Origin of the sequence: Roseomonas elaeocarpi (genome assembly GCF_042433915.1) — a bacterium.
GTDB lineage: Bacteria > Pseudomonadota > Alphaproteobacteria > Acetobacterales > Acetobacteraceae > Roseomonas > Roseomonas elaeocarpi.
In genome coordinates this window covers 1-55,222 of the sequence record NZ_JBHLUN010000003.1, presented here as the reverse complement: position 1 = coordinate 55,222, position 55,222 = coordinate 1, and the positions used below count along the sequence as shown (strand labels likewise).

The following is a 55,222-nucleotide window of genomic DNA, read 5'->3' as shown; positions in this document are numbered from 1 at the left end:
TAGTTGTATGATGTCTTAGGGCGAAGAGAACGGCGCCGCAAGACGCCTTCAGCTCCGCGCGCCGCCGATCTCGTGCAACGCGGCGCGCAGGCGTTCGCGGCTGTTGCTCAGGTGCAGCCGCATCGCCGCCCGTGCGCCCTCGGCATCGGATCGCATCACGGCGTCGAGGATATGGGTGTGCTCCATCTGCAGCTTGGTGAGGTAGTCCGCCCGTGCCGCCGCATCGTGCTTGAACAGGTCGAGCCGGGCGCGCGGCACCAGCTGCGGCGACAGCCCGCCCAGCAGCGTGCCGAAGTAGCTGTTTCCCGACAGTGCCGCCACGCACATATGGAAGTCGCGATCCAGTGCTGCCGAGGCTTCGGCATCGGCGGCGCTCTCGCCCAATCGCCGGGTCAGCGCGGCCAAGTGCTCCTTGCCCTCCGCCGTGCCGCGCTGCGCCGCCAGCGATGCCGCCTCGGATTCCAGCGCGATGCGGACTTCCATCAGCTTCAGCACATCCTCCACCGCTCCGGCCTCGGAGGGCTGGAGGTGGTAGCGCGGGGCCGTCGCCGCGGGTGACAGCACGAAGGCGCCGCGGCCCTGCTCCACCGCCAGGCGGCCGGAGGCGCGCAGGCTTGACACGGCCTCGCGCACCACAGTGCGGCTGACGCCGTAGCGGACGCACAGCTCCCGCTCGGTGGGCAGCTGGTCGCCGGGGCGGAGGTGGCCCTCGTCGATCTGCTGCAGCAGGTCGCGCATCACTTGCATCGACAGGCTGACCCGACGCGGGGCAGCCGAGGCCGGGACAGCGGCCCCGGAAACGTCGGCGCTGGTCGATTCGATGGGCTTGGAACTGCGGCGCATAGGGTCCCTTAGCACGGCGCGGGGAAGGCCGGGCGGCGAACCATCGTCGCGAGCCCCGCACCACCCTGGACAACGGGCGGGTCGTTAAGTCATCATACCAATTAACGAGAAGCAACAGCGGCGATCCCGCCAGCGAAGCCGGGCGACGGAAACATCGCCCGCGGGTTCGCCGGGACCGTGCTGTGGTCCAGGGAGAAGCGGATACCATGAACCCCATCCATGCAGGCCGTCGCCGGTTCCTGCTCGGCGCCGCAGCACTGCCCGCCCTGGCACTGGGCGGCCGCGCGGCGCGGGCCGACGAGCTCGCCGACATCCGCGCGGCCAAGAAGCTGCGCGTGGCGGTGCCGATGGGCGTTCCGCTCTTCGCCTTCATGGATGGCAACCTTCAGCCCACCGGCTCCGACGTGGAAACCGGCAAGCTGATCGCCAAGGCTCTGGGCGTCGAGATGGAACTCGTGCAGATCACCAACGCCGCGCGCGTGCCGATCATTCAGACGCGCAAGGCCGACATCCTGGTGGGCAACCTGGCCATCACGCCGGAACGCGCCAAGGTCGTGGACTTCACGGTGCCCTACGCCACGCTCGACATCATCGTGGCGGGCACGAAGAACATCGCCGTGAAGAACTACGACGACCTGAAGGGCAAGCGCATCGGCGTGACGCGCGCCACGGTAAACGACACCATGGTGACGCAGAACGCGCGCGGCGCTGAGATCATGCGCTTCGAGGACGACGCGACGCTGCTCACCGCCGTGGCCTCGGGGCAGCTGGACCTCGTCTCGACGCAGACGGCAGTGCTGGCCAGCATGAACGAGAAGCGCGGCGGCGAGAAGCTCGAGGTCAAGTTCGTGCAGCAGTCGCTCAACCTCGGCATCGCGCTGCCTAAGGGCGAGACGGCGCTCAAGGAGTGGCTCGACGACTGGATCCGCAAGAGCTTCGCCGATGGCTCGCTGCCGGCCCTGTTCGCGAAGTTCCATAACCGGGAACTGCCGAAGGATCTGCCGTCGCACACGGCGTGATGCTGGAGGGCGGCGCGTCTGGCTGAGACCCGGGGGAGAGAAGGAATTCTCTCCCCCGGACCCTCTCTCATCTTTTTCTGAGACGCTGCCGCGGGACGGTGGAAACCGGCCGCGCAGCAGGAGAAATCGACTTCTCAGATCTTGCGGCCGCGTCGCTCGCTCCGGGTCATCGACCCGGAGCGCAAAGGCCTAGCCACCGCCCTGCGGCAGCGTCCCGAAGAAAGATAAGGGGGAGGGGGCCGGGGAGGGGGAGAATTCCTTCTCCCCCTCCCCGGGAAACCGCCACAGCCACCGATCCCTCAGATCGCCTGCGGCATCTTGAACTGCCCGGCCTTCCCCAGGTCCGCCGCCCGCCACAGGTACCAGGCCGCGGCGGAGCGGTAGGGCGCCCAGGCTTCACCGATGGCGGCGAGGTCGCGCGGGCGGGGCTGTTCGTCGAGGCCGGCGGCGAGGCGGTATCCTTCCCGCACGCCGAAGTCGTCCACCGGCAGGATATCCGGGCGGCCGAGCGTGAAGATCAGCAGCATCTCCACCGTCCAGCGCCCGACGCCGCGCAGCGCCACCAGCCGCTCGATCAGCGCGGCGTCGCTCATCCGGTTGGCGGCGCGTCGCGTGGGGATCCAGCCGGCCGCGGCCTTGTGCGCGATGTCGAGGATCGCCGCCTGCTTGGCGCCCGAGAAGCCGCAGGTCCGCAATGCGCCCTCGGGCAGCGCCAGGATCGTGCCCGGTGGCGGAAAGGGGTGGTGCGGCGTGGTCGCGATCAGGCGGTTCAGCATGGCCTCGGCGGCGCGGCCGTGCACCTGCTGATGTGCGATGGCCCGCACCAGCGCCTCGTAAGGCTCGCGACCTGACACGGGCTTGAGCCGGCACAGCCCCACCTGCGTCACCACCGGCGCCAGCACCGGGTCGGCGGCGAGGTGCCGGCGGGCATCGCGGTTGCTCATCGGCCGCGGCCCGGGCAGGGGCGGGAGAACCCGGCGGGGCGATGGGCCGGGCTCGGGCTGGCCGCAGGGCCGCCGGGTGGCGAGGCACGGAAGAGTCGCGGCAACATGAGAACAAAACTAGCACGGGCCCCGTGGCTTTCCACCCCCGGGCTTTCCGCGCCCGGCGCGACGGCGGTGAGGTTGACGCGACCCGCGCCGCGGCTCAACCGTGGCGCCGCAACACGATCGGGAGCACGGGATGGCAGGCGACACGACGCGGCTCGAGGGTGAGGCCCGGCCCGGCCCGGACGGCGGGACCGGGCGCCTCAGCGGTCCCATCCTAGTCTGGGGTGCCGGCGCGATCGGCGGCACCGTGGGCGCCTTTCTCCGCCACGCGGGGCACGAGGTCGTTTTCGTGGACGTCGAGGGCGAGCACGTCGCCGCCATCGCGGACCCGGCACGCGGCCTGCGCATCGAGGGCCCGATCGAGACGCTGACCGTCCAGGCTCCGGCCTTCACGCCGGACACCGTGCAGGGCGTGTTCCGCACGGTGCTGCTGTGTGTGAAGGCACATCACACCGAGGGCGCGGCGCGCGCCCTGCTGCCGCACCTGGCGCCCGACGGCACCGTGGTGTCGCTGCAGAACGGCTTGTGCGAGGAGATCATTGCCGGCGTCGTTGGGCGCGAGCGGGTGATGGGTGCCTTCGTCAACTTTTCGGCCGACTGGATCGAGCCCGGGTTGATCATGTACGGCGGCCGCGGCGCGGTGATGCTGGGCGAGCTCGACGGTCGCGACACGCCGCGCCTGCGGGCACTGCACGCGACGTTGACGCAGTTCGAGCCGAACGCCGTCACCACCGACAACATCTGGGGCTATCTCTGGGGCAAGCTCGGCTACGGCGCGATGCTGTTCGCGCAGGCCGCCGGCGAGAAGGGCATCGCCGACTGCTTGGCGCGACCGGAACTGCTGCCGCTCTGGCGCGGCCTGGGCGGTGAGGCCGTGGCGGTGGCGCTGGCCGAAGGCATCACGCCGCTGGGCTTCAACGGCTTCGACCCGGCGGCCTTCGCGCCCGGCGCGACGGAGGAGGCGGCCGCTGCCTCGGTGGCAGCCATGGTCGCGTTCAACCGGCCCAACGCCAAGACCCATTCCGGCGTGTGGCGGGACCTCTGGGTGCGCCACCGTCGCACCGAGGTGGACGTGCAGATCGCGCCCATCGCCACGGTCGGCGCGCGTCACGGCATCCCGTGCCCCCATGTCGAGCGCCTCGTGCGGGTCATTCACGAATGCGAGTCGGGCGCGCGCCCGATGGCGGATGCGAACCTCCTGGAGATGATGCGATGAGTTTCCGCTTCGACGGCGTCACGGTGGCCGTGACCGGTGCCGGCCACGGCTTCGGCCGCGCCATCGCGCGCGACTTCGCGGCGCTGGGCGCCCGCGTCTGGGGCTGCGACCTGAGCGAGGCGGAGCTGCGCGAAACTGCCGCCGGCAACGAGGCGATCCACACCGAAGCCTTCGACCTCACCGCGCCGGGTGCCGCGCGCGGCTGGATCGCGCGCGTCGAGCAGCAGAGCGGCGGCCCGCTGGGCGTGCTGGTGTGCAACGCCGGCGGCGTGCGCGGCCAGGTCATGCGCCCGGTGGAAGAGGTCCCCGAGGAAGACTGGCACGCACTGTTCGACATCAACCTCCACGCCGCCTTCAACATGTGCGCGGCCGCAGCACCCGGCATGAAGCGTGCGGGCGCGGGGCGGATCGTGACCGTCAGCAGCGGCGCCGGCCTCCAGCGTTCGCTGACCGGCATCCAGGGCTACTGCTCGGCCAAGCACGGGCTGGTGGGGCTGACGCGACAGCTGGCGCACGAGCTCGGCCCCTTCGGCATCACGGTGAACTCCGTGGCGCCGGGCTTCGCGCCCACCAACCCCGCCAGCATCGCCCAGTACGAGAGCTACGGCCCGGAAGGGCAGAAGCGGCTGGTGGAAGGCATCGCGCTGCGCCGCATGGGCACCGCGCAGGACATCAGCAACGCCGTGCTGTTCTTCGCCAGCCCCCTGGCCTCCTGGGTGAGCGGCGAGATCCTGGGCGTCAATGGCGGCAAGTGATGCCAACGGCCGCGACATGGCGGGGCGCGACGTCGCCCCGCTGATCGTGACGCTGCGCCTCGACGGGCACTCGTTCGAGCGGCTCGACGCGTTGCGCCGCGCGTATTTCCCGCCCGAGCGCAACTTTATCCCGGCGCACCTGACGCTGTTCCACGCCCTGCCCGGCACGCAGGAGGAGGAGGTTGTCGCCAACCTCGCCACCGCCTGCGCCGGCACCGCGCCCCTGCCGCTGCGCTTTTCCGGCCTGCGTGGACTGGGCAAGGGCGTGGCCTTCAACGTCGACAGCCCGCCGCTGCTGCGCCTGCGGGCGCTGCTGGCGGGCGCTTGGCACGACTGGCTCACGCCGCAGGACCGCAACGTGCCCAAGCCGCATGTCACGGTGCAGAACAAGGTCGATCCTTCGGAAGCCCGCAACCTCCTGGGCCACCTCCAGGCAGGCTTCGAGCCCTGGGACGGGCAGGGCGAAGGGCTGCTGCTCTGGCGCTACCGGGGCGGGCCCTGGGAAGCGGCGGGCGAGTTCCCGTTTCGCGGCTGATCTCGACGCAACGCCGGACAGGTGCGCCCCGAACCGTCGCCAGCGGTCGTGCCCGCGTGGTGTCGCTCAGTCCGACCCGATGCGGCTTCCGGTGGTCGGGACCGCTCCCGACGTCTCTGGCGCACCCGACCGTGACCGCGGCGGCCCTGGCTCCGGGCGTCATCCCCCGGCAGGCTGCGTGCTTCCGCCCGGGCCGGTTTTCGCGGCCCCTATCCTCGGAGGCTCCGGCCATGAACCGCCTCATCCCCGCGCTCGCCGCCGCGTTGCTCGCCCTGCCGCTGGCCGCCACGGCCCAGCCCGCGTCCGACGCGGCCGCCCCGCCGCCGCCGCCGCCGCCGCAAACCAAGTTCGAGCACACCGACCAGTCGCTGGAAAAGCTGCTGAGCGACGGCTACGAGATCCGCACCTCGGGCGGACCCTTCCTGTTCCTGGGCAAGCCGGGGGCGCTGGGTGCGGCGCGCTGGGCGGCCTGCACGATCGGGCTGACGGGCAGCATGATGGCCGATCCCAACGCCATCAAGACCGTGCCCTCGACCTGCTTCCTGATGAACTGAGGCTCCGGGTCGCGCGGTCCCGCCGGCTTTCTCCGGCCACGCCCCAACCCGCCGCGATCCTCCCGCCCGCCCCACTGGTGACGCAGGGGGGGCGATCGCGCGGGCGCCGGGGCAGGGCCGTCGGCCCCGCCGTTCAGGGATGCCCGGCCCGCGAAAACAGGTTCACCACCGCGACGCCGGCGATGATCAGGCCCAGCCCGACCATTGCCGGGGTGTCGAGCGCCTGCCGGAACCAGATCCAGCCCACGGCCGAGATCAGCACGATCCCCACGCCCGACCAGATCGCGTAGGCGATGCCGGTGGGGATGGTCCGCAGCGCGATCGACAGGAACCAGAAGGCAACCACGTAGCCCAGGACCGTCACCACGCTGGACGTGAGGTTGCGGAAACTGTCCGAAGCCTTCAGCGCGGAGGTGGCGATCACCTCCGCCACGATGGCGACGGCGAGGGCCAGGTAGGGCAGGGCGGCTTGCATGGGCGCTCCCTAGACCATTTTCCGCCCTGACGGACCTACGCAGCGGGCCGCGACGTGGCGTCCAGGGCGGGCTTGGCGACGCCAATGGCTGGCAGGGACGCGTCAGCCGGAGTGGTGATAAGGTCACCGGCGGCTCGCCAGACCCGATCCCGTCCGGGCTGGCCACGGCGCAGGATGGAAGGGTAGCCATGATCGCGTTCCTGCTGCGGGTCGCGACCTTGCCGCTCACCGAGCGCCTGGGCTGGACCGTTCAGGGTGAGGTGACGCCGGGCGGCTGGCGCGCGGCGCTGCTGTTGCTCGCGCTGCTCGTGGCCGTCCTCGTCGCCATGATGGAACTGCTCCGCTACCTCCATCCCTGACCTCGAGCGTTCTGCTGGACCGCACGCGCAAGGGATTCGCATCCACGATCCCGGCGCACTAGGGTCAGCGCCGATGAACGAGATCACCCCCGTCGCTCCCCGACGCATCGCGCCGCAGCTCGGCCCCCGTGCCTGGGTCGGCGAGGACCTCACCGGCAACGCCTACATGGTGCCGCTCGGCGCCGAGCACGCCGCGGAACTGCGGGCCGGGGAAGGCGAGCCCACGCCGAAGCTGGACGCGCTCGCGGCCACGCTGGCGGAGCGGCTGAAGCACGGGCTCGGCTTCGCGCTGCTGCGTGGCCTGCCACGCGACGGCGACCCGGCGCCGCTGCTGCGCCGCCTGGGCCGGACGCTCGGACAGCCCGGCGCTCCGGACGAGGAGGGCGATGTGCTGCTGCTGCGCGCCACTGCCCCGACCCCGGTCATGCTCACCTCTGCGGCGGAGCTGCACAACCGGCTGCTGGCGGCGGACCGTGCGGCGCTGAGCACGCTCTATGCCCCGGCCGGCGAAGCGCCCGCGGTGTTCACGCTGCGCGACAATGTTTTCACGGCGCATCGCCCTGAGGCGCTGGATGCCCACCCGGCTCTGGCGGCGCTGCTGTTGCCGGAAGCGGCGCTGGCGCTGCACCTCGACCTGCGTCCGGGCGACGTGCTGGTGCTCGATCCGCTGCGGGTCTGGACCGGCCCGATGCCGGAGGTGGCGAGCCTGCGGCTGCGCGCCGGGCGCGGCCACCCCACCGTGCCGCCGGATGAGGCCGCACCGGGCGCCACGCAGGTCGGCGGCTGAACTCTGGTGCGGATCCTTCTCGCCAACGCCAACACCACCGAAGCCATCACCGCCCTGTGTGCCGAGACGGCGCGCGCGGCCGCGGCACCCGGCACCGAGATCATCCCGGCCACGCCGCGCTTCGGTCCGGCGGTGATCGCGACGCGCGCCGAGAACGCCGTGGCCGCCCATGCCCTGCTGGACCTGCTGGCCGAACACGCGGGGGCCGTGGATGCCGTGGTTCTGGCGGTGTCGCACGACACGGCGCTGGACGCGGCGCGGCAGCTGATGCCCTGCCCGGTGGTGGGCATGACTGAAGCGGCCTGCTTCACCGCCTGCCTCCTGGGTGCGCGCTTCGGGCTGGCGACCTTCGGCGACACCGCGATGTACCAGGAGCTGATCGCCCGTCACGGCCTCACGACCCGCTGCGCCGGACTGGAAGGCGTCGACACCACGCCGCAGCGGGCGCTCGCCGATCCGGAGGGCACGGCGGCGCTGGTGGGGGCTGCGATCCGGCGCCTCGCCGCGGCCGGGGCGGATGCGGTGGTGCTGGGCGGCGCCGCGCTGGCCGGCATGGAGCCGCAGCTGCGCGAGGCGTCCCTGGTGCCGCTGCTCGACGGCATCCGCTGCGCCGTGGCGCTGGCCGAGGCGCTGGTGCGGCTGGCACCGCCCCCGCCGACGATCGGCAGCATGGCGGCCCCGGCCGGGCGCGAAAGCCGCGGGCTGTCACCGGCGCTGTCCGCCCTGCTGCGAGGGCGGACGGGGGCAACCTAGCGCCCCGTCCAAACGTTGCCCGGGCGCCTGAGGAGGAATTGTAGATGCGCCTGGACGGACCCGAGAGCCAGAACGTCGAGGACCGTCGCGGCGAGGGCGGCGGTGGGATGGGCGGCGGCTTCGGCGGCCCTGGCGGCGGTGGCTTCCGCCTGCCGATCCCGGGCGGCAAGGGCGGGCTGGGCATCATCGCAGTGATCCTGATCGCGGCCTTCTTCGGCGTGGACCTGACCGGAATGATGGGCGGCGACGATCCCGGCCAGCAGCCCGCCCCGCAGGAACGCCGGGTCGACCCCGGCCAGGCCCCCGGCGTGCCAGGCCGCAGCGCCGGCAACGACGCCGCCGGCGAGGATGCAGGCCGCCGCTTCGTGGCCCAGGTGCTGGGTGAGACCGAGCGCGTCTGGACCGAGCAGTTCCAGGCGATGGGCAAGACCTACACCGATCCAAAGCTGGTGCTGTTCTCGGACGCCACGCGCTCGGGCTGCGGCACGGCGCAGGCGCAGACGGGTCCCTTCTACTGCCCTAACGACCAGAAGGTTTACATCGACCTCGACTTCATGCGGCAGCTGCAGCAGCGCCTCGGCGCCAATGGCGACTTCGCCGCGGCCTATATCATCGCGCACGAGGTCGGGCACCACGTACAGGACGAGCTCGGCATCCTGGCCCGCGCCCGGCAGGTGCAGGAGCGCTACGGTAACGGCGAGGGCGCCAACCAGGTTCAGGTCCGCATCGAGCTGCAGGCCGATTGCCTGGCCGGCGTCTGGGCCAACCACGCCGATGCCGAGCGTCACATCCTGGAACAGGGTGACTTGGACGAGGCCCTGAACGCCGCCGCCGCCGTGGGCGATGACCACATCCAGCAGCAGACGCGCGGCACGGTGCAGCCGGAAACCTTCACGCACGGCTCCTCGGCGCAGCGCTCGCGCTGGTTCCGCCGCGGCTTCCAGAACGGCACGATCCAGGGCTGCGACACTTTCGACGCGCAGCAGCTCTGACGGCGTGCGCCGGTGGGCCGAGAGGCCCGCCGGCAGGTTAAGCCGGAATTTGCCCACCCAGATTTCATGACCTGGATGAGCCCCTTCACCGCAGCCGGAAACGGGTATTCCGGTCGGCGGGCAGGAAAAGGCCAGCGGCAGGCGCCGCTCCGCAACCTCTGCCACGCCCGCTCGGTCAGGCTGGCCCTGATCAGACACCCTGTCAGGCCCAGCTGGGCCTGACGGTCTTGCCGCGTCTCAGCCCGCCAGCGTCGCCAGCGCCGCCGCCAGCACGCGCGCACCGGCCGCGAGCTGCTCGGGCGAGGAATATTCCGCCGGGTTGTGGCTGATGCCCTTGTGGCTGGGCACGAACACCATGCCCGTCGGGCAGACCGGCACCATGAACTGCGCGTCGTGGAAGGCGCCCGACGGCATCCGGACGGATCGCAGTCCCTGCGCCCGGGCGGCATCCTCCACCGCGTCCTGCACCACAGTGTCGAAGTCCACCGGAACGGCGTGGAACCGCTCGGTCACCGTGACGTCGCAGTTCTTCACCGCGGAGCGGATGGTGTTTTCGATCGCGTCGCCGTTGAGGATCAGCACCTCCTTGTCCGGGTGCCGGAAGTCGATCGTGAAGCGCACCACCTCGGCCACCGAGTTCGAGGTATTGGGCTCGACCTCGATGCGCGCCACGGTGAAGCGCAGGATGTCCTCGGGGTCCGCCATCAGCGCGTTCAGCGCGGTCACGGCGCGGATCATGTCCTGCACCGCGTCGCGGCGCATTCCCAGCGGCGCGGTGCCGGCATGGGCGCTCTCGCCGCGCAGCTCCACCAGGAACCAGCGGCTGCCCTGGATGCCCGACACCACGCCGATGTCGAGCCCTTCCGCTTCCAGCCGCGGACCCTGCTCGATATGCGCTTCCAGGTAGGCATAGGGCTTCGGCCCGCCCTCGACCGGGCCGAGCGGCCGCTGCGCGAGGTCGCTCTCCGCCGCACGGTGCTCCGCCAGGGCATCGCGGAAGGTCACGCCGTCGTTGTCGGTCACCGCGTCCCAGGTGTCGGCCGGGGAATGGCCGGACCAGGCCATGGAGCCCATGCAGCCCGGCGCGAAGCGGCCACCTTCCTCGTTGGTCCAGGCCACGATCTCGATCGAGCGCGTCGTCCGCACGCCGCTCTCGCGGATCGCCTGCACCGCTTCGAGCCCCGCGACCACGCCCCAGATGCCGTCGAAGCGGCCGCCGGCGGGCTGCGTGTCCATGTGGCTGCCGGTCATCACCGGCGCCGCCGCCGGGTCGGTGCCCTCGTGGCGCAGGAACAGGTTGCCGATCGGGTCCACCGACACGCTGAGGCCGATCGCCTCCGCCCAGCCGATCAACAGCCGCCGCGCCTCGCGGTCCAGCGGCGTCAGGCAGGGGCGGTTCACGCCGTCGCCCGGAATGGCGCCGAGCCGGGCCAGCTGCATCAGCCGGTCCCATTGCCGCTCCTGGCTCACCGCCGCGATCAGGTTGGGGGCCGTCGCACTGCTCATCGTCACGCCTGTTCCTGAAGATCGGGGTTCAGCTTGTGGGAGAGGCGGGAACCCGGATCAAGGGGTCACCAGAGTGCGCCCAGCGCGGTGGCGGCACAGGCCCCATGCCTCCCCCTCGGAACGTACACGGCGTGGTAAGGGTTGTTGCCGGATACTGCAGGCCGGTACGCCCGCCCCGGGATACGGTCGTGCGGTGCATCGGCGTGACCGATGCGGCGGCTGCGGGGGTCAGGGCGGGCCGCGCGGTTTTTGCCGGGTCGCGCTTGCTGGATCATGATGGCCGCGGAAAGTTGTTCGCGAATCGAACCTAAGGGGAGCGCGTCGCCACAAAGCGGCGCGAAACGGCCAGGGGATGGCGACACCACAGGCGAGCGGTCCGGAAGCTGGCACGGCGCGCGCCTCAGGCCATCGCTGGTCACTCGGTGCGCAGGTCCCCGGCTCCCCTGCCGGACTGCGGCGCCGGGCCTATCCGGGCTTCGCGGTGATCACGCTGTTCTTGGCCCTGGCGGCGTTCAGCACCGCGCTGCTCACCTTTCACCGGCAGGCCGGCGTGGCGGAGCTCGACCGCTACGACGGCGCCTTCGACACCTCGCAGACGGCGGTGGAGCTGCTGCGGCTGCAGGCCGACCTGGCGGCCTCCCCGAAGGAGGAAGGCTCTGCGGCGAACGGGTCCGGCGCTACGGCGGCGGCAGAGGGCATCAGCCTGGCCGAAATCCAGCTGCGCCTGGACATCCTGGTCAACCGCATCGCGGTGATGCGGGTCGGCGAGAACAGCCAGCGGCTTCCCACCCCTGGGGCGGAGGCGCTGCTGGGCCAGTTGGCGGCGGTGCTGGAGGGCGCCGAACGCCACCGGGACGATCCGGAGGCGCTGCGGGAATGGCTGGACCAGCTGCGCCGCTTCAATCCTGCCGTGATCCGGCTGGCCGCCAGCGCGCACCTGCGCAGCCGCGAGAAGCTCGACGAGGCCCGCAACGCGCTGGACCGTGACTTCCTGTTCTTCCGCCTGCTCGTGCTCGGGCTGATCCTGTCGGGCGCGGTGACGCTGGCGCTGCTGTGGCGTCAGAACCGCCGGATGGGCCGTCAGGCGCTGACGGACGCGCTGACGGGCCTGCCCAACCGCGCCGCCTTCAACCAGTGGATCGCCGGCTGCCCCGCCGGCGGGCCGGCGGCGCTGCTGCTGGTCAACCTCGACGACTTCAAGGCGGTGAGCGACACCGGGCCGCACGCCGACGGCGACACGGTGCTGCGAACCGTGGGCGCCCGGCTGCGCGCGGTGCTGCCGGCGGGCGACCGTGTTTGCCGCCTCGGTGGCGACGAGTTCGCGGTGCTGCGGATGACGGCGCCCGCGGCCACCGGTGCGGCGGCTGCGGTGCCCCTTGACGCGCTGGCGCTGCGGCTGCTCCGGGCGGTGGAGATGGAGGTGCCGCTCACCAGCCGCAGCATCGTCCCGTGCGCCAGCATCGGCATCGCCCAGGTGCCGGGATCGGATGTCGGGATGCTGATCCGCGACGCGAGCCTGGCGTTGGAAGAGGCCAAGCGGAGCGGCGGCGGCCAGTTCCGCTTTTTCGCACCCGCGATGCTCCGCGGGATGGAGGAACGGCGCACGCTGGAAGCCGACCTCGTGCGCGCGCTGCGCCAGGGCGAGTTCGTGCTGTATTACCAACCGCAGATCGACCTGCGCGACGGCCACGTCAACGGCTACGAGGCGCTGCTGCGCTGGCAGCACCCCGTTCGCGGGCTGATCCCGCCCGACCTGTTCATCCCGCTGGCCGAGGAGACCGGGCTGATCGTTCCGATCGGCGACTGGGTGCTGGGGGAGGCCTGCCGCGAGGCCGCCACTTGGTGCGCCGGCACTGCGGGCGGCGTCCTCCCGAAGGTGGCGGTCAACCTTTCCGCCCGTCAGGTGGCGGGCGATGCGCTGCCGATCACCGTGGCGCGGGCGCTGGCGGCCTCGGGGCTGGAGGCGGGCCGGCTGGAGCTGGAAATCACGGAATCCGCGCTTCTCGAGGATGGCGACGCCGCGCGCATCCTGGCCGGGTTGCGCGAACTGGGAATTTCCATCGCGCTCGACGACTTCGGCACCGGCTTCGCCTCGCTCAGCACGCTGCGGCGCTTCCCGTTCAGCAAGATCAAGGTGGACCGTTCCTTCGTGCGCGACATGGCCACCAGCCCGGAGGCCCGCGCCATCGTGCAGGGCGTGTCGGAACTGGCGCAGCGCCTGGGCATGGTCACCACTGCCGAGGGCCTGGAAACCACGGCGCTGGTGGAAATGGCGCGCGAGCTCGGCTGCAACGAGGGCCAGGGCTACTATTTCGGCCGTCCTGCCCCCGTGGCGCGGCTGCACGCCTCCGCCGCCACGATCTGCGCAACCTGCGACACGGCCGGAAGCTGACGCCCGCCGTCGCCTGAGGCTCAGGCTTCGCGGGCCTTGCACCATGGCCGCGCCCGCCTTCATGCTGCGGTGGCGAAGACCGGAGGCTACGATCGCGATGGATGGGGCGCTGCTGGCGCTGGCGGAGGAGGTGCGGGCACAGCTGGACCTGCTGGGCTATCCGCTCGGCGCCTGGGTGCCGCCACGCGGCGAGGACGTGCTGGACGTGGCGATCGTCGGCGCCGGGCAGACCGGCCTCGCCACCGCCTTCGGCCTGCGGCGGGAACGGGTCGACCGCATCGCGGTGTTCGACCGCGCCCCGCCCGGCGGCACCGGCGTTTGGACCACCTTCGCGCGGATGCGCACGCTGCGCACGCCCAAGCACGTCAGCGGCCCCGACCTGGGCGTGCCGGCACTCACCCCGCGCCGCTTCTTCGAGGCGCGTGACGGCGCGGAAGCCTGGCAGCGGCTGCACAAGATCGGTCGCGAGGACTGGCAGCGCTATCTCGACTGGTACGCGGAGGTGCTCGCCCTGCCACTGCGCCACGGGCACGAGCTGCTCGCGATCGCGCATGAGCGGGAAGGCGACTTGCTGCGCCTCAGCTTCCGCACCGAAGCCGGTGAAACCACGGTGCGAGCCCGCAAGCTGGTGCTGGCCACCGGCATGGACGGCACCGGCGCCTGGAGCATCCCGGCGCCCTTCGACGCGCTGCCGCCCGCCCGCGTGTCGCACACCTCCGGCCATGTCGACTTCGCGCGACTGCGGGGTCAGCGTCTCCTGGTGATCGGGGCGGGCGCCAGCGCCTTCGACAACCTCGCCACCGCGCTGGAAGCAGGCGCGGCCTCCGCCACCATGCTGGTGCGCCGCGACCGCCTGCCGCGCGTGAACCCCTTCCGTTGGATGGAACAGGCGGGCTTCCTGGGCCAGTTCCACGCCCTGCCAGACGCGCTGAAGTGGCGGCTGATGCGCCACATCTTCCTGCTCAACCAGCCACCGCCGCAGGAAAGCTGGGACCGGGTGGCGGACGACCCGCGCTTCAGCATCCATCTCGGCAGCCCCGTCACCGGCGCCAGCATGGAGGGCGGGGAAGTGGTGGTGGAAACGCCGCGCGGAAAACACCGGGCGGACCACGTCATCGTCGGCACCGGCACCGAGTTCAACCTCGCGCTGCGGCCCGAACTCGCGGTTCTGGCGCCGCAGATCCTGCTCTGGCGCGATGCATACCAGCCACCGCCTGAAGAAGCCTTTCCGCCGCTGGGCGCCTGCCCCTACCTGACGCCCGGCTTCGCCTTCCGCGAGCGCATTCCTGGCGAGGCGCCGGCGCTGCGGCACATCCACTTCATGGGCTATGGCGCGACGCCGAGCATGGGCCTGAGCGGCGCCTCGATCAGCGGCATGAAATACGGCGTGCCGCGGCTGGTGGACGGCATCTGCCGCGCCTTGTGGCTGGAGGACGCGGCGGTCCACGCGGAGTCGCTGCTCCGCTACGACGTGCTGGAGCTGACGCGCACCGTGCCCGGCGAGCCCGCGCCCGACGCCGCCGGCACAACCCTCCCGGGTCAACCGCCCCTGGAGACCGCATGAAGCCCTCCGCCCTGACCACCCACGTCCTCGACACCGCCGACGGCGTTCCGGCCGAGGGCGTGACCGTGTCGCTCTGGCGAATCGAAGAGGCAGGCCCGGTGCTGATCACCGAGCATCGTACCAACGCCGACGGCCGCACCGACGCGCCGCTGCTGACGGCGGAAAGCTTCGCGCCCGGTTGCTACGAGCTCCGCTTCGCCGTCGGACCCTACTTTGCCGCGCGGGGGCGCGACGCCGGCTTCCTCGACACCGTCGCGATCGCGGTGGGGCTGCGGGCGGGTGAGGGACACTACCACGTGCCGCTGCTCTGCTCGCCCTGGAGCTACAGCACCTATCGCGGTTCCTGAACCGCGGCCGCTTCGGCCGGCGCAAGCGCCCAGGCCGGCGGATCGTCCAGCCCGTCCGGCGGCTGCGCGTCGCCCACGTGTTGCAGCAGCGTCCGGTCGTTCTCGGCGAAGCGGTTCACCCGCTTGCTCACCGGCCAGACGCGCAGGGCCTGTTCCGGCACGGCGCGTAGCAGCGGCAGCAGCGCGTCGCGATCCGCCTCCTCCTCACCCAGCCAGGCGGCCCAGTGCTGGCGCGGCAGGATCACGGGCGTGCGGTGGTGCAGGGCGGTGATCCCGCCCTCGGCTTCGGTGGTGACGATGGTGTAGGTGCGCAGCCAGGTCCCGTCCGGCTGTTTCCAGCCTTCCCAGAGACCCGCCAGCGCCATCGGCTCATCGGATCGGAGTGCCACGGCGTAGGGCTGCTTCGGCCCCGGTCCTTCCGTGCGCCACTCGTAGAACCCGTCCGCCGGCACGAGGCAGCGCCGGCGCGCGAAGGCGTCGCGGAAGGAGGGCTTCTCCGCCACGCCCTCGGCCCGCGCGTTCATCAGCTTGGCCGCGCCACTCGCGTCCTTGGCCCAGCGCGGCACCAGGCCCCAGCGCAGCACGCCCAGGTGCCGCCCGCCGCCCTCCGGATCACGCCGTACGACGAGGCTGTCCTGCGTCGGCGCCACGTTCCAGCTCGGTGGCAGGTTCGGCGTGTCGTTGGACGTGTCGAAGAACTCGCGCGTCTTCGAGGGATCGCGCTGAAGGAAATATCGCCCGCACATGCCGTCACATTTGGCAACGGCAGACCGCCGCAACCAGGGTACGCTGGCGCACGTTCTTTCTCGGCAAGACCGATCTACGGTCGAAGAGGAGAGCCAGACCATGGACAAGGATCGCATCGAGGGCGCTGCCAAGCAGGCCAAGGGCGCCATCAAGGAGAACGTGGGTTCGCTGATCGGCGACGCGAAGATGGAGACCGAAGGCAAGGCCGACCGTGCCGAGGGCAAGGTCCAGAACGCTGCCGGTGGCGTCAAGGACAAGGCCCGCGACGTCGCCGATAAGGCCTGATCGTCGCATCCGCCAAGCGGTACGAAGGGCGGCCCGGGGAAACCCGGTGCCGCCCTTTCCGTGTGTCAGAACGGCAGGATGGCGTCCAGGAACTCCTGCCCGTAGCGCGGCTTCTGCACGTCGCTGAGCGTGCCCTTGCCGCCGTAGGAAATCCGCGCTTCCGCCAGCCGGTCGTGCTTCACGGTATTGTCCGAAGCAATGTCCTGCGGCCGTATGATCCCCGCGAGAGACAGGTCGCGCAGCTCGTTGTTCACGCGCACCTGCTGTCGGCCACTCAGCACCATGTTTCCGTTCGGCAGGACCTGCGTCACCGTGGCCGCCACGCGCAGCGTGATCGTCTCGGTCCGCTTCACCGATCCGCCGCCTTTCGAGGAATTGGCCGAACTCGCTTCCACCAGCTTGGTCGGGTCGATGCTGTTGGGCAGGAAGCGCAGGTAGGACGCGTCGAGGCCGAGCAGCCGCGGGATGCCCATGTTCTCGCTGTTGTCCCGCGAACGCTCGGTGTCGTTGTTCAGCGAGGCGGAGTCCGAGATCGATACCAGCACCGTCACGAGGTCGCCCACTGAGGCCGCCTTGGAGTCCCGCAGGAAGGTCCGGCTGCCCGGCCGCCACAGGCTGTTGGCGGAGATCGCGGTGGGTTCGATGGGCCGCGGCGTCGGCATGGTCACGGGCTTCCAGTCCGGGTCGCGCGTCGGGTCGGTGATCGCCGCCATGTCCGGCGCGCGGCCGATCCGCGTCAGACGCTCGGCCGAGCCGCAGCCGGCGAGCACGAGCGGCAGCAGCAGGAGAAGGGAAGGGCGCATGGGCAAGAACATCCTGTTCAGCGCTGGTTGGGAGGCGGCGGGCCGACGCGCACGCGGCCGGGGCTGATCGCCTGCGCTTCCACGATCTGGCGAGAGCTGAGATTCATCACGCTGACGATCCCGCCACGCGGCGCGTCCGCCATGGCGCGGCCCTGCGCCGTCAGGGTCAGGCCGTTGCTTTCCACCACCATCACCACGGTGCTGTTCTTCTCGATCAGCACCGGCGCACCGAGGTCGCGCACCGCGAAGGGCATCCCCTCGCCGATCGGACGGCGGAGCTGCTGGCCCACCACCAGCACGGCGTCGTCGGCCAGGCCCGGGCGCGACCGTTCGACCCGCACGCGCTGGACGCGCACGTCGGACGCCTTCACCACCTCGCCCAGTGACATGCGCCGCGTGGCCACCGCCACCGGCACCGTGGCGCTGACCCGGCCGGCCACGCGCAGCCGCAGCGCCGGCATCCCGTCGGCTTCCACCGCGATCGTGGCGGCGAAGCGGTTCTCGTCCAGGCTTGGCTGTTCCACCGTCACGCGCGGCAGGCTGTCGGGCGGCACCATCGGCGCGGCGAAGCCGGGGATGTCCACCTCCGCATCCGGGTCCATGCCCAGCGCGATCAGCGCGTTGCGCAGCGGCTCGAACCATTCCTCGCGTGGCAGGGGGCGGCCGGGGCGCTCGATCACCACGCGCTCCTCGGCCGAGAAAGGCCGCCAGGCGACGCCGTAGGTCCGCGCGATGGCCAGCAGCTGCGGCATCTCCACCGTGATGCGCCGCCCCGGCATCGGCGCCGGGCCAAGCGCGCGCGAGCCGTTCTCGGCATCCTCGAACAGGTCGCCCAGGTGGATCGTGTCGCCTTCCACCACCACGCGTGCGCGCAGGCCCGACAGCTGCGCCCCCGACAACTGCGCTTGCGCGGCGGAAGCGGGCAGCAGCAGCGCCAGCAGGAGAAGGGGAAACCAGCGCATCCGGGAGCTCACTTCAGGTGCGTGATGGTGGACAGCATGTCGTCGCTGGCGGTGATGACCTTGGAGTTCATCTCGTAGGCCCGCTGCGCCGTGATCAGGTTGGTGATCTCCTGCACCACGTTGACGTTGGAGGTCTCGATGAAGCCCTGCATGACGTTGCCGAAGCCGGGCTGTCCCGGCGCTGCCTGCTGCGCGGCACCCGAGGACGGCGTCGACATCAAGAGGTTGTCGCCGGTGGCTTCAAGCCCCGCCTCGTTGGCGAAGACCGCGAGCTGGATCTGCCCCACGTTCTGCGCCGCCTCGGTGCCGGCGATCTTGGCCAGCACCTCGCCCGCGCTGTTGATGGTCACGTCCGTGGCGGCCGCCGGCACCACGATGCCCGGCTGCACGGTATAGCCCTCGGCCGTCACGATCGTGCCGTCGGCGGCGAGGCCGAAGGTGCCGTCGCGGGTATAGGCCGTCTCGCCCGAGGGCAGCGTCACCTGGAAGAAGCCGTTGCCCTTGATCGCGAGGTCGAACTTGTTCTCGGTCTGGTTGAGGTTGCCCTGCTCATGGATGCGGTAGATCGCGGCAGTGCGCACGCCCAGGCCGATCTGCGCGCCCTGCGGCAGCGTGGTGCCGGTGTCGGAGCTCTGCGAGCCGACGCGGCGCATGTTCTGGTAGATCAGGTCCTGAAACTCGGCCCGACGGCGCTTGTAGCCGGTGGTGCTCATGTTCGCGATGTTGTTGGAGATGACCTCGACGTTGGTCTGCTGGGCCATCATGCCCGTGCCGGCGGTCCAGAGTGCGCGCATGATCCGATGTTCCTCAGGAAGCGGCGTGGGAAAGACTAGGGGCGGTTTGGTTCACGATCGGTTTCCGGCGCTCAGCTTCGCTTCATGATCCGGTCGACCGCGTCGCGGATGCGCTGGTCCTCGCGCTCGACGAACTGTGCGGCGAACTCGAACTCGCGCTGCGTGTCGGTCAGGCGCGTCATTTCCAGGATGGGTTTGACGTTGGAACCCTCCACCGCACCCTGCACCAGCGCCGGGCGCGCCATCTCCTCCGGCGGGTCCTCGGTGGAAAGCAGCCGGTCACCCTCGGCGCGCGGCTTCTGCCCGTCGGCGAAGCGCACCACGCGGATGCGGCCGATCTCGCCGTTTTCGCTCGATAGCACGCCCTCGCCCGAGATCGTCAGCCGCGTGTCGCCCACGCCCACCTGCAGCGGCGCGCCGGTGGTGCCCATCAGCGCGTTGCCGTCGGCATCCATCACCGTGCCGTCCTGGCCCAGCGTGAAGCGCCCGGCGCGGGTGTAGCGCTCGCCCTTGGGGGTCTGCAGCGCGAAGAAGCCTTCGCCCGAGATCGCCACGTCCAGGGGGTTGCCGGTGGTCTGGATCGGTCCGGCCGCCTCGTCGCGCCAGGTGGCGCGGTCCCAGCTCATCGCCATCGACTGGCCCGAGGCGGGGGCGTCCACGTCGTGCTGCCGGTCCATGAAGCTCGCGAAGATCGGGCGCACCGCCTGGAAGCCCGGCGTGTCGGCATTGGCCATGTTGTTCGCCAGCACCTCGGTCGCCCGCGCCTGGGCGGCGAGGCGGGACAGGGCGATGTAGCCGGCGTTGTCCATGGTGAGGGCTCTGCTCCGCTGCCGGGCGCCGGGGACCATCCCGCGGCGCCGTTCCGCCACGACCATCGCAACCGCCGTGCCAGCCCTTCGCGGGGTACGAGCTGCCGGAACGGTCCCGGTGCCGGCATTTCCTGCCGCCCGGGCCAGCGCATCCCGGCAAAACCCGCCGCCGGTCGGGTCAGTCCGTGCGAAAGCAAAGCTTCGTTAACGGCAGATCCGGCAAACTCCCGCCAGGACACAGGTGCGGCGGCAGACCGAAAAGCGGTCTCCCGTTCCGCGCCGCCAGCAGGGGTTGCCAGGACGGCGCATGGCCAAGAGTGCGAAAACCAAGGAGGCCGCTGCCGAAGGGGCCGAAGGCAAGCCCAAGGGCGGCAAGCGGAAGCTGCTGTTCCTGGCGCTGCCGGTGGTGCTGCTGCTGGCCGGCGGCGGCGCCTGGTTCGCCGGGCTGCTGCCCTTCGGCGGCGGCAGTGCCCATGCCGAAGCGGAAGAAGGTGGCGAGGCACACGAGGCTGCCGCCCCGGCCGCGCACGGCGACGCGCATGGCGCATCCGCGAAGGCGGAGGCGGGTGGCAAGAACAGCGCCTTCTTCGACATGCCCGACATCATGGCCAACCTGAACGTTCCGGGCCGGCGCAACACCTTTATCCGCCTCCGCTCCAAGCTGCAGCTGACCAAGCCCACCGATGCCGAGGTGGCGCAGGCGCAGCTGCCGAAGCTGCTGGACATCTTCCAGACTTACCTGCGTGAGATGCGGCCCGAGGAGCTGCGCGGTTCCACCGGCACCCAGCGCCTGCGAGAGGAACTGATCGCGCGCGCCAACATCGCCCTGGCCCCGGTCAAGGTCGGCGACGTGCTGTTCACCGAGATCCTGGTGCAATGAGCACCGAGGAAGAGGATCTCGCCGCCGCCTGGGGCGCCTCGCTGGATGAGGAGGACGCAGGTCCCGGCGACGAGGCGGCGCCCGGCTCCACCAAGGTCCTGAATCAGGCCGAGATCGACAGTCTCCTGGGCTTCGGCGACGCGCCGGAGGAGGAGCTCAAGAGCGGCATCGAGCGCGTGGTCGCCAGCGGGCTGGTGAGCTACGAGCGCCTGCCGATGCTCGAGATCGTGTTCGACCGCCTGGTGCGGTTGATGAGCACGACTTTGCGCAACTTCACCTCCGACAACGTCGAGGTCTCGATCGACGGCATCACCTCGATGCGCTTCGGCGACTACCTGAACTCCATCCCGCTGCCGGCGATGCTGGCGGTGGTGAAGGTGCAGCAGTGGGACAACTACGCGCTGCTGATGGTGGACAGCTCCATGATCTACTCGATCGTGGACGTGCTGCTGGGCGGCCGTCGCGGCACCGCCGCGATGCGCATTGAGGGCCGTCCTTACACCACGATCGAGCGCACGCTGGTGGAGCGCCTGATCAACGTGGTGCTGGAGGATTTCGGGCAGGCTTTCGCCCCGCTGGCCAACGTCGACTTCAAGTTCGAGCGTCTGGAGGTCAACCCGCGCTTCGCCACCATCTCGCGCCTGAGCAACGCCGCGGTGCTGGCCCGCCTGCGCGTGGACATGGAGGACCGCGGCGGCCGCCTCGATCTCCTGCTGCCCTACGCTACGCTGGAGCCGGTGCGCGAACTGCTCTTGCAGCAGTTCATGGGCGAGAAGTTCGGCCGTGACAGCATCTGGGAAACCCACCTGGCCGAGGAGCTGCGCCACACCGAGGTCGAGCTCGACGTGGTGCTGGACGAGCAGACGCTGCCGCTTTCCACCATCACCCGCCTCAAGCCCGGTGATCGTCTGGTGCTCAACACCGCGCCCGGCGCGCCGGTGCGGCTGCAATGCGGCGACGTGCCGCTGTTCGAGGGCGCGCTGGGCCGTCGCGAGAACCGCCTGGCCGTGAAGGTCGAGCGTGAGCTGCGCCGGCCGACCCCCGACATCGCGGCCGCCGTGCCGGTCGTGCCTCCGCAAGCAAGGAAGTCCGCATGACCGGCATCGAGTGGCTTCTCCAGGCCGTGCTGCTGCTGCTGCTGGCGGTGGCAATCCCCTTCGGCTGGCGACTGGAACGACAGCTGGGCGCACTGCGGCGCGATCGTCCGGCGCTGGAAAATGGTGCCGCCGACTTCGCCGAGGCCACGCGCCAGGCCGAGGCCGCGCTGATCCGGCTGCGCGCCACGGCGGAATCCGCCGGCCGCAACGTGGGCGAGAAGCTCGCCCAGGCCGAGCCGATCCGCGACGACCTCCGTTTCCTGGTGGAGCGTGCCGAGGCCCTGGCGGACCGCCTGGAAGTTCTGGTCCGCAGCGCCCGCCCTGCCGGTACTGTCCCCGGTGCCGCCCATGGTGGCGTCATGCCCGGCGGCGTGGACCTCCTGCCCAGCCGTGCCGCCGAACCGCCGCCCGCGGCCGAGGCGCCGCGCAGCCAGGCGGAACGTGACCTCCTGCGTGCGCTGAGGCTTGCCCGATGATCCGCTTGTCCCGTCCCCGCCTCCTGCCGGTCGCGATCGGCAGCGCCGGCGCGCTGGCCCTGTGCAAGGCCGTGCTGCTCTGGCACGGGCTGCCCGGCCTGCCTGCATCGGGCGGCGTGGGGATGGCGCTGATCGCCCCGGCCGCCGCGTCCTCGCCGGCTCCGGCACCCAGCCCGGCTCCCGCCCCGACACCGGCCGCTGCCTCAGCGCGCCCCGCACCGGCGTCGCCGCCCGCCCCAGCCCCCGACCCGGTCAGCGCGGCCGAGCGCTCGGTGCTCGAAAGCCTGCGCGGCCGGCGCGAAGCGCTGGAGCAGCGCGAACAATCGCTCGGCGCGCGCGAAGCGGTGCTGGGCGCGGCCGAGGCGCGGCTGAACGCCCGCATCGAGGAGTTGGGCGCGCAGCAGCGCCGCCTCGAGGCGCTGGAACAGCGCCGCAGCGAGCGGGAAGAAGCGAACTGGCGCTCGCTGGTGAAGACCTACGAGACGATGCGCCCCCGCGACGCCGCGGCCGTGTTCGACGACCTCGAGATGCCCGTTCTGGTCGAGATCATGGACCGGATGCGTGAAAACAAGGCGGCGCCGGTCCTGGGCGCGATGCGGCCCGAGCGGGCGCGTCAGCTCACCGCGGAACTGGCCCGCCACCGCGGCGAGGCCGGCAACTCCCCGGCAACCAATCCCGGCTGAAAATGCCGCGAATCACGGGACAGCGAAAAGGCGAGCGATGAACAAGAACATGAACGTGCTGATCGTCGACGACTACAAGACGATGCTGCGCATCATCCGCAACCTGCTCAAGCAGCTCGACTTCGAGAACGTCGAGGAAGCCACCGACGGGCAGGAAGCCCTGGCCAAGCTGCGCGCCGGCAACTTCGGCCTCGTCATCAGCGACTGGAACATGGTGCCGATGACCGGTCTCGACCTGCTCAAGGAAGTGCGGGCCGACGCGCGGCTGAAGAACATGCCCTTCATCATGATCACGGCCGAAAGCAAGACCGAGAACGTCATCGCCGCCAAGCAGGCCGGCGTGTCGAACTACATCGTCAAGCCCTTCAACGCCGAAACGCTGCGCGAGAAGATCGCCAAGGTCCTGGTCGATGCCTGAGCAGCACGGGGGTGGAGAAGACCGCGTGGAACAGGCGGTGCGCGCCGTGCTGGCCAGCATGAACGGCGACATCACCGCCAACGAGGCCGTGATGCTGGCCGAGCTCGAGGCGCTTGGCCGCACCGTGGCCGAGGCCAAGGCCGAGATCGCGGCCCTGCGTGTGGAGGATATCAACGGCAGTCACATTCCCGCCGCGACGGATGAGCTCGACGCTGTGGTGGAACACACCGCCACGGCCACCAACGAGATCCTGGACGTTTGCGAAACCCTGGAAAAGCTGGCGCCCAGCCTGCCGGCAGCGGCGGCCGACACGGTTGGCGTGGCGGTGACGCGCATCTATGAAGCCTGCTCCTTCCAGGACATCACCGGCCAGCGCATCGGCAAGGTGGTCACCGCGCTGAAGGAGATCGAGCGAAGGGTGCAGCAGGTGACGCAACGCTTCGGTGGCCAGGGCCAGTCCGCCCCGCCGCCTTCCGCCGTGATCACGGCCGAGGCCGCCCGAACGGAGGGCGAGCGCCTGGCCAACGGCCCGCAGCTGCCGGCCGCCGCGACGTCGCAGGCCGAGATCGACGCCCTGCTCGCCAGCTTCGACTGAGGTTCAACACTCCATGCGAATCCGTGACCGGCAAAAGGCCGTCGCGCTGCTTCTGGGCTCCTTCCTCCTCGTCACCCCTTTTCTCGCCGACGCAGCCCAGGCCGGGCCCGTGCCGGTGCGCGGCGGTGAGCATCCCGATCGAGGCCGGGTCGTCTTCGACTGGCCGGACCGCGCCGAATACCGCATCGAGGAAGCGGATGGCCGGGTGATCGTGCATTTCGCCCCGCACGCCGACTTTCATCTTCCGGACAAGCTGCCGCGCAACGTCCTGGATCTGCGGATCGAGCCCGACGGCGTGTCGCTGGCGCTGCGTGAGGGCACCCGCCTGCGCACCTTCCGACTGGGCAACCGGGTGGTGCTGGACCTGATCGACCCTCCGAACAACCGCCGTTCCCCCTTGCGCGAGGCCGCGACCCCGCCGCCCGCCCTGGCCCACCCCGCAGCGCCCCCTGTCGGCACGACGTTGCCGCCCGCCGCGGCAAACGTCGGCCACCCCGTGGCGGCCGCCGGGCCCGTCGCCGCGGGCCCGCCTGGCCTGGGCCTCCCCTCCAACTCCGCCGCCTCCGGGGCGCCGGCCGTTGAAGCGGTGGAGTCGCAGACCTCGCCGGCGCGGCGTGCCGAACCTCCCGCCGCGCCCTCCGCGGTGCAGCGCGGCGTGACATCTCCCCCGCCGGCGCTGCCCCCCGCCAACGCCGTTGCGCTGCGCCTGGTCCCCTTGCCGGATGGCGGGCGGGCGGTGGCCATGCGCCTGCCGGCCGAGGCCGGGCTCGCCGTGCTGCGTCGGGGCGACGCGATCCTGGCGGTGATCGATACGGCGCTGCCACTCGACACGGCTGCGCTGCGCGGCGACCCGGTGCTGGGGGCAGCCGACGTTCTCCAGCTGCCCGAGGCGACGGTGCTGCGCTTCCGTCTCGCGGCACCCGCCACGCTGGCAGTCACGCGCGACGGCGACACCTGGCGGCTGGAGCCGAGGCGAGAGCCGGCGGTCGGCCGCACCATCGCCCTTCAGGCCGAGGACGGTTCCCTGGTGCTGCGCGCCGCCCGGCCGGCGCGCGTCGTGGCGATCGCCGACCCGGAAACCGGCCTGCCGCTGCTGGTGGGCGCCGTGAGCGAGCCCGCGCAGGCCGTGTCGCAGGCGCGACGCATGCCACAGGCCGAGCTGTTGCCCACGGCGCTGGGGGTCGCGTTGCTGGCACGCGGCGACGCCGTGTCGCTGCGCCCTGGGGTGGAACGCTTCGTGCTCGGCGGCGCGGGGGAGGGCACGGCCCCGGCGTCCGGGCTGTCCGGTGAGGCCGCGAGCATGACCCGCCTGTTCGACCTCCCCGCGCTCGATCCCGTGGCGGCGCAGAACCGCCTTCGTGACCAGCAAGCGGCGCTGGCCGCGGCCGCGCCCCTGCAGCGCGCCGCTCTGCGCCGGGACGCGGCGGAAACCATGCTGGCGCTGGGCCTGGGTCAGGAAGCGCAGGCCATGCTGCGGCTGAATTTCCAGGAGGACCCGCGTGCCGGGCTGGACGGCCGCGTCCGTGCGCTGCAGGCCGCCGCGGCGCTGCTGGCGGGGCGTCTGCCCGAGGCGGCAGCGCTGCGCGACAATACCCTGCCGCCGAGCGACGAGGTGGTGCTTTGGCGCTCGCTGGCGCGCGCTGCGGCGGGTAAGGAGGCTGAGGCCGCGCCCGGACTCGCCGCCACGCTGCCGCTGCTGCTGGCTTATCCCGCGCCGCTGCGCGACCGCCTCGCGCCTCGTGCGCTCGAAGCCTTGCTGGCGGGGCGGGAAGCAGCGGCGGCGCGCCGTCTCCTCGCCGCGCTGCCCGATATTCCCGGCGCTGCCGAAGCGAAGGCCCGTCTGCTGGAAGCGGAAGGCAAGACCGACGAGGCTCTCGCCGCCTATGATGAGGCGTCGCGCGAGAAGGACCGTCCGTCACGGGCCCGTGCGATCCGCGGTGCGGCGGAACTTCGTTTGCGCAGCGGCAAGCTCGACGCCGCCGGGGCCGCGAAGGCGATGGAGCCCGCCATCTTTGCATGGCGCGACGAGGACGCGGAGTTCGACACGCGCATGCGCGTGGCAGCGCTGCGGCTGCAGGGCGGCGCCCCGCGCGACGCCCTGGCGCTGCTGGCCGAAACGCGAACGCTGTTTCCCGATCGCGCCGCGGCGCTGCGCGCGCCGATGACCGCCGCCCTGGTGGACGCGCTGCGGCGCGAACCGCCGCTGGAGGCCGTGGCGCTGGCCGATGCCAATCGCGAGCTGATGCCCACCGACGAGGGTGGCTCGGAAGCCTTCACGCTGCTGGCGGACCGGCTGGCGGCACTGGACCTGTCCGATCGTGCCGCCGCGGTGCTGACGCGGGTCATGGCGGGCACCACGGGCACGCCTCGCGCCGCGCTGGGCGCCCGCCTGGCTGCGCTGCGGCTCGACCTGAACGATGTTGCTGGCGCTGCCTCGGTTCTGTCCGACAGCGACGCTCCAGATCTTGCGACCCCGCTGGCCGATCGCCGCGCGCTGCTGAACGCGCAGATCCTGGCGCGGCAGAACCGCCTGCCCGAGGCTGAAGCCGCACTGCGGGCCATGGGTCCGGCCGGGCTGGAGCCTTTGGCGGCGCTGCTGGCGCAGAACCGTGACTGGGCCGGCGCAACCGAGGCGCTCTCGACGCTGGCGGAGCAGCCGGGCGCCATTCCCGGCGTTACCACCGCCGACGCGCCGGTTCCCGGCACACCCGCCGCGAAGGACACCTTGTCCGGCAGCGACACGCCCGTTGCCGTCACGCCCGAGGATACGCCGGACGCGCCGGGCGAGGCGCGTCGGCGCATCGTGGCGCGTGCCGCGGCCTTTGCGGCCCTGTCGGGCGACGCGCGCCGCTCGGTGGCCCTGCGCCGGCGCTGGAGCGGCAAGATGGGTGACGGAGCGTCGGCCCAGGCCTTGGAGGCTTTGACCAGGGACCCGGTGCGCGCCGTGGCGGAACTGCCCCGGTGGGAAGCTGAACTGAACCTTTTCCGGGGATTTCCGGGAAGGCTGGAGCCATTGCGGACGGATGCAGCTTCTTCGCGCTAAGCTTCCTGCATGGCGCGGGGGAGCACCGCTTTTTTTTCGGCTCGGAAAATCGCAATTTCACTTGCCCCCCCACCCCCTTTGCCCCATATGGCCGCTCCGCAACTGACCTGATCGGCATCGCCGGCTCACAGGTCGTCTTCTGGTGGAACAATAGGGGGCCGACATGGACGCTCTTACCGCTCCGCTGGGGATGGTCTCGGAACTTCCGAGCGACGCCCAGGGATTTTCTTCCGGCGCCGATGAGGCAAAGGACTATTTCGTTGAGAAGGACGGCATCCGCTTCGCGGGCACGCACCTGATCATCGATCTGTGGGGTGCGACGAACCTCGACGACCCCGCGCACATCGACGACGTGCTGCGTGAGGCCGCGATCGCGACCGGCGCCACGATTCTGCACGGGCACTTCCACCACTTCCAGCCGAACGGCGGCGTGTCGGGCGTGCTGGTGCTGGCCGAGAGCCACGTCTCGATCCACACCTGGCCCGAGAAGGCCTTCGCCGCGCTCGACATCTTCGTCTGCGGCGTTTGCGATCCGTACAAGGCTCTGCCGGCGCTGAAGCGCGGCTTCCTGCCGGAGCGCGTGCAGCTCGGCGAGAACCGCCGCGGTATCACCGTCTGACGCGGAAGCGTCACGTGAACTGACCAAGGGCGGGCCCTAGGGTCCGCCCTTTCTCTTTGTGCGGGGACAAGACGATGGCCACTGACAGCTGGGTGAACGAGACGCTCTACAGCGACTGGGGACAGCGCTTCCTGGTGAAGCGTGAGCTCGCGCGCGTTCAGTCCCCGTTCCAGGACATCATGGTCTTCGAGTCCACCTCGCACGGGCGCGTCATGCTGCTCGACGGCGTGGTGCAGATCACCGAGGCGGACGAGTTCGTTTATCAGGAGATGCTGACCCACGTGCCGTTGCTGGCGCATGGCGATGCCAAGCGCGTGCTGATCATCGGCGCCGGCGACGGTGGTGTGCTGCGCCGCGTGCTGGAACACCGCAACGTCGAAAAGGCTGTGATGGTCGAGATCGACGGCGAGGTCATCCGCCTGGCCAAGGAGTTCCTCCCAGGCGTTGCCGGCGACGCGTGGAATGATCCGCGTGCCGAGGTGATCGTGGGCGACGGCATCGACTACGTCCGCAAGGCGGCGCCTGCCTCCTTCGACGTGGTGATCGTCGACAGCACCGATCCGATCGGCGTGGGCGAGGTGCTGTTCACCGACGAGTTCTACGAGAACGCGGCGCGCCTGCTGTCCGACCATGGGCTGATCGTGAACCAGTGCGGCGTGCCGGCGATGCAGGCCGAGGAACTGCGCGACACCAGCCTGCGTCGCAAGCAGTTCTTCGCCGATGTCTGGGCCTTCGTCGCGGCGGTGCCGACCTATGTCGGTGGCTTCATGACGCTGGGCTGGTCTGCCAAAGACCCGGCGACGCGCCACGTGACGGTGGAGCAGGTGCGCGAGCGCGCCGAGCACGCCGGCATCATCGGCAAGACCCGCTACTGGACGCCCGAGATCCAGGTCGGCGCCTTCCACCTGCCGCCTTACATCAGCGAGCACCTGCCGAAGGCCTGAGCCTTCCGGCCGTCGCGCTCCACCGGCCTCGCCGCGGCCGCGCCCCGTTTCTTCGCGGGATGCGCGGCCCTTTCGAGGCGCGGCGACGCGACGGCCGCTTCTCCCCTTCGGCCGCCACGCGCCACCGGTTCCGCGGCGATCGCTCCCCCATCACGGGCGAGAGGCGATCCTTTTCGGAACGCGGGGCCGTGGCGGCCGCCTCTCCCTTTCGGCCGTCACCAACCACCGGTCCCGCCGCGATCGCTGCCCTACGGGGTTGCGCGATCCTTTCGGGACACGGGGTGGTGACGGCTGCTTCTCCCCTTCGGCCGTCACGCGCCACCGGTTCCGCGGCGATCGCTCCCCCAATTACGGGCGAGGGACGATCCTTTTCGGAACGCGGGGCCGTGACGGCCGCCTCTTCCCTCCGGCCGCCATCGTGCACCGGTTCCGCCGTGATCGCCGCCGCAGGGCTCATGATCCTTTCGGAACGCGGAAACGGTGGCGGCCGCTTCTCCCTTTCGGCCGTCACCAGCCACCGGTCCCGCCGCGATCGCCGCCCCAACCGGGCCGCGCGGTCCTTTCGGGGCACGGGGTGGTGACGGCCGCTTCTCCCCCCCGGGCCTCCTGCCTCGACGCGAAACGGCGCCGCGACGGCCCTCGTTTTTTCGGCTTGCGCACGCTATGTTCGCGACACGTTCTTGTTGTCGCCGGAGGGTTCGCGCCTTGGCCAAAGCTGTCACCCGCTTCGTTTGCCAGAGCTGCGGCACCGTCCACGCGAAGTGGCAGGGTAAGTGCGAAGGCTGCGGCGAGTGGAACACGCTGGTCGAGGAAACCGTCGAGACCCGCTCGCCCGGACCTGCCGGCCGCACCGGCGGCGGTCGCCGCGTGGAGTTCGTAGGCCTCAAGGGCCGCGCCGCGCCGCCGCCGCGCACGGTGGTTGGCATCGCCGAGCTGGACCGCGTGCTGGGCGGCGGCTTCGTGCCGGGTTCGGTGGTGCTGGTGGGCGGCGATCCCGGCATCGGCAAGTCGACGCTGCTGCTGCAGGCTTCGTCGCGCGTCGCGGCGAACAAGCGCACCCTCTACATCTCGGGCGAAGAGGCGGTGGAGCAGGTGCGGCTGCGCGCGCTGCGTCTGGGCGTGTCGGAATCCCCGATGGGCCTGGCCGCGGCAAGCAACCTGCGCGACATCATCGCCAGCCTGGAGGATGAGCGCGACCTCGGCCTCGTGATCATCGATTCGATCCAGACCGTCTGGCTCGACAGCCTCGACAGCGCGCCCGGCACCGTGTCGCAGGTGCGCGCCTGCGCGGCGGAACTCTCGCGGCTGGCCAAGGCACGCGGCTTCGCGCTGGTGCTGGTGGGCCACGTCACCAAGGAAGGCACGCTGGCCGGCCCGCGCGTGCTGGAGCACATGGTGGACGCCACGCTCTACTTCGAAGGCGACCGCGGCCACCAGTTCCGCATCCTGCGCGCCGTGAAGAACCGCTTCGGTGCCACCGACGAGATCGGCGTCTTCGAGATGACCGAACTTGGCCTCATGGAAGTGCCCAATCCTTCGGCGCTGTTCCTGGCGGAGCGGCGCGGCAACGTTTCGGGCTCCGCCGTCTTCGCCGGGCTGGAAGGCACGCGCCCCGTGCTGGTGGAGGTTCAGGCGCTGCTCTCGCCCTCGAACGGCGGCTCGCCGCGGCGGCAGGTGGTGGGCTGGGATTCAGGGCGGCTGAGCATGCTGCTGGCGGTGCTGGAAAGCCGCTGCGGCATGACGCTCGGGCAGAACGACGTGTACCTCAACATCGCCGGTGGGTTGCGCGTGACGGAACCGGCGGCGGACCTCGCCGTCGCCGCCGCGCTCGCCTCTGCTGCCACCGACCAGCCCACCGATCCCGGCACAGTGTTCTTCGGTGAGGTCGGTCTTTCCGGCGAAATCCGCCAGGTCGCGCAAACCGAAACGCGCCTGCGTGAGGCGCAGAAGCTGGGCTTCAACGCCGCCACCCTGCCGCGCCGCGTGGCGCGCGGCGGCCGGGCTCTGAGCGCGCCGGAAGGGCTGCGGCTGAGCGAGGCCGGGCACCTCGTGGACCTCGTGGCGGAATTCGCGGCGGGCAAGAAGCCGAAGCGGAAGCTCGAGGAAGCCTGAACCCCGGCACGCCGGTGAGGCTCCAGGCTGGCATCAACTCGCATCGGCCGGGTGTGCTGGAACGCGCCTTGCTTCGCCTCTCGCCAGGGCGGGGAAATCGCACGACACTCCGACCGAGCAAGAAGGGGATCGCAGCATGGCGAGCACGCACCGCATCGACGCCACCGCGGACACCGTTCGCTGGGGGGCTTTCGACCCGGATTTCCCGCCTGTCGCCACGGTGGATCCCGGTGATCTCGTGGTGCTGGAATGCGTCTCCGGCCCGCCCGAGGTGATGCCGCCGGCGTCGCTCGGCCTCGCCACGCCGCCGGCCCTGGCGCGCATCCACGCGGCCGACCTGCCGCGCCTGCTGCCCGGCCACATGCTCACCGGTCCCGTCGCGGTGCGCGGCGCCGAACCCGGCGACGCGTTGCGCATCGACGTGGAGCGTATCGAACTCGGCGCCGACTGGGGCTACTGCGGCTTCCGCCCGCTGATGGGCACCCTGCCGGACGACTTCCCGTTCCGCAGCCTCACGCATATTCCGGTGGACCGCGCGACACGGACCTGCCGCCTGCCGATGGCGCGCAAGATCACGCTGCCGCTGGCGCCCTTCTTCGGCGTGATGGGCGTGGCGCCGCCGGAGGCATGGGGCCGCATCTCCACCGTTGAGCCGCGCGCGCATGGCGGCAACCTCGACAACAAGGAGTTGGGGGAGGGCGCGACGCTGTTCCTGCCGGTCCATGTTGCGGGCGCGATGTTCTCGGCCGGTGACGGCCACGGCGTCCAGGGCGACGGCGAGGTCTGCATCAACGCGTTGGAGATGTGCCTGACCGGCCACTTCCGACTCGACATCGAGAAGGGCGGCGGTGCCGCCGACCCGGTGCTGCGCTACCCGCGCGCGGAAACCGCGACGCACTTCATCAGCATGGGCATGCACGAGGACCTGGATGAAGCGATGCGCACGGCACTGCGCGAGATGATCCGCTTCATCACCTCGCGCACGCCCCTGTCGCCAGCGGAAGCCTACAAGCTCTGCTCGCTCGCGGCGGATTTCCGCGTGACGCAGACCGTGAACCGCGAGAAGGGTGTGCACGGGATGTTGCGCAAGTCGCTGCTGGATTGAGCAAAGCGTGATGAAGACTCGGGTTTATGCGAGTCTTCTCCCCAGGTTCCACAAATCGTCCACAACTTTTACGTGCTCCGAACGGTTCGGGAGCTTGTGGAGCCGGGGGGCGTTCACCTACCGTATCTAGCGATGCTGGAGACGGAGGAGCCCCCAGATGGAGTGGACCGCCGAAGCGATTGAGATGTTGCAGGCTCTCTGGGCCGAAGGTCATTCGACGGCCGAGATCGGCCGACGAATGGGAATCTCAAAAAATGCCGTGGTCGGAAAGGCGCATCGCCTGAACCTTTCGGCCCGGCCGAGCCCGATCCGGCGGGAGGATAGCGAGGCACGCGCGGCGGATACGCCGCGTCCCGCCCCGGCACCGCGCGTCGCGGCCCGTCCCGCCGCCGCTGCGGTCGAATCCGCCCCGACGCCCAGCCCTGCCGCGCCGCCGCCGCGTCCCGTGACCGCACCGCCCGTGGCCCAGGTGACGCGCCCCGCGCCACCGCCGCCGGTGGTGCGCGCCTTCCCACGCGTGGGCGCGCGCAGCTGCTGCTGGCCGATCGGTGAGCCCGGCACGCCGGATTTTCGCTTCTGCACGGCGGAAGCCACCTCGGGCCGTCCCTACTGCGCCGAGCATGCCGCGATCGCCTACGTCAAGGCGCGCGACCGTCGCGAGGACGCGGCCTGACCTCGCGAAGCGCGGCGGCACCGACCGCCGCGTGACCGTCTTCTTCACCGCCGACACGCATTTCGGCCATGGCGGGGCGCGCGGCTTGTACCGCCGCCCCTTCAACTCCGTCGCCGAGATGGATGAGGCCATGACGGCGCGCTGGAACGAGCGCGTCGGGCCGGATGACGAGGTCTGGCACCTCGGCGACTTCGCCCTGAACCTCCGATCCGAGGCAATGCAGCGGCGACTCGACGCACTGCATGGCCGCAAGCACCTGATCACCGGCAACAACGACGGCGCGGCGACGCTCTCGCTGGGCGGCTGGCACAGCGTGCAATCCTACGCCGAGATCACGCTCGACGGTCTCGGCCTCGTGCTCTGCCACTACGCCTTCCGCTCCTGGCGCAACATGCACCGCGGCTGGCGCAATCTCCATGGCCACAGCCACGGCGCGCTGAAGCCGCTCACCCGGCAGACTGATGTTGGGGTGGATGTCTGGGACTTTCGCCCCGTCACCCTGGCCGAGATCACCACCCGCCGTGGCAGCCGCTGAACGCGGCGGCACAGTTCACGCGCCCGGCGGCAGCTCGCCGATCTGCCCCGCCACGGCCGCGGTGAAGGCCGCGGCACCCGGCCAGCCGGTGATCCGCCCGCGCAGCCGCGCACCGCGGAACACGAAGAACACCGGAATACCATGCAGCGAGAAGCGCGTGGCCATGGCCGCATCGTCGTAAACGTTGCAGTGGAGCCAGCGCAGCTCGGGCCAGCGGAAGCGCTCAGGCGATTGCAGGATCGCGCGCTTGGCGATGTCGCAGTTCGGGCAGTCGCGGCCCCACAGGAACAGCAGCGTCAGCGGCGGCGCCTCCACCTCGCGCAGCACCGAGTCGAGCGCCGCCTCCGCGACGGATCGCATGGGAAAGGCGTCGAAGAAGCCGGGCAGGGCGGTGTCGCTCACGCGCCGTTTCCTCCGGTGATGGTTGTGCGCAGCGCCAGCACCCGCAGCGCCGAGGCCAGCGGCACGGTGGGATCCGGCCGACCGCCGTCAACTTCGGCCACCAGCCGCGCCAGGGCCTCGCCGCGCTGTGCCGCCAGCGCGTCCAGCACCGTCCAGAAATCCGGCTCCAGCGCCACCGAGGTCCGGTGCCCCGCCAGCGTGAAGGAACGCTTCACGAGGTGCCGCAACGATGCCTCCGCTCGGGAGCCGCGCGGCGCTCAGCGCTCGTTGGAGTAGGTCGCGATCTCGATCAGGTTGCCGTCCGGGTCACGGCAGTACACCGAGGTGATCGGCCCCAGCGCCCCGTATTTCGGCCCCGGCCCGTCGGTGATGGTGACGCCGCAGTCGCGCAGGTGCGACACCACATCCTCCGCCGAAACAGCGACCACGAAGCACAGGTCCTGCACGCCCGGCGCCGGGTGCCGGCCGGTTTCCCAGTCCTCATCCGTGGCGTCCACCGGGCGCAGGTTGATCTTCTGTCCGCCGAAGCGCAGCGCGGTGCGGTTCTTCGGTCCGAAGGCCTCCCGCTCCATGCCCAGTACCCGCTGGTACCAGGACGCGCTGGTTTCCAGGTCCCGGCAGGTGATGACGAGGTGATCGAGGCGGTCCACCGCGAAACGCATCAGCTTCTGTTCCTCATCGCCGGTGGGGATCGTCCGCGTCGCCCGGGATCCATCCGGGGCGGGGCGCGGCTGGACCCGGGCTGCTTCAGAAGTCTCTTAACACGCGGAGACGCGCTTCCCACCCCCGCCTGCACCCGGCGGCGGGCGCGCCGGACCGAGGTGGCTGCCCTCAGCCCGTTTCCGTGCCGGGATGTGGTCCTTCCGGCACCCGGCCAAGGTACACGGGTGTCCGCAGATCAGTTCCGCGCGGCGGTGACCACCACGAAGTCGCTGCCGATCACGCCCTCGCGCATCAGCCGGTCCTCCAGCGCGAAGAACGCCTGCATCCGCGCCACGTCTTCCGCGCTGTCGGTGCGGAAGTTCTGGGCGATGTTGCCCAGCGCCAGGTGGACCAGCGTGCCGCCGAAAGGACGTTCCTCCACCACCGTGAAGTGCTGCCGCAGCAGCGGCAGGATGTCGGCCGAGCGGACCGCCTCGGTCGGATCGACGGCGATCATGGTTTCCACGGTCGCACGCTCCTGAGCCGGCTTCTGTCCGGTTGGCGTGCGGCGCAGGCGCCGCGGCAAGCTGTCGAGCAGCTCGTTCACGTACTCCATCTGCTCTTCGGTCCACTGGAAGCGGTTCGGCCCGACATATTCGTGCAGGTGGAACAGCCCGCCCGGCTTCAGCAGGCGCTTCACCTTGGCGAACAGCTCCTCCAGCCGCTCGACATGGTGGACGGACTGGTGGGCGAAGACCACGTCGAAGCTTTCCGCCGGGTAGTCCAGGCTCTCGAGGTCGCCCACCTGGTAGTGGATATCGTTGAAGCCTGCTTCGGCCGCCAGCCGGCGCGCTTCCGTGATGGCGCCAGGTGCGGGGTCGAAGGCATCGATGCGCCCAACCATGCCACGGGCGCAAAGGTCACGCTCCAGCCCGCCGAAGCCGCAGCCGATCGACAGCGCCCGCCCGATCGGCAGGCTGTTGCCACGCTCCGTCCAGATCTGCGCGAAGCGGCCATAGGCATCCTGGTCCGGCCGGCCGGACACCAGGGTGTTGATGCGCGCCTGCACCATGGGGTGCGCCATCCAGTACCAGCCGACCGCCTCGGCCTGATCCTCCGGTGCCACCGACCAGTAGGCGGCGCTGCCGTCGTCGTCGCCCTCCGCCAGGGCACGCGATCCGGTCAGCCGGGCCTCGGTCATCAGGCGACGCCGGCGGGCACCTTCCCACTCCCGCTGCGCCTCGTCGGTGCGGCGGCGCATCACCACGAAGTCCTGCAGCGCGGCGATGGCGTCCTCGATCGCCAGGACCTCGAAATAGCGCCCCCATTCCTCGGCGATGAACCAGCGCGACTGCACGGCGCCGCGGTAGTAGTCCTTGTCCTCCAGCACTTCGTCCAGCGCCCCGTCGGGCGTGAAGTCCACGAAGCCGTGCTCTTCCGCCTCGCGGTACACGCGCGGCGAGAAGCTGTTGTAGGCGTACTGCGTCGGCCCCTGGACCGAGAGCAGGATGATCCCGCCCGGCGCCAGGAGGCGCTGCAACTCCGCCAGCCAGGCGTCGTGCACCTCGCGCTTGAGGTGCGTCATCACCGAGACGCCGATGATCAGGTCGAAGGAAGCGTCGGGAAAGCGCGTCGGCGGCAGCAGCGGGATCTGCTCGAACGTGCCGCCGGCCAGGTTCTCGCGGCACCAGGCGACGTTGTCGGGGTCGATGTCCACGCCCGTCACGGCGGAGCCGCTGTGCTGGATCAGGTAGCGGGTCAGCCGCCCGGCGCCGGAGCCCCAGTCGAGGATGCGCGGAACGTCGCGCCAGCTCTTGCCGAGTTCCGCCAGCAGGGTTTCGATGTTGCGGAACAGCGTCGCCCCGCCATTGAGGAAGCGGCCCTCATGCGCCTCGCCCACCACGCGCATGAGGTTGGCCGCCGAGGGAACGGGAAAGCGCTCGCGCGCCGGGTGCATCACGTGCATGGCCTTGCGCCAAGCGCCGGGAACGTAGACGCCGGTGGGCGAAGCGTCGAAGCGCAGGAAGCCCCGTTCATCCGCCAGCGCCAGGGTATCGGCCCGCAGCCGCGCCCGCACAGCATAGGCGCTGCCGCGCACCTCGGTGAAGCGCCCGTCGAAATCCGGCGCCGGGCGCGGGTATTCCTCGTGGTTGCAGCGCCGGCCGTTGATGAAGAACCCCATGTTCTCCGTCAGGTCTTCCGCTGCGCCGGCGAAGCCTTCGAAGGTGACGTAGTTCGGCGCGACCTTGTAGTCGCCCATGATGAACGGGAGGTTGCGCAGCGCCGCGCGCTGGAACTCGCGCGAGATCTGCCGGTCCGAAAGGGTCGTGTCGGAGGCGCGGTCCGGCGACGCCCCGTTGGGTGACAGCGCGGCCTCGTCCGGCACGGCGGCGCCGGTTGCATGCTGCGCCGGCGCGGTGCGGGACACATTCTCCGTCAGCCGCTGAACCTCGTCCGAAAGCTCCAGCAGCTTGGCGCGCGTTTCCGCCAGCTGCGCTTCCACCTCCTCGCGCAGCTCACCCTGGGCGGAGCCGACCTGGCCCAGGGTGTGGTTGATGTCGTGGAGCGCCCCTCGCAGCCGGCGAACACCGGGGAGGGCGGTAACGAGCTTCGTAACCATGGGGACCTGTGCGTGAACGACCGACCCGGTTGTCGTAACAGAGATATGCCAGGAGACCTATGGCGGCGGGAGCACGCTCAGGAGCGATGATGTCTCGGGAGGGGCGGCGGCGCCGCCGGGCACTCACCCCGTCGCGCGCCCCAGCGCGAAGCCCGCCACCAGGCAGCCCAGCATCACCGCGCCGATCTCGCCGACCAGGGCCTGCGCCACCGGCAGGCCCACGAAGAGCCCGGCCAAGATCAGCGTCACCGAGATCGGCCGGCGCCACCAGGGCCGCGACGGCCCGCCCGCGCCCCGTCCGGCACGCCGGACGATGCCCCGCACCACGCGGGTCCCGCCGCGCTTGCCGCCGGCCGTGCCGGATCCTCCGCGACCTGGGCCGCCGGGGCCATTGCGGGAGCTGCCTTGGGCGTTGCCGACACGGGCCGCGTCGCCGGAGCCTTCGGGCTTTCGCGACGACACCTTGCCCGGCCGACGTGACGCCCCCTCGCCGGAGGCATCGCGCCCCGCGCGCGGCTGGCGCGGGGGCATCGTGCCCGCCACGGGTGCGTCGCCGCCCGGCGCAAGGCCTCGTGCGGCCGTCCGGCTCACGCCCGGCCCAGCACCGCCATCAGCTCGCGCCATTCGCGCTTGCTCAGGCCCGAGGTTTCGGCCGAGACCGCCTCGCCCGCCAGCATGGCGCGCACGATCTCCAGCATCCGGGCCGACAGCGTCACGGCACCCAGCCGGTACTCGCGGAAGGCCTCGGCGCAGAGCGGCACCCAGGCCTCGACCGCCTGCATGATGGCGTCGGCATAGACGCGGATCTCGTACTGCGCGTGCGCGTCAGCCCGCAGGCTGAGGAAATTCAGTAGGTTGTGGAGATCGGTCTTCCAGTACCACTGGGTGTAAGCGTTCAGCGTCAGGTTCATCCGCGCGAGCTCGCGTGCCAGCCCCTGCCGCGACGGGTCGACCGGCTGCCCGGCCTCGTCCTCGTTCAGCATCTCGACGTAGTGGTCATAGTTGCGGTCGGCATCGGTGCGCAGGATGTCCAGCACCCGCGCCGCTTCCTCGCCCTGGAGGATGTCGCCGCGTCCCTGCCGGTTGCTGCTGCTCTGCGCCGCCAGCGCCTCGGGCGAGGGGATGTAGAACTCCCGGTCCAGCACCGAATAGCGGGCGGAATACTCGTTCACGTTGGCCATGCGGTGGCGGATCCACTGCCGTGCCACGAAGATCGGCAGCTTCACATGGAGCTTGAGCTCGCACATCTCGAAAGGCGTCGAGTGCCGGTGCCGCAGGAGGTAGCGGATCAGCCCCCGGTCCTCCGACACGGCGCGGGTGCCGCGGCCGTAGCTCACGCGCGCCGCCTGCACCACGGCGGCGTCGTCGCCCATGTAGTCCACCACCCGCACGAAACCGTGGTCCAGCACCTCGAGAGGCTGGAACAGCATCTCCTCCAGCGCCGGCACCGTGGGGCGCCGGGTCTCGTGCCGCTGGGCACGGGCTTCCGCCAGTTCCCCCTGTTGCTGCTCCGTCAGCGCCATACCGCTTCCAACTCCCCGCGCGGCACGTACCGCCCCAGTGACCATGACATCCGTGGAGGCGACTTCTAGAGCCATGGAGCCGTCGGAGTCATCGCCCGCAAAGCCTATGTCCGGCGAGGCGACGGTCCCATGGCAGAACTGCCACGGGACCGGACCTCGGAGTGAGGCTATTCCGCCGGCAGCACCCGCGCCGCCGGCTGCGAGAAGCGCCAGCGCAGCAGGTCGATCAGGAGGAACAGCAGGAGGCTGCCCCCCGCCACCGGCAGCATCCATCCCAGCGCCGCTGCGACGAGCACCACGGCTGCCCTCACCGGCAGGCCCAGCCGCAGCCATGCCTGCACCAGCGTGCGCGGCAGGGCCCCCGGCGCCGGACGGTTCCGCCACCAGATCCGATAGCCGTAGAGCGTCGCCCCGACGAGGCCCAGCCCCACCACCGCCATGAGAACCTGGTTCGCCACGCCGAACAGTATGCCCATGTGCATGTCGACACCCCAGCGGATCAGCTTGGCGACCAGGGGGAAGGTCGCGAAATCCGCCCGGCTGGTCACCCGCAGAGAGGCGGGGTCGAGCGCGATGGTGTCCACCTGCGTCGGCCAGGAGCGGTCGTATTCCCGCACCATCCAGGCCCGCCCCGGCCGCGGCAGCCGCACCTCCACCATGGGAGAATCGATGCCGGCGGCACGCGACGCTGCCAGCACCGCGTCGAGCTGCCGCACCGGGTCAGCCGCCTCGGCACCGGGCGCGTCGGCCTCCTTTGCCGTGCCGTCGCGGTGCATGGGGGTGCCGGCACCCTGGGCCACGCCATCGCCGTGCATGGCCATTCCGGGCATTTCCATGTTGGCCATGTCCATGCCCGACATGTCGCCCATGGTGCCCTTTGCCGCCCCGCCCTCCGCGGCGGGCACGTCGCCGCCACGGTGCTCGGCATGGTCGCCGCCCGCTTCCGGCCCAGTGGCCGCCGTGGCGAGGCCCGGCGCCTCCAGCGTCATGGTCACCGCCGGCGTGTTCCAGCCTAGGACGTCGCGCAGCCCGTCGATCCGCCCGCCCGCCCAGCGCGACCAGGTCAGGCCGGTGGCCGACAGGAACAGCAGCCCCAGCGACACCGAAACCCCCAGCAGCCCGTGCAGCCGCCGCGTCCGCAACCGGGTGTTCGCCGGGTTCTGCCGCGACAGTTGCCCGGTCCGGCGCCACAGCCACAGGCAGATCCCGCCCAGCGCCAGGATCCAGAGCCAGGAGGCCGCGAGCTCGCTGTAGAAACGCCCCAGGTCACCCAGCAGCAGGGTGCGGTGCAGCTGATCGATGGCGGTGCGGAAGGGCAGGATGCCGCTGGTGCCGTAAACGGTCATGTCGCCCGTAATCGCCAGCGTCACCGGGTCCACGAAGATGGCACGGTTCTCGGATTCGCCCAGGCGCGGGTCGGCGAACAGCACGCGCGTGGTCCAGCCCGGCGCCGGCGCGGGGCGGACGGCCGCGAGCTGCGCGCCCGGGCCGGCCACCACGCGCGCCGCCTCGGCCTGGGCGGCCAGCGGCTGCGCTGGGCCAGCGGAGGCGGTCCGCAGCACCTCCCGGTAAAGCACGTTCTCCAGCTGCGGCGTCAGCACGTAGAGCACGCCGGTCACGGCCGCCACGAGCAGGAAGGGGCCGACCAGCAGCCCGATATAGAAGTGGAGACGAGCCACGAAGGCCCTGAACTCCCCCGCGGCGGGGGCGGCGGCGCGGGTGGGGCTCATGCCGGTGCTCCCCGGCGGGGGAGGGTGGGTCCGGGGCGGCGGCCTCGTGGGCAGGGCACAGGGGACAAAGCAGGGGGCAAGGCCGGGCAGGGGCGCATGGCCCCGCCGACGCGCCCGGAACGGAACGCAGGCATCGGAACACTCCGGAACATAGGACAACGGGTCGGCCGCGATTGGCCGGGAGGGTCGGCGTTGTCAGGAACCGGGTGGTGCGCGGGGATGCAGCGTACGCGGCGGTGGCCGGAAGAACAGGACCTGCCCGGCGACGCCGGGCCCACGCTCCGATACGAGAGTAACCGAGGGTGCTGGCAGCGCCGGTGGGGGTGACAGCTCCGCCCCCGCCATAGGCCCCTGGCACAGCGTGCAGCAGGCGGTGAGCGGTGGCGAAGGCCTGGCGGGCTTGCCGTCGTCGTCCAGCCGGATCGTCCGCAGCCCCGTGGGCGAGCAGATGATGACGGTCTGGCCGGAGGCGTGGCCGACGTGCTCCGCCGCCATGGCGCGAAGGTGCGGCAGCAGCCCGCCACCCCACTGCACGAGCAGCAGCAGGGCCAGCAGCGCAAGCGTCGATCGTGCCGGTCGCGACATGGTCGCCCTGCCTAGCGACCGTGCCGGGCTTTGTCACCTCGGGCAAAACGTCCGCCCCACGATCTGCCAGGATGCAGGCACCACCCCCTCGATTTTCCGGGGCGGGCGCGCTATATGGTGGGTGCCGCCTTCGGGCGACTATGGCGATAAACGGCACGTGGAATAAGTGTTGCGGACCCGGGGGCAGTGCCCGGCGCCTCCACCAGATCAACCCCGCCTTATCAGCGGGTCGATGGGGGCGAAACAGGCTCGACGCGCACGGTAAAGACCTGTCTTTTGCCCGGCATTGTACCGCCGTTATCGGGCTAAATCATAAGTGCCAACGATAACAGCCGTGAGGCTGTGGCGCTCGCTGCCTAATAGGTAAGCGCGGTCCGGGGGGAACCGGGCAACAGAATCCCCCCACTTCGCCCGCTGTGCTGTCCACCGGAACCGCAATCGCGCAACGCTGTCTGGCGCGACCCTCGCATCGCTCGTAAAACCGGGCTCGACGGGAATGAATGACATGAGCGACCAGCAGCCTCCTCTGGCCGAAAGCCTGCTGCCCTACGACCGCTGGACCGAGGACGCGATGCGCGAGGTCGTGCTGCGCGCGCTCGAGCACGTGGCCGAGCACGGGTTGCCGGGCGAGCACCACTTCTACCTCAGCTTCCGCACCGATGCCCCGGGCGTCGTGGTGCCGGGCCATCTGCGCGCCAAGTACCCGCAGGAAATGACCGTGGTGCTGCAGCACCAGTTCTGGGACCTGAAGGTCGACCGCGCGGCCCGCCGCATCTCGGTGGGCCTGAGCTTCGGCGGCAGCGCCTCGACGCTGGTGATCCCCTTCGACAGCCTGAGCGGCTTTCTCGACCCGCACGTGCGCGTCGGCATGCGCTTCGGCCTGCCCGAGGGAGAGGGCGACGATGCCGCCCTGCCGCCCACCTCCGATGAACCCGAGGCGCCGCCCGCCCCGCCGGCACCTTCCGGCCCCGCCGAGGTCGTCAGCCTGGACGCCTTCCGCCGCCGGCCCGCCACCAACAAGGACTGACGCGGCCCTCCCGGCACGGCCGGGAAATCCGCGGCCGGCATCATATCGCGGGGCGTCTACGCCCCGGCGAAGTCCCGGTTCCGGCCTGTTCGCCCGACCTGACGACAGCGCCTGCCCATTTCGGGCCTCTTCGCTGCCGTGCAGTCAGGCCGCGCCGGCATCGCGGAGGGAAGACCGGCGGGAACTTGTTCAGGAGCCCGGCCAGGGGACGTTCAAGGCCCACCTCGCCGCATCGCAGCCCAACGCCATGGTGCATGGTGCGGTTTCGCCCGCTGCCCTAAGTATCGGACCAAGCAATCCCATCGTCCGATCCTCCGGCGCGGAGCGAGTTGAGTCATGAGCAACGTCATCGACGCCTCCAATCCTGATGCGTCCTCCGGCTCCGAGGCCGATGCCGGCATGCCGGTGTCGCAGCGGAGCAAGGATTTCCGCTACAGCCCGACCTTTCCGCTGGGCGAGGACACCACCCCGTACCGGCGCCTGCCGATCGAGGGCCTGCGCACCATCGAGGTCGAGGGCAAGCGCGTTCTGAAGGTGCCGACCACGGTGCTGGAGCAGCTGGCCTTCGAGGCGTGCCGCGAGGTGTCGCACCTGCTGCGCCCCTACCATCTCCAGCAGCTCCGCCGCATCCTGGACGATCCCGAGGCTTCGGCCAACGACCGCTTCGTGGCGCTGGATCTGCTCAAGAACGCCAACATCGCCGCCGGCGGCAAGCTGCCGATGTGCCAGGACACCGGCACCGCCATCGTGTTCGGCAAGAAGGGCCAGCGCGTCTGGGTCGAGGGCGACGAGGAGGAGGCGCTGAGCTACGGCGTCCACCGCACCTACACCGAGACCAACCTGCGCTACTCGCAGATGGCGCCGCTGACCATGTTCGACGAGGTCAACACCGGCAACAACCTGCCCGTCCAGTTCGACATCTACGCGAATCCCGGCGACGACCACGCCGACGAGTTCAAGATGATGTTCGTGCTCAAGGGCGGCGGATCGGCCAACAAGACCTTCCTGTTCCAGCAGACGCGCGCGGTGCTGAACAAGCCCAAGCTGCTCGCCTTCCTGGAGGAGAAGATCAAGACGCTGGGCACCTCGGCCTGCCCGCCCTACCACCTCTCCATCGTGATCGGCGGTACCTCGGCCGAGACCTGCCTCAAGACCGTGAAGCTGGCCTCCACCAAGTGGCTCGATGAGCTGCCGGGCCAGGGCGACCGCACCGGCCACGCCTTCCGCGACCGGGAACTGGAGCAGGAAATCCACAAGCTGACGCAGCATATCGGCATCGGCGCGCAGTTCGGCGGCAAGTATTTCTGCCACGACGTGCGCGTGGTGCGCCTGCCGCGTCACGGCGCCTCGCTTCCCATCGGCATCGGCGTCAGCTGCTCCGCCGACCGGCAGATCAAGGCCAAGATCACCGCCGACGGCGTGTTCCTGGAACAGCTGGAGCACGACCCGGCGAAGTACCTGCCGGAAAGCACCGATGAGTCCCTGGGCGGCGAGGTCGTGAAGATCGACCTTACGCGTCCGATGGAGGAGATCCGTGCCGAGCTGTCGCGCCACCCGGTCAAGACCCGCGTGTCGCTGACCGGCACCATCGTGGTGGCCCGCGACATCGCCCACGCCAAGCTGCAGGAGCGCCTGGATCGCGGCGAGGGCATGCCGCAGTACATGAAGGACCACCCGGTCTACTACGCCGGCCCTGCCAAGACGCCGGAAGGCATGCCCACCGGCTCCTTCGGCCCCACCACGGCCGGGCGCATGGACAGTTACGTGGCCAACTTCCAGGCCGCCGGCGGCTCGCTGGTGATGCTGGCCAAGGGCAACCGCTCCAAGGCGGTGACCAAGGCCTGCCAGCAGTTCGGCGGCTTCTACCTGGGCTCCGTTGGCGGCCCCGCCGCCAGGCTGGCGCAGGACTGCATCAAGAAGGTCGAGGTTCTGGAGTATCCGGAACTGGGCATGGAAGCGATCTGGCGGATCGAGGTCGTGGACTTCCCGGCCTTTATCGTGGTCGACGACAAGGGCAACGACTTCTACGACGGGCTGGAGTAACGCCCGCCCGTTGCCCTCCGCCGCGCCCGGCTGCAACGGCGCGGCGGCTCCGGCCGTTCCCCTGCCAGTCGTGCCAGCAGAAGGATCGGCCAGATGGAAACCCGCTACCTCGACGAGGACACGGGGCGTGAGCTCCGCCGCGCCACCCGCTTCAACGGCGTCGGCTGGTACGTGATCGACGACCGCGACGATGTGGTGGCCGGCCCCTTCACCAGTCGCGAGGCGGCCGAGAAGGTCGTGGCCGAGCAGTTCACCCCACCCGGCCGCTGAAGGCGCCGGCTCGGCTCCCCGCCGCGCCGGGCCTTTGCCTCACTCCTCCACGATGCGTGGCCCGCCGGCACCGGCCGGCACCCGCGCCTTGTCCCAGACCCGCGCGGCGATCGCGCAGTAGCGGGCGGCTTCCTCGCTGTCGGGTCGCTCCAGCACGATCGGCGTGCCGGCATCCGCCAGCTCCCGGATCGCGAGCTTCAGCGGCAGCTCGCCCAGGAACTCCACGCCCAGGCGCTCCGCCTCGGCCCGTGCCCCACCATGGCCGAAGATGTCGGACCGGTGGTTGCAGTTGGGGCAGCAGAAGTAGCTCATGTTCTCGACCAGGCCGAGAACGGGGACGTTGACCTTCTCGAACATCCGGATGCCGCGCCGCGCGTCGATCAGCGCCACGTCCTGCGGCGTCGACACGATCACCGCGCCCCGCAGCGGCACGCGCTGGCTCATGGTCAGCTGCGCGTCGCCCGTGCCCGGCGGCATATCCACCACCATGATGTCGAGCGCGCCCCACTCCACCTGCGCCAGCATCTGCTCCAGCGCGCCCATCACCATCGGGCCGCGCCAGATCATCGCGGCCTCCTCATCCACCAGGAAGCCGATGCTCATGGCCTTGAGGCCCCAGCGCGTGATCGGAACCACCCGCCCGTCGGCAGTGACGGGGCGCTCGCGCGTTCCCAGCATCTGCGGCAGCGAGGGGCCGTAGATATCGGCATCCAGCAGCCCCACGCGCAGGCCCTGCGCCGCCAGCGCCACGGCCAGGTTCACCGCCGTGGTGGACTTGCCCACGCCGCCTTTGCCCGAGGCCACGGCCACGATGGCGCCGACGTCGGGCAGCAGCATCTGCCCCTGACCCGGCGGCGGCCGCACCGCCTTGGGCGCGCCCGGCGGGGGTGCTGCCGGGGCCGCGCGGTGGGCGGTCAGCACGCAGGTGGCCGACAACACGCCCGGTACCGCCGCCGCCGCGCGCTCCGCCGCCGCGCGCAACCCTTCCAGCCCGCGCGCCCGATCGCGCGGGACCTCCAGCGCGAACTGCACCAGCCCGTCGCGCGCCGTCAGCCCCTGCACCCAGCCCTGGGCCACCAGGTCCAGGCCAGTCTGGGGGTCGCGAACCTCTGCGAGTGCCGCGCGCACCGCCTGCGCCAAGCCGCTTTCCATCGACATCCCGCTGCTACCCCTTGAATCCGGGTGAAATGAACCAAAATGAGCAAAAGTTAATGTTCTGGCGCCGAGCGCCGGTCGCTCACATGGCGCCTTCCTTCAACCCATGCACCCCCGTCCCGCAAGCCGGGGCAGGCGGTTCGGGCGAAGGGGGCACGGCAAGGGGGTTCCCCCGGCCATGGCGACCGGATAGGCAAAGGAACCTCAGACCCGGGAGTGACGACGGCTCATGCCGCTGAACAGCAATGGCGGCCCCAACCCGTGGGGCAACCCACGGCCCCAGGGCGGCGACGGCAAGGGCGAGAATCGCGGCCCCTGGGGCCAACCGCCCCGCGGCGGCAATGGCGGCGGTCCCTTCGGCCGCGGCCCCGAACTCGACGACGCCCTGCGTCAGGCGCAGGACGCCATGCGGCGTTTCCTGCCGCGTGGCACCGGCGGCGGCCGCGGCCTGCTGCTGCTGGGCGCCGCGGTGGTGGCGATCTGGGCAGCCTCGGGCATCTACCGTGTCGATCCGGACGAGCAGGGCGTGGTGATGCGCTTCGGCGCCTTCCGCGACACCACCCAGCCGGGCCTGCGCTACCACATTCCCTGGCCGGTGGAGAGCGTGACCACGCCCAGCGTCACGCGCATCAACCGCGTGGACATCGGCTTCCGCTCACCCGATACCAGCACCGTCGTGCGCCCGACGCCGGCCCGCAACGTCGTCGAGGAATCGATGATGCTGACGGGCGACGAGAACATCATCGACATCGACTTCGCGGTGTTCTGGCGCATCCGCGACGTGGGCGACTACCTGTTCAACACCCGCAACCCCGACGCCACGGTGAAGTCCGCGGCCGAGAGCATGATGCGCGAGGTGATCGGCCGCACCCCGATCCAGCCGGCGCTGACCGAGGCCCGTGCCCAGATCGAGCAGTCGGTCCGCCAGGGCACCCAGGCGATCATGGACCAGTACAAGGCCGGCATCGAGATCACTCAGGTGCAGATGCAGAAGGTGGACCCGCCGGCCTCGGTGGTGGACAGCTTCCGCGACGTCCAGCGTGCCCAGGCCGACCGCGAGCGTGCCCGCAACGAGGCCGAAAGCTACCGCAACGACATCATCCCCCGCGCACGCGGCGAGGCCGAGCGGCTGATCCAGGCCGCCCAGGGCGACCGGGAAGCGCAGATCGCGCAGGCGCGCGGCGAGGCGCAGCGCTTCAACAGCGTGCTGACCGCCTACCAGGCCGCCAAGGACGTGACGCTGCGCCGCCTGTATCTCGAAACCATGGAGGACATCCTCCACCGCTCGCCCAAGGTGATCGTGGACAGCGGCGTGAACAACCTCGTGCCGCTGCTCAACCTTGATCAAAGGGCGCCCGGCGCGCCCGCGGGGGCCGCCAACGGCGCCCGTCCCGTGACGCCGCCCGCGCCGACCGGCGCCAACAACGCCGCGGCCGCCGCCCTGTCGCGCAGCGGCGCCGCGCAGGGAGCTGCCCGATGAACCGCCTCCTGGCCCTCGGCGTGGCCGCCGCGGTGGTGTTGATCCTGGTGACCTCCACCCTGTTCACCGTCAACCAGACGCAGCAGGTGATGATCACCCAGTTCGGCCGCCCGGTCCGCATCATCCAGACCCCCGGCCTCCACGCGAAGATTCCGCTGATCCAGACGGTGGTCACCTTTGACCGCCGCCTGCTCGACTTCGAAGCGCCCGGCGAGGAGGTGATCCTGAGCGATCAGCGCCGTCTGATCGTGGACAGCTTCGCCCGCTTCGAGATCACCGACCCGCAGCGCTACTACGAGACGGTGGGTGCGCAGGAGAACGGCATCCGCGCCCGCCTGTCCTCGATCGTGTCCTCCTCGCTGCGCCGCGTGCTGGGCAACGAGACGCTGCTGGCGGTGCTGTCCAATGACCGGTTGCGGATCATGAACACCATCCGCGACCAGGTGAACGCCGAGGCCCGCGCCTTCGGCATCCAGGTCGAGGACGTGCGCATCCGCCGCGCCGACTTCCCCGAGGAGAACACCCAGGCGATCCTGTCGCGCATGCAGTCCGAGCGTGAGCGTGTGGCCCGCGAGGCGCGTGCCGAGGGTGCCGAGATCGGCGCCCAGGTCCGCGCCCGCGCCGACCGTGAGCGTACCGTGCTGATCGCCGAGGCCCAGGCCCAGGCCGACATCCTGCGCGGTCAGGGCGAGGCGGAGGCGACCAAGCTTTACGCCGCCGCCTTCGGTCAGGACCCGCAGTTCTTCGATTTCTGGCGTTCCATGCAGGCCTACCGCGATGCCTTCGCGGAAGGCGGGGCGGAGACGCGGCTGCTGCTGTCGCCCGACAGCGCCTTCTTCCGCTTCTTCCGCTCGCCGCTGGGCGCCGGCGCCCTGCCGACGCCGCAGCCCAGCGCCACCCCGGGCTCGCCCGAGGCGCTGGGCACCACCCCGGTGGCGCCGTGACGCGAGGCGCCGCCGCCCGCCACGGGGCGGCACGATGACCCTGGCCGAGTTGCTGGCCGGGGTGGCGGTGGTGCTGGCGATCGAGGGACTGCTCTATGCCCTGGCGCCCTCGGTGATGCGCCGGGCCCTATTGACCATGGCCGCCACCCCGGAAGGGCGGCTCCGCTGGGGTGGCGTGGTGGCTGCGGCCGCCGGCATCCTCCTCGCCACGCTGCTGATTCGCGGCATCTGAGTCGCGGGCCAAAGGGGCAGGGGGGCGGGGCAGGGGCCCGCCACCGCCGGGGCGAGGGTTAGAACGTCGCCATGAAACCCTGTCCATCGACGCCGCTTTGATCGGCTGAGCCCTTGATCGCCCGCCTGAGCGGACCCCACGGTGGCTCTTTGTAACGCGACGGAGGCTTCCTCTGGTGGCGCGAACCGCCAAGTAAGTGCCGCAGCAATCTCAGGCCGATCGAAAGGTCCATCAACGTGCGCTCCACCCTGCTCGCCACGGCAGCCATCGCCGCCCTCCTCGCGGGCTCGCCCTTCCCGGTTCTGGCCCAGGGGGCGGCACCGGCCCCCGCTCCGGCGGTCGGCCCGGTGCAGCAGCCCTCGGCTCCGAACCCGACGCCCAACCCCAACACGGCCACCGCGCCCGCCCAGCAGTTCCCGCTGCGCGACGCACCGACCTCCTTCGCGCCCCTGGCACGCCAGCTCCTGCCGGCGGTGGTGAACGTGCAGACCACCACCACCATCCAGGCCCGCGGCAACCGCCCCGACGCGCCCGAGGTGCCGCAGGCCCCGCCGGGCAGCCCCTTCGAGGACTTCTTCCGCGACTTCCTGAACCGCAACCGCCCGGGCGGGCGGCCTGACCAGCCGCAGACCCCGCGTCGCGCGCAGTCGCTGGGCTCGGGCTTCATCATCGATGCCAAGGAAGGCATCGTGGTGACCAACAACCACGTCATCGACGGCGCCGACGAGATCAACGTCGTGCTGCAGGACAACACCACCATCAAGGCGACGCTGCTGGGCACCGACACCCGCACCGACATCGCCGTGCTGCAGATCAAGACCGACCACCCGCTGTCGCAGGTGAACTTCGGCAATTCCGACGACGCCAACGTGGGCGACTGGGTGCTGGCGATCGGCAACCCCTTCGGCCTCGGCGGCTCGGTCACGGCGGGCATCGTGTCGGCCCGCGGCCGCGACATCCGCCAGGGCATGTACGACGACTTCATCCAGACCGACGCCGCCATCAACCGTGGCAACTCGGGCGGTCCACTGTTCAACCTCCAGGGCCAGGTGATCGGCATCAACACCGCGATCTACTCGCCCTCCGGTGGCTCGATCGGCATCGGCTTCTCGATCCCATCCAACCTCGCCAAGAACATCGCCGCGCAGCTGCGCAACGGCGGCTCGGTGAAGCGCGGCTGGCTGGGCGTGAACATCCAGCAGGTGACCGACGACATCGCCGACAGCCTGGGCCTGAAGGGCGGCGCCCGCGGCGCCCTGGTGGCCCGCGCGCAGGAGGACGGCCCGGCCGCCAAGGGCGGCATCCGCAACGGCGACATCATCCTGCGCTTCAACAACCAGGATGTTCACGAGATGCGCAACCTGCCGCGCATCGTGGCCGACACCGCCGTCGGCACCGACGCGCCGGTGGTGGTATGGCGCGACGGCAAGGAGGAGACCGTCACCGTCAAGGTGGCCGAGCTTCCGGCCGACCAGGCCAATGCCGACAACAACAACGCGCCCAGCCGTGGCCCGGCGGTGGTGGAGCTGGCCGGAACCGGCCTCAAGGTCACGGCCGTCACGCCCGAAACGCGCGACCGCTTCAGCCTGAAGCCCGATGCCAAGGGTGTGGTGGTGACCGACGTGGCCGGCAACAGCTCGGCCGCCGAGCGCGGCATCGCGCCGGGCGACCTGATCGTGGAAGCGCAGCAGACCCGCGTGAACACCCCGCAGGAACTGCAGAAGCGCCTCGACGACCTGCGCAAGGCGAACCGCAACACGGTGCTGCTGCTGGTGGAGAACGCTCAGGGCCAGCGCTTCGTGCCGCTGACGCTCCGCAGCAACTGATCCCGGCGCGGCGGCCCCGTGCCGCCGCCCGCGACGACGAAGGGCTTGCCCGGGTCATGCCGGGCAGGCCCTTTTCGGTTCTGGTGCCGTTCATGCGGTGCCGTGGCCAGGGGAGAGAAGGAATTCTCTCCCCCGGACCCCCACTCATCTTTCTCTGTGACGCTGCCGCGGAAACGATGAAAGTGGGTCGTGCTACGGTGGTCGGCAGCGCTGCCGAAAAGAATAAGACTTCCCGTCAGCCTGACTGAATTGTCCCTCGCTCCGGCTCGATGAGTCGGAGCGCACGACCCTGGCCACCTTCCTGCGGCAGCGTCCCAAGAAAAGATGAGGGGTGTGGGGTCCGGGGAGGGGGAGAACACCTTCTCCCCCTCCCTGGCCACGGCGTGCCGCCTGGAAACGCTCAGCCGCGCTCGTAGAGCAGCCGCGCGCGGATCGTGCCGGGAATGGCGCGCAGGTCCGCCAGCACGGCCTGCGGGTCCGCCACGTTCTCGGCATCCACCACCACGTAGCCGACCTCAGCATCGGTCTGGAGCACCTGGCTCGCGATGTTGAGCTGGTACTTGCGGAAGGTGTCGTTGATCCCGGCCAGCACGCCGGCGACATTGCCGTGGACGTGCATGAAGCGCGTGCCCCGCGCCCGCGCCGGCAGGTTGGCCTCGGGAAAGTTCACAGCACCCAGCGTGGTGCCGGTGTCGGAATAGCCGATCAGCTTGAAGGCCGTTTCCTCGCCGATGCGCTCCTGCGCCTCTTCTGTCGAGCCGCCGACATGGGGCGTCAGGATCACGTTGCGCGCGCCCTGCAACGGCGAGGTGAAGCGCTCGCCGTTGCGCTTGGGCTCGGACGGGAACACGTCCACCGCCGCTCCCCCGATATGGCCGGTGTCCAGCGCGGCGCGCAGCGCCTCGAGGTCCACCACGCGCCCACGGGCATTGTTGATCAGCATGGCGCCCGGCTTCATGGCGGCGAGCTCGGCCGCGCCGATCAGCCCCACCGTCTCGGCGGTCTCGGGCACGTGCAGCGTCACCACGTCGCTCTCGCGCAGCAGCTCCTCCAGCGAGGTGGCGGCGCGGGCGTTGCCGCGGTCGAGCTTCCGCACGGCGTCGTGGTAGATCACCCGCATCCCGAAGGCCTCGGCCAGCACGCTGACCTGCGTGCCGATATTGCCGTAGCCCACGATGCCCAGCGTCTTGCCGCGCACTTCGTGCGAGCCGGTGGCGGACTTGTCCCAGCCGCCGGTATGGGCGGAGTTGGAGCGGTCCACCACGCCGCGCAGCAGCATCACCACCTCGCCCATCACCAGCTCCGCCACCGAGCGGGTGTTGCTGAAGGGGGCGTTGAACACCGGGATGCCCCGCATCTGCGCGCTGCGAAGGTCCACCTGGTCGGTGCCGATGCAGAAGCAACCGATGGCGATCAGCCGGTCGGCGACCTCCAGTACCTCGGCCGTGACCTGGGTGCGGGAGCGGATGCCCAGGAGGTGCACGCCCTGCACGGCGTCCAACAGCGCCTGGCCTTCCAACGCCTTGGTTTCGCGACGGATGGTCTCGTAGCCAGCCTCGTGCAGCGTGGCCACGGCCATGTCGGAAATGCCCTCCAGCAGGAGGATTCGGATGCGGTCCTTGGGCAGCGAGATCACGGCCGGCGAGCCTTCTTGTTGGGGGAGGGCAGGAGGAGGGCGGAGGTCAACCGAGCACGCGGCGCACCGCCTCGGCCAGGCTTTCCGGCGGCACGCCGGGGCGGAACATCGCCCGGAACTGCCCGTCGGGACCCAGCAGGTAGGTGAAGCCGGAATGGTCCATCAGGTAGTCGCTGGCTTCGGGCGCATCGGAGCGGGCGTAATAAACCCGGTACTCCTTGGCCACCGCCGCGATCTGTTCCGCCGTGCCAGTCAGCCCCTGGATCGAGGGATGGAACAGCGCGACGTAGTCCTTGAGCTTGGCCGGGGTGTCGCGCTCCGGGTCGATCGTGATCAGCACCGGCTGCACCCGTGACGCCAGCGGCCCCAGCTGGTCTATCGCGGCCGCCATCACGCTGAGCTCGGTCGGGCAGACGTCGGGGCAGAAGGTGTAGCCGAAGAAGATCAGCACCGCCTTGCCGCGATAGCTGCGGTCGGTCACCGCCTGCCCGTCCTGGTTCACCAGCGCGAAGGGACCGCCCAGCGACACGCCGGGCGGCAGGGCCACGGCATCGGCGCTGACCGGCTGCGGCGCCGCGCGGCCCGTAAGCACCCGCGCGAAGGCCAGCGGCCAGCTCTCGCCCGGCGCCCGCGCGAACCAGGCCCAGCCCCAGCCCGCCACCAGGGCCAGGAACAGCACCGCCACCAGGATCCGCAGGGCTCGCATCATGGGGCCGTCCTATAGCTCGGACGGCGGGGAACACGAAGGCGCCGATCGGTCGGGGCGGCACTGCGCGCACCGCCTTTCTCCGGCCAGGCGCCGTTCCGCACCAGCCGTCCGACCCAGCGGACCGAGCGAGCGGATCAGCCGGGCGGATCGTCCCGCCAGATGGTCCGCGCGCCCGCACCGCTCGCCCGCCGATCCACCGCGTTCCGCTCGCCGGGCTGCCGATCGCACGTCAACCCGAAGGTGGTTTGGCCCATCCGCCTGCACCGTCCGTGCCCCACTGCCGGGTACCCGGACCGCTGGCCGCGTCTTCAGCCTTCCTTCACTCACCCCCGTCATGGTCCCGCTCCCGACCCCCCATGCCGGCAGGAGAGCATGGCGACGCCGAAGGTCACGGGCAGCCTGCCCGCCACGATCATTGAGAACTCCTCGGCCAGCGACTGGATCGGCTATCTTTCGCTCGGCGCCGGGTCCGGGGTGACCGAGGTGGCGCTGACGGGCGCGGCCGCGACGCTGTTCAACGCCACGCTGGACACCACCACGGGCCAGGTGACGATCACCCCGGCCCGCCTGCTGGACCGCGAGGCCTACGCCGCCGGCGCCGACCCGGTGCTGAGCTTCGGCCTCCAGGTCCGGATCAACGGTACGTGGCAGGATCTCGGCACCACCTACGGCGTGACGCTGGTGGGGGTGGACGATACCCCGCCCTCGGACCTCAGCTTCTCCACCGGTGGGCAAGTGCTGGAAAGCGAGGTCGGCGCGGTGATCGGCACGCTGCGCGCCAGCGATCCCGACACCGACCCCGCCAACCTGACCTACACCGTCGCTTACCCCGACGACGGTCGCTTCGAGGTGGTCAACGGCACGACCCTGAAGCTGCGCGACGGGGTGGACCTGCTGCGCTCCGGCGGCAGCACGATCGAGGTCGCGGTGGTGGTGTCGGACGGGCACCAGGATGCCACGATGCTGGTGCCGGTGCAGGTTCTCAACACCACGACGGTGGACGACACGCCGGCCCTGCCCACCGCCTCCGTCGCCGACGCCTCGATCGCCGAGGGCAACAGCGGCACAACCGCGCTGAACTTCACGGTTTCGCTGAGCTACGCCTCTGCCTCGCCGGTGACGCTGCGCTGGGATGCCGTGTCGGGCACGGCGGTGTCGGGCAGCGACTTCGACGCGGCGGGCGGCACTGTGACCATCCCGGCCGGGCAGACCAGCGCCACGGTGACCGTCAATATCCGCGGTGACACGGCCGTGGAAGCGGATGAGACCTTCCGCCTTGTGCTGTCCCAGCCCTCGGGCGCGACGCTGGACCGCGCCGAGGCGGTGGGCACGATCCGCAACGACGACCTGCCCGCGGCTTCCGTCGCAGACGTCTCGGTGGCGGAACGCAACAGCGGCACGGCCGCGATGACCTTCACGATCTCGCTGTCGCAGGCCTCAACCTTGCCGGTGACACTGCGCTGGGACGCGGTGTCGGGCACGGCGACGGCCGGCAGCGACTTCGACGCCGCCGGTGGCACCGTGACCATCCCGGCTGGCCAGACCAGCGCCACGGTGACCGTCAACATCCGCGGTGACACCACCTATGAAGCGGACGAGACCTTCCGCCTCGTCCTGTCCTCCCCGACCAACGCCACGCTGTCGCGTGCCGAGGCGACCGGCACGATCCGCAACGACGACGCGCCGCCCACGGTGAGCATCGCCGATGCCTCGATCACCGAGGGCAACAGCGGCACCACGGCGATGACCTTCACGGTGACGCTGTCGCAGGCCTCAGCGCTGCCGGTGACGCTGCGCTGGGATGCGGTGTCGGGCACCGCAACCGCCGGCAGCGACTTCGACGCTGCCGGCGGCACCGTGACCATTCCGGCCGGGCAGACCAGCGCCACGGTAACCGTCAACGTCCGCGGCGACACCACCTACGAGGCGGACGAAAGCTTCCGCGTGGTACTCTCCCAACCCACGGGTGCCACGCTCGCCCGGGCCGAGGCCACTGGCACGATCCGCAACGACGACGCGCTTCCCACGGTGAGCATCGCCGACGCCTCGGTAGCCGAGGGCAGCGGCACTTCGGTGCTGAGCTTCACGGTGACGCTGTCGCAGGCTTCTGCCTTGCCGGTGACGCTGCGCTGGGATGCCCTGTCGGGCACGGCGACGGCCGGCAGCGACTTCGACGCGGGCGGCGGCACCGTCACCCTCGCGGCCGGCCAGACCAGCGCCACGGTCAACGTCGCCATTCACGGCGATACGCTTTACGGCCCCGACGAAACGCTGCGCCTGGTGCTGTCCCAGCCCAGCGGCGCTACGCTGGCACGCGCCGAGGCAGTGGGCACGATCCGCAACGACGACGCGCCGCCCACCGTGAGTATCGCCGACGCCTCGGTGGCAGAAGGCAATGGCGGCACCACGGCGATGAACTTCACGGTGACGCTGTCGCAGGCCTCAACCCTGCCGGTGACGCTGCGCTGGGACGCCGTAGCTGGTACGGCCACGGCTGGCAGCGACTTCGACGCCGCCGGTGGCACCGTCACCATTCCGGCCGGCCAAACCAGCGCGGTGGTGACGGTCAACGTCCGCGGCGACACGCTCTACGAGGCGGACGAAACCTTCCGTGTCGTGCTCTCGCAGCCCAGCGGCGCCACGCTGGCACGCGCCGAAGCGACCGGCACCATCCGCAACGATGACGCCGCACCCACCGTGTCCATCGCCGATGCCTCGATCACCGAGGGCAACAGCGGCACCACGGCGATGACCTTCACGGTGACACTGTCGCAGGCCTCAGCGCTGCCGGTGACGCTGCGCTGGGATGCCGTGTCGGGCACCGCCACCGCCGGCAGCGACTTCGACGCCGCCGGCGGCACCGTGACCATCCCGGCCGGGCAGACCAGCGCCACGGTTGCCGTCAACGTTCGCGGCGACACGCTCTACGAAGCGGACGAGACCTTCCGGGTCGTCTTGTCCTCCCCCACCAACGCCACGTTGTCGCGCGCCGAGGCGGTGGGCACCATCCGCAACGACGACGCCGCGCCGACGGTGAGCATCGCAGACGTCTCGGTGGCGGAAGGCAACAGCGGCACCACGGCGGTGAACTTCACGGTGACGCTGTCGCAGGTCTCGAACCTGCCCGTCACGCTGCGCTGGGATGCCGTGTCGGGCACCGCCACCGCCGGCAGCGACTTCGACGCCGCTGGCGGCACCGTTACCATTCCGGCCGGCCAGACCAGCGCCACGGTGACCGTCAACGTCCGCGGTGACACCACCTACGAGGCGGACGAGACCTTCCGCCTCGTCCTGTCCTCCCCGACCAACGCCACGCTGTCGCGCGCCGAAGCGACCGGCACGATCCGCAACGACGACGCCTTTCCGGTCACGGCGGTGAGCCCCGGTACGTCGACGGAAGGGCTGATCTTCGGCCGCGACGGCACGGCGGTGTTGGACGCCCTGGGCAAGGGTACGGCGATCGGCACTGGCACCGGCAGCCTCATCGTCGCGCGGGCCGACGGGACGCTGGACGGGCTGTCGGGGGTGCGGCACCTCGTGTTCGACGACGGCACGCTGGAGTTCAGCGGCACGGCGACCTCGTCGGTGGTGAACCGGCTCTACAGCGCGATCCTGGGGCGCGAAGCCGATGCCGGCGGCATCGGCTACTACACCGCGCTGGTGGACAGCGGC

54 protein-coding genes and 1 other RNA gene are annotated in these 55,222 nt (G+C 70.8%); 35 read left to right on the top strand and 20 right to left on the bottom strand.

Going from position 1 to position 55,222, the window contains the following annotated elements:
* Positions 1–48 precede the first annotated feature (48 nt).
* The gene (locus ACFFGY_RS04725) at positions 49–738 is read right to left on the bottom strand and encodes a FadR/GntR family transcriptional regulator (protein ID WP_377043257.1); all 690 of its coding nucleotides are present in this window, start codon (positions 736–738) and stop codon (positions 49–51) included.
* A gap of 311 nt (positions 739–1,049) precedes the next feature.
* On the opposite strand from ACFFGY_RS04725, the gene ACFFGY_RS04720 reads away from it, so the two are divergent.
* Positions 1,050–1,862 (top strand): transporter substrate-binding domain-containing protein, encoded by an 813-nt coding sequence (locus ACFFGY_RS04720; protein WP_377043256.1) that lies wholly within the window; start codon positions 1,050–1,052, stop codon positions 1,860–1,862.
* 299 nt (positions 1,863–2,161) lie between these two features.
* On the opposite strand, the gene ACFFGY_RS04715 is transcribed toward ACFFGY_RS04720, so the two are convergent.
* Positions 2,162–2,806, bottom strand: a complete 645-nt coding sequence (locus ACFFGY_RS04715) for a DNA-3-methyladenine glycosylase family protein (protein ID WP_377043255.1) — start codon at positions 2,804–2,806, stop codon at positions 2,162–2,164.
* A 238-nt stretch (positions 2,807–3,044) separates the two neighbouring features.
* Here ACFFGY_RS04715 and ACFFGY_RS04710 point away from each other — a divergent pair, with 238 nt between their 5' ends.
* From ACFFGY_RS04710 to ACFFGY_RS04695, 4 genes are all read left to right on the top strand, one after another.
* Complete coding sequence (locus ACFFGY_RS04710; RefSeq protein WP_377043254.1) at positions 3,045–4,127, top strand: ketopantoate reductase family protein; 1,083 nt, start codon at positions 3,045–3,047, stop codon at positions 4,125–4,127.
* Positions 4,124–4,882: an SDR family NAD(P)-dependent oxidoreductase gene (locus ACFFGY_RS04705; protein ID WP_377043253.1), complete on the top strand. Its 759-nt coding sequence runs from the start codon at positions 4,124–4,126 to the stop codon at positions 4,880–4,882. The genes ACFFGY_RS04710 and ACFFGY_RS04705 overlap by 4 nt, the downstream gene beginning before the upstream one ends.
* On the top strand, positions 4,869–5,417 hold the full coding sequence (locus tag ACFFGY_RS04700) for a 2'-5' RNA ligase family protein (protein WP_377043252.1): 549 nt from the start codon (positions 4,869–4,871) through the stop codon (positions 5,415–5,417). The genes ACFFGY_RS04705 and ACFFGY_RS04700 overlap by 14 nt, the downstream gene beginning before the upstream one ends.
* 230 nt (positions 5,418–5,647) lie before the next feature.
* Entirely contained in the window at positions 5,648–5,971 is a 324-nt protein-coding gene (locus tag ACFFGY_RS04695; RefSeq protein WP_377043251.1) for a hypothetical protein, read from the top strand.
* Positions 5,972–6,104: 133 nt separating this feature from the next.
* On the opposite strand, the gene ACFFGY_RS04690 is transcribed toward ACFFGY_RS04695, so the two are convergent.
* Complete coding sequence (locus ACFFGY_RS04690; RefSeq protein ID WP_377043250.1) at positions 6,105–6,446, bottom strand: DMT family transporter; 342 nt, start codon at positions 6,444–6,446, stop codon at positions 6,105–6,107.
* Positions 6,447–6,634: 188 nt separating this feature from the next.
* Here ACFFGY_RS04690 and ACFFGY_RS04685 point away from each other — a divergent pair, with 188 nt between their 5' ends.
* The 4 genes from ACFFGY_RS04685 (at position 6,635) to ypfJ (ending at position 9,337) form a co-directional block, all read left to right on the top strand.
* Positions 6,635–6,805, top strand: coding sequence for a hypothetical protein (locus ACFFGY_RS04685; protein ID WP_377043249.1), 171 nt, complete (start codon positions 6,635–6,637; stop codon positions 6,803–6,805).
* 73 nt (positions 6,806–6,878) lie between these two features.
* Positions 6,879–7,592, top strand: coding sequence for a hypothetical protein (locus ACFFGY_RS04680; RefSeq protein ID WP_377043248.1), 714 nt, complete (start codon positions 6,879–6,881; stop codon positions 7,590–7,592).
* A gap of 6 nt (positions 7,593–7,598) precedes the next feature.
* Positions 7,599–8,345 carry an aspartate/glutamate racemase family protein gene (locus ACFFGY_RS04675; protein WP_377043247.1) on the top strand — a complete coding sequence of 249 codons (747 nt, stop codon included), beginning with the start codon at positions 7,599–7,601 and terminating at the stop codon, positions 8,343–8,345.
* A gap of 44 nt (positions 8,346–8,389) precedes the next feature.
* Complete coding sequence (gene ypfJ, locus ACFFGY_RS04670) at positions 8,390–9,337, top strand: KPN_02809 family neutral zinc metallopeptidase (protein WP_377043246.1); 948 nt, start codon at positions 8,390–8,392, stop codon at positions 9,335–9,337.
* 237 nt (positions 9,338–9,574) lie between these two features.
* On the opposite strand, the gene ACFFGY_RS04665 is transcribed toward ypfJ, so the two are convergent.
* The gene (locus ACFFGY_RS04665) at positions 9,575–10,843 is read right to left on the bottom strand and encodes a M20 family metallo-hydrolase (RefSeq protein ID WP_377043245.1); all 1,269 of its coding nucleotides are present in this window, start codon (positions 10,841–10,843) and stop codon (positions 9,575–9,577) included.
* 352 nt (positions 10,844–11,195) lie between these two features.
* Between ACFFGY_RS04665 and ACFFGY_RS04660 the strand changes: the two genes are divergently transcribed.
* The 3 genes from ACFFGY_RS04660 (at position 11,196) to uraH (ending at position 15,146) form a co-directional block, all read left to right on the top strand.
* Positions 11,196–13,235 (top strand): putative bifunctional diguanylate cyclase/phosphodiesterase, encoded by a 2,040-nt coding sequence (locus ACFFGY_RS04660; RefSeq protein WP_377043244.1) that lies wholly within the window; start codon positions 11,196–11,198, stop codon positions 13,233–13,235.
* A 97-nt stretch (positions 13,236–13,332) separates the two neighbouring features.
* A complete protein-coding gene (locus ACFFGY_RS04655; RefSeq protein ID WP_377043243.1) occupies positions 13,333–14,799 on the top strand; it encodes an NAD(P)-binding domain-containing protein in 1,467 nt (488 codons plus the stop codon).
* Positions 14,796–15,146 (top strand): hydroxyisourate hydrolase, encoded by a 351-nt coding sequence (gene uraH, locus ACFFGY_RS04650; RefSeq protein WP_377043242.1) that lies wholly within the window; start codon positions 14,796–14,798, stop codon positions 15,144–15,146. Before ACFFGY_RS04655 ends, uraH begins: the two co-directional genes overlap by 4 nt.
* On the opposite strand, the gene ACFFGY_RS04645 is transcribed toward uraH, so the two are convergent.
* Positions 15,131–15,892: an SOS response-associated peptidase gene (locus ACFFGY_RS04645; RefSeq protein ID WP_377043241.1), complete on the bottom strand. Its 762-nt coding sequence runs from the start codon at positions 15,890–15,892 to the stop codon at positions 15,131–15,133. The genes uraH and ACFFGY_RS04645 overlap by 16 nt on opposite strands.
* Before the next feature lie 100 nt (positions 15,893–15,992).
* Here ACFFGY_RS04645 and ACFFGY_RS04640 point away from each other — a divergent pair, with 100 nt between their 5' ends.
* Positions 15,993–16,178, top strand: a complete 186-nt coding sequence (locus ACFFGY_RS04640; protein WP_377043240.1) for a CsbD family protein — start codon at positions 15,993–15,995, stop codon at positions 16,176–16,178.
* A 65-nt stretch (positions 16,179–16,243) separates the two neighbouring features.
* Here ACFFGY_RS04640 and flgH read toward each other — a convergent pair whose 3' ends face one another.
* From flgH to ACFFGY_RS04620, 4 genes are all read right to left on the bottom strand, one after another.
* The gene (gene flgH / locus ACFFGY_RS04635; protein WP_377043239.1) at positions 16,244–16,981 is read right to left on the bottom strand and encodes a flagellar basal body L-ring protein FlgH; all 738 of its coding nucleotides are present in this window, start codon (positions 16,979–16,981) and stop codon (positions 16,244–16,246) included.
* Positions 16,982–16,998: 17 nt separating this feature from the next.
* Entirely contained in the window at positions 16,999–17,943 is a 945-nt protein-coding gene (gene flgA, locus ACFFGY_RS04630; RefSeq protein ID WP_377043238.1) for a flagellar basal body P-ring formation chaperone FlgA, read from the bottom strand.
* An 8-nt stretch (positions 17,944–17,951) separates the two neighbouring features.
* Positions 17,952–18,737, bottom strand: coding sequence for a flagellar basal-body rod protein FlgG (gene flgG / locus ACFFGY_RS04625; protein ID WP_377043237.1), 786 nt, complete (start codon positions 18,735–18,737; stop codon positions 17,952–17,954).
* Between the two features lie 71 nt (positions 18,738–18,808).
* The gene (locus tag ACFFGY_RS04620) at positions 18,809–19,546 is read right to left on the bottom strand and encodes a flagellar hook-basal body complex protein (protein ID WP_377043236.1); all 738 of its coding nucleotides are present in this window, start codon (positions 19,544–19,546) and stop codon (positions 18,809–18,811) included.
* A gap of 307 nt (positions 19,547–19,853) precedes the next feature.
* On the opposite strand from ACFFGY_RS04620, the gene ACFFGY_RS04615 reads away from it, so the two are divergent.
* The 13 genes from ACFFGY_RS04615 (at position 19,854) to ACFFGY_RS04555 (ending at position 32,726) form a co-directional block, all read left to right on the top strand.
* Positions 19,854–20,426 (top strand): flagellar basal body-associated FliL family protein, encoded by a 573-nt coding sequence (locus tag ACFFGY_RS04615; protein WP_377043235.1) that lies wholly within the window; start codon positions 19,854–19,856, stop codon positions 20,424–20,426.
* The gene (gene fliM / locus ACFFGY_RS04610; RefSeq protein WP_377043234.1) at positions 20,423–21,523 is read left to right on the top strand and encodes a flagellar motor switch protein FliM; all 1,101 of its coding nucleotides are present in this window, start codon (positions 20,423–20,425) and stop codon (positions 21,521–21,523) included. The genes ACFFGY_RS04615 and fliM overlap by 4 nt, the downstream gene beginning before the upstream one ends.
* Complete coding sequence (locus ACFFGY_RS04605) at positions 21,520–21,999, top strand: DUF6468 domain-containing protein (protein ID WP_377043232.1); 480 nt, start codon at positions 21,520–21,522, stop codon at positions 21,997–21,999. Before fliM ends, ACFFGY_RS04605 begins: the two co-directional genes overlap by 4 nt.
* Entirely contained in the window at positions 21,996–22,682 is a 687-nt protein-coding gene (locus ACFFGY_RS04600) for a MotE family protein (protein WP_377043231.1), read from the top strand. Before ACFFGY_RS04605 ends, ACFFGY_RS04600 begins: the two co-directional genes overlap by 4 nt.
* Before the next feature lie 37 nt (positions 22,683–22,719).
* Positions 22,720–23,100, top strand: a complete 381-nt coding sequence (locus tag ACFFGY_RS04595; RefSeq protein ID WP_377043230.1) for a chemotaxis response regulator CheY — start codon at positions 22,720–22,722, stop codon at positions 23,098–23,100.
* Entirely contained in the window at positions 23,093–23,695 is a 603-nt protein-coding gene (locus tag ACFFGY_RS04590; RefSeq protein ID WP_377043229.1) for a protein phosphatase CheZ, read from the top strand. The genes ACFFGY_RS04595 and ACFFGY_RS04590 overlap by 8 nt, the downstream gene beginning before the upstream one ends.
* 13 nt (positions 23,696–23,708) lie before the next feature.
* Positions 23,709–26,738: a hypothetical protein gene (locus ACFFGY_RS04585; protein WP_377043228.1), complete on the top strand. Its 3,030-nt coding sequence runs from the start codon at positions 23,709–23,711 to the stop codon at positions 26,736–26,738.
* A gap of 163 nt (positions 26,739–26,901) precedes the next feature.
* Positions 26,902–27,357 (top strand): adenosylmethionine decarboxylase, encoded by a 456-nt coding sequence (speD, locus tag ACFFGY_RS04580; protein WP_377043227.1) that lies wholly within the window; start codon positions 26,902–26,904, stop codon positions 27,355–27,357.
* A 74-nt stretch (positions 27,358–27,431) separates the two neighbouring features.
* Positions 27,432–28,301 carry a polyamine aminopropyltransferase gene (speE, locus tag ACFFGY_RS04575; protein WP_377043226.1) on the top strand — a complete coding sequence of 290 codons (870 nt, stop codon included), beginning with the start codon at positions 27,432–27,434 and terminating at the stop codon, positions 28,299–28,301.
* Between the two features lie 705 nt (positions 28,302–29,006).
* On the top strand, positions 29,007–30,413 hold the full coding sequence (gene radA, locus ACFFGY_RS04570; protein WP_377043225.1) for a DNA repair protein RadA: 1,407 nt from the start codon (positions 29,007–29,009) through the stop codon (positions 30,411–30,413).
* A 136-nt stretch (positions 30,414–30,549) separates the two neighbouring features.
* Positions 30,550–31,518: an acetamidase/formamidase family protein gene (locus tag ACFFGY_RS04565; protein ID WP_377043224.1), complete on the top strand. Its 969-nt coding sequence runs from the start codon at positions 30,550–30,552 to the stop codon at positions 31,516–31,518.
* Between the two features lie 157 nt (positions 31,519–31,675).
* A complete protein-coding gene (locus tag ACFFGY_RS04560; RefSeq protein ID WP_377043222.1) occupies positions 31,676–32,191 on the top strand; it encodes a GcrA family cell cycle regulator in 516 nt (171 codons plus the stop codon).
* Between the two features lie 31 nt (positions 32,192–32,222).
* Positions 32,223–32,726, top strand: a complete 504-nt coding sequence (locus tag ACFFGY_RS04555) for a metallophosphoesterase family protein (RefSeq protein WP_377043221.1) — start codon at positions 32,223–32,225, stop codon at positions 32,724–32,726.
* A 15-nt stretch (positions 32,727–32,741) separates the two neighbouring features.
* Here the strand turns inward: ACFFGY_RS04555 and ACFFGY_RS04550 are convergent, their stop codons facing one another.
* The 8 genes from ACFFGY_RS04550 to ACFFGY_RS04515 all read right to left on the bottom strand — a co-directional run bounded on the left by ACFFGY_RS04550 (position 32,742) and on the right by ACFFGY_RS04515 (position 40,228).
* Entirely contained in the window at positions 32,742–33,128 is a 387-nt protein-coding gene (locus tag ACFFGY_RS04550; protein ID WP_377043220.1) for a thioredoxin family protein, read from the bottom strand.
* Positions 33,125–33,355: a ribbon-helix-helix domain-containing protein gene (locus ACFFGY_RS04545; RefSeq protein ID WP_377043219.1), complete on the bottom strand. Its 231-nt coding sequence runs from the start codon at positions 33,353–33,355 to the stop codon at positions 33,125–33,127. Before ACFFGY_RS04545 ends, ACFFGY_RS04550 begins: the two co-directional genes overlap by 4 nt.
* A 30-nt stretch (positions 33,356–33,385) precedes the next feature.
* Positions 33,386–33,790, bottom strand: coding sequence for a VOC family protein (locus ACFFGY_RS04540; protein WP_377043218.1), 405 nt, complete (start codon positions 33,788–33,790; stop codon positions 33,386–33,388).
* 236 nt (positions 33,791–34,026) lie between these two features.
* Positions 34,027–36,390, bottom strand: a complete 2,364-nt coding sequence (locus tag ACFFGY_RS04535) for a class I SAM-dependent methyltransferase (protein ID WP_377043217.1) — start codon at positions 36,388–36,390, stop codon at positions 34,027–34,029.
* Between the two features lie 123 nt (positions 36,391–36,513).
* A complete protein-coding gene (locus ACFFGY_RS04530; RefSeq protein WP_377043216.1) occupies positions 36,514–36,714 on the bottom strand; it encodes a hypothetical protein in 201 nt (66 codons plus the stop codon).
* 263 nt (positions 36,715–36,977) lie between these two features.
* On the bottom strand, positions 36,978–37,913 hold the full coding sequence (gene thyX, locus ACFFGY_RS04525) for an FAD-dependent thymidylate synthase (protein ID WP_377043215.1): 936 nt from the start codon (positions 37,911–37,913) through the stop codon (positions 36,978–36,980).
* 167 nt (positions 37,914–38,080) lie between these two features.
* Positions 38,081–39,643, bottom strand: coding sequence for a PepSY-associated TM helix domain-containing protein (locus ACFFGY_RS04520; protein ID WP_377043214.1), 1,563 nt, complete (start codon positions 39,641–39,643; stop codon positions 38,081–38,083).
* A 195-nt stretch (positions 39,644–39,838) separates the two neighbouring features.
* Positions 39,839–40,228 carry a DUF2946 family protein gene (locus ACFFGY_RS04515; protein WP_377043213.1) on the bottom strand — a complete coding sequence of 130 codons (390 nt, stop codon included), beginning with the start codon at positions 40,226–40,228 and terminating at the stop codon, positions 39,839–39,841.
* An 84-nt stretch (positions 40,229–40,312) separates the two neighbouring features.
* Here ACFFGY_RS04515 and ssrA point away from each other — a divergent pair.
* The 4 genes from ssrA to ACFFGY_RS04495 all read left to right on the top strand — a co-directional run bounded on the left by ssrA (position 40,313) and on the right by ACFFGY_RS04495 (position 43,568).
* Positions 40,313–40,635: a transfer-messenger RNA gene (gene ssrA, locus ACFFGY_RS04510) on the top strand.
* 89 nt (positions 40,636–40,724) lie between these two features.
* Entirely contained in the window at positions 40,725–41,255 is a 531-nt protein-coding gene (locus tag ACFFGY_RS04505; protein ID WP_377043212.1) for an SspB family protein, read from the top strand.
* A gap of 399 nt (positions 41,256–41,654) precedes the next feature.
* Entirely contained in the window at positions 41,655–43,298 is a 1,644-nt protein-coding gene (locus tag ACFFGY_RS04500) for a fumarate hydratase (RefSeq protein ID WP_377043324.1), read from the top strand.
* A gap of 93 nt (positions 43,299–43,391) precedes the next feature.
* Positions 43,392–43,568 (top strand): SPOR domain-containing protein, encoded by a 177-nt coding sequence (locus tag ACFFGY_RS04495; protein WP_377043211.1) that lies wholly within the window; start codon positions 43,392–43,394, stop codon positions 43,566–43,568.
* A gap of 39 nt (positions 43,569–43,607) precedes the next feature.
* Here the strand turns inward: ACFFGY_RS04495 and ACFFGY_RS04490 are convergent, their stop codons facing one another.
* A complete protein-coding gene (locus tag ACFFGY_RS04490) occupies positions 43,608–44,720 on the bottom strand; it encodes an Mrp/NBP35 family ATP-binding protein (protein ID WP_377043323.1) in 1,113 nt (370 codons plus the stop codon).
* A 232-nt stretch (positions 44,721–44,952) separates the two neighbouring features.
* Here ACFFGY_RS04490 and hflK point away from each other — a divergent pair, with 232 nt between their 5' ends.
* From hflK to ACFFGY_RS04470, 4 genes are all read left to right on the top strand, one after another.
* On the top strand, positions 44,953–46,203 hold the full coding sequence (gene hflK / locus ACFFGY_RS04485) for an FtsH protease activity modulator HflK (protein WP_377043210.1): 1,251 nt from the start codon (positions 44,953–44,955) through the stop codon (positions 46,201–46,203).
* Positions 46,200–47,147, top strand: coding sequence for a protease modulator HflC (hflC, locus tag ACFFGY_RS04480; protein WP_377043209.1), 948 nt, complete (start codon positions 46,200–46,202; stop codon positions 47,145–47,147). Before hflK ends, hflC begins: the two co-directional genes overlap by 4 nt.
* Positions 47,148–47,181: 34 nt before the next feature.
* Complete coding sequence (locus ACFFGY_RS04475; RefSeq protein ID WP_377043208.1) at positions 47,182–47,379, top strand: DUF2065 domain-containing protein; 198 nt, start codon at positions 47,182–47,184, stop codon at positions 47,377–47,379.
* Between the two features lie 230 nt (positions 47,380–47,609).
* Positions 47,610–49,205, top strand: a complete 1,596-nt coding sequence (locus ACFFGY_RS04470; protein ID WP_456316147.1) for a DegQ family serine endoprotease — start codon at positions 47,610–47,612, stop codon at positions 49,203–49,205.
* Between the two features lie 400 nt (positions 49,206–49,605).
* On the opposite strand, the gene serA is transcribed toward ACFFGY_RS04470, so the two are convergent.
* Together serA and ACFFGY_RS04460 are read right to left on the bottom strand one after the other, a co-directional pair.
* A complete protein-coding gene (gene serA / locus ACFFGY_RS04465) occupies positions 49,606–50,841 on the bottom strand; it encodes a phosphoglycerate dehydrogenase (protein ID WP_377043206.1) in 1,236 nt (411 codons plus the stop codon).
* A 46-nt stretch (positions 50,842–50,887) separates the two neighbouring features.
* Positions 50,888–51,550, bottom strand: coding sequence for an SCO family protein (locus ACFFGY_RS04460; RefSeq protein ID WP_377043205.1), 663 nt, complete (start codon positions 51,548–51,550; stop codon positions 50,888–50,890).
* Between the two features lie 372 nt (positions 51,551–51,922).
* On the opposite strand from ACFFGY_RS04460, the gene ACFFGY_RS04455 reads away from it, so the two are divergent.
* Positions 51,923–55,222: beta strand repeat-containing protein (locus tag ACFFGY_RS04455; protein WP_377043204.1), on the top strand; the 3,300-nt coding region annotated here is incomplete at its 3' end.

What these genes read in the sequence shown, in the direction of transcription:
- ACFFGY_RS04595 (WP_377043230.1), top strand. Translation starts at nt 22,720, where the DNA reads ATGAACAAGAACATGAACGTGCTGATCGTCGACGACTACAAGACGATG.
- ACFFGY_RS04640 (WP_377043240.1), top strand. Translation starts at nt 15,993, where the DNA reads ATGGACAAGGATCGCATCGAGGGCGCTGCCAAGCAGGCCAAGGGCGCC.
- ACFFGY_RS04475 (WP_377043208.1), top strand. Translation starts at nt 47,182, where the DNA reads ATGACCCTGGCCGAGTTGCTGGCCGGGGTGGCGGTGGTGCTGGCGATC.
- flgA (WP_377043238.1), bottom strand. Translation starts at nt 17,943, where the DNA reads ATGCGCTGGTTTCCCCTTCTCCTGCTGGCGCTGCTGCTGCCCGCTTCC.
- flgG (WP_377043237.1), bottom strand. Translation starts at nt 18,737, where the DNA reads ATGCGCGCACTCTGGACCGCCGGCACGGGCATGATGGCCCAGCAGACC.
- ACFFGY_RS04695 (WP_377043251.1), top strand. Translation starts at nt 5,648, where the DNA reads ATGAACCGCCTCATCCCCGCGCTCGCCGCCGCGTTGCTCGCCCTGCCG.
- ACFFGY_RS04540 (WP_377043218.1), bottom strand. Translation starts at nt 33,790, where the DNA reads ATGCGTTTCGCGGTGGACCGCCTCGATCACCTCGTCATCACCTGCCGG.
- ACFFGY_RS04660 (WP_377043244.1), top strand. Translation starts at nt 11,196, where the DNA reads ATGGCGACACCACAGGCGAGCGGTCCGGAAGCTGGCACGGCGCGCGCC.
- ACFFGY_RS04715 (WP_377043255.1), bottom strand. Translation starts at nt 2,806, where the DNA reads ATGAGCAACCGCGATGCCCGCCGGCACCTCGCCGCCGACCCGGTGCTG.
- ACFFGY_RS04700 (WP_377043252.1), top strand. Translation starts at nt 4,869, where the DNA reads ATGGCGGCAAGTGATGCCAACGGCCGCGACATGGCGGGGCGCGACGTC.
- ACFFGY_RS04505 (WP_377043212.1), top strand. Translation starts at nt 40,725, where the DNA reads ATGAATGACATGAGCGACCAGCAGCCTCCTCTGGCCGAAAGCCTGCTG.
- ACFFGY_RS04590 (WP_377043229.1), top strand. Translation starts at nt 23,093, where the DNA reads ATGCCTGAGCAGCACGGGGGTGGAGAAGACCGCGTGGAACAGGCGGTG.
- ACFFGY_RS04585 (WP_377043228.1), top strand. Translation starts at nt 23,709, where the DNA reads ATGCGAATCCGTGACCGGCAAAAGGCCGTCGCGCTGCTTCTGGGCTCC.
- ACFFGY_RS04495 (WP_377043211.1), top strand. Translation starts at nt 43,392, where the DNA reads ATGGAAACCCGCTACCTCGACGAGGACACGGGGCGTGAGCTCCGCCGC.
- ACFFGY_RS04705 (WP_377043253.1), top strand. Translation starts at nt 4,124, where the DNA reads ATGAGTTTCCGCTTCGACGGCGTCACGGTGGCCGTGACCGGTGCCGGC.
- ACFFGY_RS04720 (WP_377043256.1), top strand. Translation starts at nt 1,050, where the DNA reads ATGAACCCCATCCATGCAGGCCGTCGCCGGTTCCTGCTCGGCGCCGCA.
- ACFFGY_RS04500 (WP_377043324.1), top strand. Translation starts at nt 41,655, where the DNA reads ATGCCGGTGTCGCAGCGGAGCAAGGATTTCCGCTACAGCCCGACCTTT.
- hflK (WP_377043210.1), top strand. Translation starts at nt 44,953, where the DNA reads ATGCCGCTGAACAGCAATGGCGGCCCCAACCCGTGGGGCAACCCACGG.
- ACFFGY_RS04565 (WP_377043224.1), top strand. Translation starts at nt 30,550, where the DNA reads ATGGCGAGCACGCACCGCATCGACGCCACCGCGGACACCGTTCGCTGG.
- thyX (WP_377043215.1), bottom strand. Translation starts at nt 37,913, where the DNA reads ATGGCGCTGACGGAGCAGCAACAGGGGGAACTGGCGGAAGCCCGTGCC.
- ACFFGY_RS04645 (WP_377043241.1), bottom strand. Translation starts at nt 15,892, where the DNA reads ATGTGCGGGCGATATTTCCTTCAGCGCGATCCCTCGAAGACGCGCGAG.
- uraH (WP_377043242.1), top strand. Translation starts at nt 14,796, where the DNA reads ATGAAGCCCTCCGCCCTGACCACCCACGTCCTCGACACCGCCGACGGC.
- ACFFGY_RS04515 (WP_377043213.1), bottom strand. Translation starts at nt 40,228, where the DNA reads ATGTCGCGACCGGCACGATCGACGCTTGCGCTGCTGGCCCTGCTGCTG.
- ACFFGY_RS04710 (WP_377043254.1), top strand. Translation starts at nt 3,045, where the DNA reads ATGGCAGGCGACACGACGCGGCTCGAGGGTGAGGCCCGGCCCGGCCCG.
- ACFFGY_RS04665 (WP_377043245.1), bottom strand. Translation starts at nt 10,843, where the DNA reads ATGAGCAGTGCGACGGCCCCCAACCTGATCGCGGCGGTGAGCCAGGAG.
- ACFFGY_RS04690 (WP_377043250.1), bottom strand. Translation starts at nt 6,446, where the DNA reads ATGCAAGCCGCCCTGCCCTACCTGGCCCTCGCCGTCGCCATCGTGGCG.
- ACFFGY_RS04680 (WP_377043248.1), top strand. Translation starts at nt 6,879, where the DNA reads ATGAACGAGATCACCCCCGTCGCTCCCCGACGCATCGCGCCGCAGCTC.
- speE (WP_377043226.1), top strand. Translation starts at nt 27,432, where the DNA reads ATGGCCACTGACAGCTGGGTGAACGAGACGCTCTACAGCGACTGGGGA.
- ypfJ (WP_377043246.1), top strand. Translation starts at nt 8,390, where the DNA reads ATGCGCCTGGACGGACCCGAGAGCCAGAACGTCGAGGACCGTCGCGGC.
- ACFFGY_RS04600 (WP_377043231.1), top strand. Translation starts at nt 21,996, where the DNA reads ATGATCCGCTTGTCCCGTCCCCGCCTCCTGCCGGTCGCGATCGGCAGC.
- ACFFGY_RS04615 (WP_377043235.1), top strand. Translation starts at nt 19,854, where the DNA reads ATGGCCAAGAGTGCGAAAACCAAGGAGGCCGCTGCCGAAGGGGCCGAA.
- ACFFGY_RS04725 (WP_377043257.1), bottom strand. Translation starts at nt 738, where the DNA reads ATGCGCGACCTGCTGCAGCAGATCGACGAGGGCCACCTCCGCCCCGGC.
- ACFFGY_RS04620 (WP_377043236.1), bottom strand. Translation starts at nt 19,546, where the DNA reads ATGGACAACGCCGGCTACATCGCCCTGTCCCGCCTCGCCGCCCAGGCG.
- ACFFGY_RS04685 (WP_377043249.1), top strand. Translation starts at nt 6,635, where the DNA reads ATGATCGCGTTCCTGCTGCGGGTCGCGACCTTGCCGCTCACCGAGCGC.
- flgH (WP_377043239.1), bottom strand. Translation starts at nt 16,981, where the DNA reads ATGCGCCCTTCCCTTCTCCTGCTGCTGCCGCTCGTGCTCGCCGGCTGC.
- fliM (WP_377043234.1), top strand. Translation starts at nt 20,423, where the DNA reads ATGAGCACCGAGGAAGAGGATCTCGCCGCCGCCTGGGGCGCCTCGCTG.
- ACFFGY_RS04535 (WP_377043217.1), bottom strand. Translation starts at nt 36,390, where the DNA reads ATGGTTACGAAGCTCGTTACCGCCCTCCCCGGTGTTCGCCGGCTGCGA.
- ACFFGY_RS04605 (WP_377043232.1), top strand. Translation starts at nt 21,520, where the DNA reads ATGACCGGCATCGAGTGGCTTCTCCAGGCCGTGCTGCTGCTGCTGCTG.
- ACFFGY_RS04490 (WP_377043323.1), bottom strand. Translation starts at nt 44,720, where the DNA reads ATGGAAAGCGGCTTGGCGCAGGCGGTGCGCGCGGCACTCGCAGAGGTT.
- ACFFGY_RS04460 (WP_377043205.1), bottom strand. Translation starts at nt 51,550, where the DNA reads ATGATGCGAGCCCTGCGGATCCTGGTGGCGGTGCTGTTCCTGGCCCTG.
- speD (WP_377043227.1), top strand. Translation starts at nt 26,902, where the DNA reads ATGGACGCTCTTACCGCTCCGCTGGGGATGGTCTCGGAACTTCCGAGC.
- ACFFGY_RS04560 (WP_377043222.1), top strand. Translation starts at nt 31,676, where the DNA reads ATGGAGTGGACCGCCGAAGCGATTGAGATGTTGCAGGCTCTCTGGGCC.
- ACFFGY_RS04655 (WP_377043243.1), top strand. Translation starts at nt 13,333, where the DNA reads ATGGATGGGGCGCTGCTGGCGCTGGCGGAGGAGGTGCGGGCACAGCTG.
- ACFFGY_RS04520 (WP_377043214.1), bottom strand. Translation starts at nt 39,643, where the DNA reads ATGAGCCCCACCCGCGCCGCCGCCCCCGCCGCGGGGGAGTTCAGGGCC.
- hflC (WP_377043209.1), top strand. Translation starts at nt 46,200, where the DNA reads ATGAACCGCCTCCTGGCCCTCGGCGTGGCCGCCGCGGTGGTGTTGATC.